Origin of the sequence: Gracilibacillus marinus (assembly GCF_042651725.1) — a bacterium.
GTDB lineage: Bacteria > Bacillota > Bacilli > Bacillales > Amphibacillaceae > Gracilibacillus > Gracilibacillus marinus.
Map to the genome: position 1 here is coordinate 173,015 of NZ_JBHSDV010000004.1, position 57,671 is coordinate 230,685.

Here is a 57,671-nt window from a genome sequence, read left to right on the forward strand (position 1 = left end):
GGAGAACATACGCATGCTTAAAGTATTTTTAGTTGATGATGATATATTTGTTCGAAAAGGCATTCAAACTTTAATCAATTGGAAGGAATATGGGTTTGAAGTATGTGGTGAAGCGGATAATGGAGAAGATGCACTAGAGCAAATTCATCAATTAAAACCAGATTTAGTACTTACGGATATTAGGATGCCAGTTTTAGATGGATTAGAACTTATTGAACGTGTAATTTCAGAAATGAATCAAGCACCTTCTTTCATTGTTATAAGTGGATACAATGATTTCAAGTATGCACAAAAAGCATTACGTTTTGGTGTAGAAGATTTTTTGTTAAAACCAGTGGATCAAGACGAAATACATGCGACATTAGAACGTGTATCTGAAACGATTGTACAAAGAAATGAAAAAAATGTATCCAAAAATGAACTATCCACAGAAACAATCATTAAATCATTACTAGCTGACGATATAGAAATGTCAAAAATAAAGAATATGGAACATCCTATTTTGCATGCGAATAAGTATACTTTTGTGAAGATTGAAGCAAACGGCATGTATTTAGATTATCCGACAATGGAACAGGTTATGGATGAGATTTTGACACAAGGAGAAAGAGACTACATTACATTTTATGAAAATGGAATCGGATGTTATTGTGTTGTTATTACAGATCTTTTTTTATCGAAGAATGAATATACACTCGAGAGATATTTTATGGAAGTAGATAAAGAGTTTAATAAACAACTAGATTCTCCTATATGTATATATATAGGTAAAACTGTAAGTACATTACTAGAATTAAAACATTCTTATTCCACTGCAAAAGACCTCATCCAATATAAATATATTAGTAATGAAGGTAGTGTCATTGATTACAATATAACGAATAAACAAGCATATTATATTGATATTGAAAAAATGGAATATGATCAGATGATGGAGTATGTAGAAGAAAACAATAAAAAAGCAATAAAGAAACAAGTGCATAGCATGCTTCAAAGTGCAGTAAATAAAAATTTAGCAAAAGATGCCATTCGTACAATTGTAAACAGATTAAACCATGAAGTATTAAAACAAATTAAAGATGCAAATAAATATGATCCGACAATGGATCATTTTAAGCAAATGATAGAATGGGATCAATATCCGTTAACATTAGACCAAATAGTAGAGTTATGGAGTTCCTTTTTATTAGAATGTGCCTCTTTACTTAAAGAATGGAATCATACACAAATGAAGGGCACCATTCATCAAATAAAAAAATTCATCCACTCCAATTATAATCAACCAATTACGATGAAATCCATCGCAAATGAATTCTATATGAATCCAGTTTATATGGGACAGCTATTTAAAAAGACATACGGTGTATATTTTAAAGATTACATTTTAAATGTAAGGATAACAGAGGCAAAGAAATTGTTGCGAACAACGGATTTCAGAGTATATGAAGTTGCACAAAAAGTTGGATTTAATAATCCAGATTATTTTGTGACACAATTTGAAAAAACAGTAGGTACAACGCCATCACAATATCGAAAGCAATTATTAAATCAAATTGGATAAAAACAAATGAAAAAAATACATTTTAATGATATTCAAATACGAAATAAATTACTATTAATCTATATGTTTTCTGTATTTTTACCGATTATTTTAACAAATATCATCTTTTATATAGATACAACAAATAATGTGCGTGAACAAAAAATGAAAGATTATGAATTAGCATTAGAGCAAATGGCGACAGGATTCAGGCAAGGTGTGGAAGATGCTGCTGGGATTGCATCTGTATTATATTCGGATGCTTATATCTATCAATTATTAAACAAATACTATGATAAGACTGTTGATTTTATTTTGGCATATAACAATAACTTTAGAGATATTAATAAGTACACACCGATTTATTCGTCTGTAGATTCCATTCAATTGTATACCGATAATCCGACTGTTATTACGGCAGGTGGCATTCACTATATTGATAAAGACATAAAGAATAGTTACTGGTATAGTATGTCTTCCACTTACCGTAAGAATTTCCCTGTATTAACAAGAAACAAATCTGATGAGGGATTGCTAGATGAGTTTGTTATTGTAAGAGAACTAGATAGCAGTGATTCAGTTACATTTGAAAAAATAATGATGATTCATTTGAATAATCGATTTGTCAGACAAGCATTTGAAAACGTTACATTTGAAGGAGATGTGTACTTAATTGATAATTTAGGGGTGATTCAATACACTACAAATCCAATATTAAATGTAGCAAATGAATTAACCAAATTTGAAGATGTAAAAATAGATGGAGACAGTCAAGTGTTAGAGGAGGAATATCAATTACAATATTTGGATGATTGGAAATTGATTGGTGTGATTCCAAAAGAAAATTTAGTAACAGAAGTACGCAATTCATTTCATTCAATGATTTATTTAGCATTATGGAATTTTGTTATCCCAACATTATTTATTTTGTATATAGCTGGGAATATTCATTTACGTTTAAATACGATAGTTAAGCAAATGAGAAAAGTAAAAAATCAACATTTTGAAGTAATCGAAGGTAAGTCATATAAAGATGAAATTGGTGTACTTACATCTGAGTTCAATCGTATGACAAGGAAGATCAAAGATTTGATAAATGATGTGTACATTGTTCGTATTCAAAAACAAGAGTTAGAGTTAGAAAAGAAAGATGCACAATTAAAAGCATTACAAAGCCAAATTAACCCACATTTCTTATTTAATGTATTAGAAACAATTCGAATGCGAAGTGTTCTAAAAGATGAGATAGAAACAGCAGAAATTATTAAATATTTAGCACAACTTTTACGCACGTCGATATCATGGGAAGAAGATTGGGTCACGATAAAAAAAGAATTACAACTTAGTGCTGCATTTCTTGAAATTCAACAATATCGATTTGGTGATAAGATGGAATATGATATTCAGATAGACAAAACAATCGAAAATAAGTATATACCTAAAATGGTCATTATTCCATTTGTCGAAAATGCAAGTATTCATGGAATTGAGCCATTAAAAGGTAAGGGGAAAATCACTATTAGCATTTCTAGTACTGAAGAAAAAATAACATGTATTATTTCAGACAATGGAATGGGTATGGAAGAAGAGAAGTATCAAAAAATTTCTCGATCATTAGAGGAAGAAGAAGTAATTGGAAAGAACATTGGTATTCGAAATGTTGCTCAACGATTACGAATGTATTATGGAGATCAATACGAGTTAACTATAGTATCTAAGAAAGAATATGGTACAACTATTACACTAGTTTTACCGAATGAAAGGCGAGCAGAGATGTAATGTATCGAAGCATTACATCTCTTTTTCATGCATCTCTGATTATCAGCTAAAATGTATGAAAGAAAAACGTTTCTTTAAAAAATAAAGGATTCCATTAAAAAGTATAGATATTTTTTTGATAATTTAAATTTATTTAAAATTATCATATTTAATTTGTAATCGTTTACATTAAAGTTTGAAAAACGAGTTAACTTTTACAAGTATCACCTAAACTTTAATGGGTAACATTTTTTAAAAAATCGGGTTAGAATGAAAGTGCTTACAGATTACTGTAACATTTTGATAAAAAGAAAGGGGAGTTAGTTCAATGAAAAAGAAGTCTTTTTGGTTAGTTAGTTTTTTAGTAGCTATGCTATTTGTCATTACAGCATGTAGTGATGATAGTGACAAAACTTCATCAAATGATGGTGGAGAAGACACTGGTGGTGAAGGAGAATCAAGTGAAGAAGTAGTAACATATCAATTCTTTGATGCATCAGGACCAGGTGAAGATGTTAATTCAGCTGATACAAAATTAGGAAAAATGTTTGAAGATGAAACAGGGGTTAATTTTAACATTGAACATATTGTAGGAGATGTAAATCAAAAAATCGGTACAATGATTGCAAGTGGAGAATATCCAGAATTACTGAATGCAGAACAATCGACAGATGCTGTGATTGATGCAGGAGGATTCGTACCATTAAATGATTTAATGGAAGAACATGCTCCAAATTTAATGGAAATGTATGGGCCTTATATTGAATATATGAAACGACAAGATGGAAATATTTATGTGATTCCATCAGGCGCAGATCACGGATATGTAAAACCAGCAAATGTGGAACAAGGTGCATGGTGGATTAAGCGAGATGTACTTAAAGAATTAGGGTATCCACAACCGAAAACATTAGATGAGTATTTTGCAATTATTGAAGAATATGTTGCAGCGAATCCACAAATAGATGGTGCAGATACAATTGGTTTTACAGCATTAACTTATGATTGGAGATTCTTTGCATTATCTAATCAACCCAATCATTTAGCAGGTTATCCAAATGATGGTGGTATCCAGATTGATATGGAAACTTATGAAGCAGACGCATATCCAGATAATGAAGAAACTCAACGTTGGTTAAAGAAATTAAATGATGTTAATGATAAAGGTTTATTTGACCGCGAAGCATTTACACAAAACTACGATGAATATTTAGCAAAAATTACATCAGGACGTGTAGTAGGATTCTTTGACTACCGCTGGCAAGTAGGGCAAGCGTTCAATACGTTAGATTTAGATGATGATCCATACAATGATTATATGGGCTTCCCAGTTGTATTTGATGAAGGAATTACAGATCAATATTTAGATCCAGCAGCATTTGTTGCATCACCAGGTATTGGTATTACAACAGGTACTTCTGAAGAAGATCAAATTCGTATTATTAAATTCTTAGATCATCTTGCGAAAGAAGAAACGCAAAAATTAGTTACGTGGGGTATTGAAGGCGAAACATACGAAATTGGTGATGATGGCCGTTATTACCGTACAGAAGAACAAATTGAATCAACGAAAGATGAAGATTTTAGAAAAGAATTTGGTTTCACTTATTTTGAGTGGGGCTGGCCACGTATGAATGGACTATATGAAGATGGAAATGCAGTAGAACCACCGAAACAACCTGAAGTGGCATCATTAATGTATGATGATGGGGATAAAGAGTTCCTAGAAGCATATGATGCGGAAACATTTACAGAATTGTTCTCTGAACCAGAATTACGTCCATGGTACCCTGCATGGGATACACCAATTGAGACAGGATCACCTGCTCAATTATACGAGCAACAACTAGATGATCTGATGAAACGTAAATATCCAGAAATCATTTACGCAAGTCCAGATGAATTTGAAGCACAATGGAATGATTATAAGGCAAGTTTTGAAAAGTTACCTTACAAAGAGTATGAAGATATTATTACTGAATCAGTAAAACGAAAAGTAGAGATTTATGAAAAAGCACAAGAAGCTGTAGAGTAATAGTTGAATAAGGGAAAGTGGAAGTGTTGTATGAGGCAACCTTCCCTTTCCTATATGTAATAAACCATTGTTTTACTTTCGGACCATTTACTTTTTTGTCAAATGGTCCGAAAGTAAAGAGCAATGAGAGCAAAAGGGGGATTATAAATGGCACCTGAATCTAATACTGTATCAAGTACACTAAAAAAAGAGAAGCAAGAAAAAGGTATAAAGGTATTTTTAAAAAAATGTAGAGAACAACATGCATTATTATGGATGACCATTCCGTTCGTAATATGGGTAATCATATTTAAGTATTTACCAGTATGGGGATGGACAATGGCTTTTCAAAATTTCAAACCTGCACTAAGTTTCTCTGAACAAGAATGGGTAGGGTTTGAACATTTCCAATTTTTGTTTACAGATGAACGATTTTTGAATGTATTACGAAATACACTTGCACAAAGTGTGATTAATTTAGTACTTGGATTTATTACTGCTATCGCATTAGCAGTATTAATCAATGAACTCTCTAATATGAAGTTTAAAAGAACCGTACAAACAATTAGTTATTTACCACACTTCTTATCATGGGTAGTTGCAGCAGCACTTGTGTCATCTGTATTATCTATTGATGGAATTGTAAACGATATATTAATGGGATTAGGACTTATTGATGAAGAAATTCTTTGGTTAGGTGTTGGAGAATATTTCTGGGGAATATTAGGGGCATCAGAAGTGTGGAAAAACGTTGGTTGGAATGCCATTATTTACTTAGCTGCTATTTCCATGATTGATCAAGAGCAATATGAAGCTGCAAAAATTGATGGTGCATCAAGAATCCAACGTATCATTCATATTACGATTCCTGGTATGAAATCTGTTATTGTTGTTCTTCTTATTATGAATATTGGTTACATTTTAGAAGCAGGGTTTGAAGCGCAGTACTTATTAGGAAATGGACAAAACGTAGAATACTCTGAGAACATCGATGTATTTGTAATTAAATATGGTATTTCTATGTTTAACTTCTCACTAGCAACGGCTGCTGGGATGTTTAAAACCGTAATTAGTATTGTATTCTTGGTTGTAGCAAATTCATTATCTAAGAGATTAGGACAAGGCGGATTATACTAGGAGGTGCGAACAGTGGCAAAAGCAAAGAAAAGTTTTTTGAGAACAAATGAAGATAAAATGTTTGATATATTTAATATAGTTTTTATGGTGATTTTATGTGTGTTTATGCTCTATCCATTTTTAAATCAAATTGCTATATCTCTAAATGATGCAACAGATTCTGTAAGAGGCGGTATTTATTTATGGCCACGCGAATTCACATGGAATAATTACGAGCATGTATTTGAAAAAGCGTCGATTTGGCAAGCAATTTTTATTTCTGTACTTAGAACAGTAGTTGGTGCAGGTGTTGGATTATTGTGTACGGCAATGGTAGCGTATGCAATTGCACAACCGAAATTCATGTTCAAAAAATCTGTTACAATTATTTTCATTATGACAATGTATTTTAATGGTGGGTTAATTCCAACTTTCCTTTTAATGAGAGATTTAAATTTAATTGGATCATTTTGGGTTTACATCTTACCAACATTAATTAGTGCATTTAATTTAATTATTATGCGTTCATTTATTGAAGGTCTACCTAGTAGTATTTTTGAGTCAGCAAAAATTGATGGTGCGGGTGATTTCAGAATCTTTTTCAAAATTGTTCTACCATTGTCTTTACCAGTTCTAGCAACAGTTGCACTATTCGTAGCTGTATTTCAATGGAATCAATGGTTTGATGTGTTCTTGTATAACTCAAGTAATGCGAACTTAACGACTTTACAATACGAATTAATGAAGATATTACAGAACTCTAGTACAACTGCTAGTGGTGACATGGCATCTGCTTTTGCAAACTCTTCGGATGGAAGCAATAATATTGTGACACCGAAGTCGATTCAAGCAACCATGACAATTGTAGCAAGTGTGCCAATCATCATGGTTTACCCATTCCTCCAAAAATACTTTGTAAAAGGGATGACATTAGGTGCAGTAAAATAATAGAAGTGAGGCTATTTATGGAAAAACATAAATAGCCAACTTTTATATTTGTGTATAATTGAAATGAATGAGAGAGAGGATAGATAGGATGTCGAAAGAAATTCCAAGTTTATACAAACAATTTGAAGATGCATTTAAAATAGGAGCAGCAATTAACAAATATACATTACAAACTTCACAAGAAACAATCAAAAAACATTATAATAGTATCACAGCTGAAAATGAAATGAAATTTGAAAATTTACACCCAAAAGAAGATGTCTATAATTTTGAAATTAGTGATCAAATGATTCAATTTGCTCAAAACAATCAAATTGCTATGAGAGGTCATACATTAGTATGGCATAATCAAACATCTAATTGGTTATTCGAACATAATGGGAGACAGGTAGATAAAGAAACGCTTATTTCACGTATGGAAGAACATATTGCAACAGTTGTAGGTAGATATAAAGGGAAGATATATAGTTGGGATGTAGTAAATGAAGTAATAGCAGACGAGAAAAATACTTTCTATAGAGATTCAAAGTGGTACGAAATACTAGGAGAGACATTTATCGATAAAGCATTTCAATTTGCACACCATGCAGATCCAACTGCAAAGTTATTTTATAATGACTATAATGAGTCAGACCCAATTAAAAGCGAAAAAATTTATCAATTAGTAAAGAGATTAAAAGAAAATGATGTTCCAATCCATGGTGTTGGTATGCAAGCACATTGGAATATCTATGATCCTTCATTAGATAAAATCAAAGCAGCAATTGAAAAATACGCATCATTAGGTATGGAAATCCAATTAACAGAATTAGATGTATCCATGTTTGCTTTTGATGACAAGCGAACAGATTTAGCACATCCGACAGAAGAAATGTTAGCATTACAAGCTACTAGATATGAACATGTCTTTGACCTATTAAGACAATATAAAGAGCACATCACAGCTGTCACATTTTGGGGAGTAGCAGATGATTATACATGGTTAAATAATTTCCCTGTTCGAGAAAGAAAGAACTGGCCATTTCTATTAGACGAAAAACACCAACCAAAGCAAGCCTTTTGGAATGTAGTGAAGTAGAAACAAAAGCAAAAACGCCCGTTAAGAAACGTAGCGACTGGAGTAGATCAACAGAAATAAAGGAATCACGATGAGGAACGAATCGATGATGACTTATTGAAAGTTGATTAGCGAAGTCGCCTAGTTTCTGGGCGTTGTAGCTGGATGAAACAAAAGCAAAAACGCCCGTTAAGAAACGTAGCGACTGGAGTAGATCAACAGAAATAAAGGAATCACGATGAGAAACGAGTCGATGATGACTTATTGAAAGTTGATTAGCGAGCGAATAATGTGATAAGATCAGCGCAAAAGAATTCATTCATTTAATAAATTCAAACGATTCGAATGCTATTTACCGAATCGTTTGAATTTTTGTACGTATAAAAAGAAACGTGATAGAAAAATCTATTGGCTCATTATGAGATTTTAGATATGCTTAATTGTCACTATAGCTTGTTTTGTTTTGTTATCTTTCCGTTGGCTTATAAATTTTAAAGTTTCCACTTAATGCGAGTAAGCTGAAGAGATATAAGCAATTATCGTAATATCTTCTTTCACCGGTTCTAAGAGGTGTATTCCAAAACATATCCACACATTTTTTGCTGTTTTCTCCATGTGTAGAAAGTGATGCCATAGCATTAGCAGCAATAAGTCCAACAGGATGAAGGGATTTTTCTTCAAACGGTGTCCCATCTATTTTATACCTCCTATAATCATCCGGGTCTTTATCTGAAAAAAATGCTTGTATCTTCTCATTAACAACCGTCGGACAAGCATTATCACGGAACCATTCATAATCAAGTGCGATGTTACATGCCACTCTATAAGAATCACTAAAGAAATGTCCAAATCCTCTTATATGATTCGGGCTGCCATTATAAAATGCGTACTCGGGAGATAATCCCGTTATAGGGTGTGCCGATTTAGCGATATATTCTCTACTTGCATTTGCAGCATCTTTCCAAAAAGGCCGATCTATTTCATTTGCCCATAATGCAAAAAGTTCATAAAAATGAGGCAAATGATAAGACGGATCTGAAAATTCAACATTGGGAATGAATTTGATTAATTTGTTGTCTCTATTCCACATTGGATAACCATCATTATTTTCACCTTTATGTATACACATATGTAGCAAATCTCTAGCTTGTTCACTGTAGTTAAATGGAACTTGTCCATCACCCCAACGATGCGATGCAAAAAAGAGTGCTAATGCAAAATATTCTTCTCCATCTGGTGCAGGACCATATGCATTTTTTTCTCCATCTGTTCTACACGACCAGGCAAAATAACCAGCATTGTCGCCATATTCCATATACATATATGTTTTTGTCCATTTCCATAATCGATTAAATACATCTTTTTTGTTCATTTGTACTGCCATCATCATTCCATATGACATACCTTCAGTTCTAACATCATTATTTCCAGTGTCGAGCATATAACCCATATCAGGTTCCACGTCAAAATAAATTTTCTTATCTGGTGACTGATTACCAAATAAGTCTTCCCAGGCTTGCTGTACTTTTTCATCTACTTCAGTCTTATTGTAACCGTATTCAATTAAAGCGTTACGAAAATTATTTGTGTAAAATGCACCTAAATGATTCATAAGAGTGTCCCACCTTTACATGTATTGACTTAAGTATATATTGTTATAGTAATTAATCTACCCAGTATAATAAATGATTTACTTTGAAAAATACATAATTTTATTTAGACATTGCAAGTTCCCTATATTTATTTGCATTTACACCAGTATACAATTTGAATTTTTTATAAAACCAATCTAATTCCATATATCCAACTTCATTTGCTACTTCATATACCTTCATATCTGTATTCTCAAGTAAATGTTTTGCTTTTTCCATTCGTTTTTTTAATAGATACTCATTAAAAGTTATTTTTTCATGTTCTTTAAATTTTTGCCCCAAATAAGAGCAATTGTAATTCATTATTGCTGCAATTTCTTTTAAAGTAATGCGTTTGTTTATTGATTCTTCTAAAATACTGTCAACATAATTTTTAACTTCTTGAATAATGTCAGAGGATGATTTATTTATAGATATAAATGTATTTTTGCGAATTGGAATCGTGTCTTGTATCCATTTATTTTTAATTTGTTGAATACTTGTTTTTAATTCATTTGGTTGTAAAGGTTCTGGTAAGTAATCATTAACTTGAAGAGATAATGCTTTTCTATAATTAGAAAAATCATTATTACCACATAACAACAAAATTGGAATAGTACTATTGTTTCGAAGTATTTTGCATATTTCGAAACCTTCCTCTTCATAACTAGATAGATTAATCAAAACAAATGAAATATTCTTTTGTTTTAGTATTCTAACAATATGCTTTCCATTTTCTGTTGTACATTGTACAGATATGTGTAGAGATTTCCAGTTAATCATTTGAAAAATATCCTGTACAGATGAAGAATTAGATCCGACAATGAGTCCATTGCACACGTTAATACCCCCCTTTATATAAATATATTAATGTATGCGTTTTCATTATATGAAATATTTGAACAATTTAAAATGTGCATTTCTTTATATTGCACACAGATATTTATAACTTGATGGAAAAGGATCAACCTAATGGAATTAAGATAACAGAATACATGTATAATCTAGAATTTGGCAGGTGGAATACTAGTATGTCACAGGTTGATGAGTATATTTTGCAATGCTATATTTTGGATGTACTTATTTTATTTGAAAAGGGAGGATACAAAAATGAAGTTTCAAAAAACGGTAATTCTTTGTTTATTTACTTTCTTATTGTTATTTGTTGTTGCTTGTAATGATGATAATGTAAGCGATAACAAAGAGGAACCAGAAGAAAATGTGGTAGCAGATAATACGGATTCAGAAACAGAAGGAACAGACAATGCAGAAGAAGGCAATGAAGAAGATAGTGGTGCAGATTACTATCAAACACCTGAGATGGATTTTGATCTTGGTGGAAAAACAATAAAAGTTGTTGCATGGTGGAACATGGAGATAGCAGAAGACAACCCAGACAATATTCAGAAAGCGGAAAATTTAAAAGCACTTATGGAAAAACATAATTTTAATATAGAATACGTAGAAATTGATTACGGTGAATATCAAGAGAAGGTAACTGCCTCATTAATTGCAGGAGAGCCAATCGGAGATATCGTACGTCTGGGAAAAACATACACTGTCCCAGCATTAGTTAAACAAGATCTTTTATGGCCAATAGATGAATATACGAAGAATACAAATGTATTCAATCAGACGATGACAAATGATTTGTACACATATGAAGGACGCGGTTACGGATTCACGGAGGATAAAAAGAATCTAGCTCAAGGAATTTTTTATAACCGTACATTAATGAATCAATTAGGTATGAAACCATTACAAGAATATGTAGATGAAGATAACTGGAATTGGGATACATTTATTGAAGTAGCAAAAGAAGCAAATAAAGATACAAATAATGATGGGAAATTAGATACATGGGGATTAGCAAACTCCTCACTTATGTTATATGCACTATTATCGAATAATACAGACCTAGTGAAAGGAGATCAACAAAATCTAGATGATCCAAAAACATTAGAAGCATTAGAATTCGAGTCCCGTATTGTTACAGAGCAAATTCCACGCCCGACAGAAGGCGGCGATTGGACAGAACCTGGACAGTTCTTCCGACAAGGAAATACGTTAATGTATGCAGGTGCAGATCATGAAATTGGTGGTTTTAGAACAGATATGCCTGATTATGATATTGGGTTTATACCTTTCCCTAAAGGACCTAGTGTTTCAGAATACTACTCAGCAGAGGCGTTATTACAAGCATTAACCATTCCAAAAACAGTAGAGAATCCAGAACAACTTATGTATATTTGGGAAAAAATAAATGATATTGAATCTATCTATGATTATCCAGGCCAAGCAGGTTATGAAACAAACTATACAAACGAAGAAGATATTAACAATCTACAAATGGTTTCAGAGAATCTATTAGTTCTCGATTACAATACGTATCCAAATTTAGGATATTATGATTTTGTAGGCGAAATTGCTAGTGGAACATCTGTTTCAACAGTTGTAGAAAAATACAAGCCACTATTCCAATCGGCAATTGATGAAGTATGGGGAAATTAAATGGATAACAAATAATTAAATGTAAATAAGGTACTTGTATATTGTCAAGTACCTTATATGCAATTATATGAATCATTTAGTATAGAAAAGATGAGGATTTTTCTTGATAGAAGAACTGGACTCTTGCTAAAGGGGAGAGAAGATTGGAAATATTAAAAAGTAAAAAGATAAAGATACTCGTGGTCATCGTGGTGATATTAGCTTTTATTTGGGTGCTTTCTCTTTCCGATTCTATGAAACAAAATCAAATAAAAGCAATGGACGATTTTGAAGCAATTACTAATGATGAAGAGAAAAATAATTATGATTCTTATTTAGAAAGATACTCTACAGAAGCACATCCGGAAGAGAGTATTCGGATTGAAGGAGAAGACTTTCTTGAAGTAGAAGGAGAAGGTTTTTCCGTTGTAGATAATATAGAAGGTTTAGATGGGAAGGCTGTAGTTACACCAGAAGAAGGAACAATAAAATGGGAAACGCAAATTGAAACTGAGGGATTATACAATATAAGAATTCATTATTATCCAATGGAAGGAAAAAGTTCAGCAATTGAAAGGTCATTTGCTATCAATGATTACACTCCATTTGATGGTGCTGATTTGTTAATATTTCACCGCATCTGGGATAACAGATACGATGAGGTAAAAAAGGATGATAGAGGAAATGAGTTACGTGCAAGGCAGATAGAAAATCCAAGGTGGATAGTAAAATCATTCATGGACAGTAATGGATATTATGAAGAACCATATGCCTTTTATTTGGATAAAGGTGTACAAGAGTTATCATTAACTTCTTTAAGGGAGCCAATGGCAATAGATTATATTGAATTATACCAAGATATTCCTTCAAAGTCATATGAAGAAGTAAAGAAAGAATATGAGGCTAATAATATTAAAGAAGCAAAGAATCAATATATTGTGTTACAAGGAGAGGATGCAACGAGTAAATCCTCACCAACATTATATCCATTATCAGATCGTTCTAGTCCAACAGTAGAACCATATCATGTCTCAAAAATACGCATGAATACTATTGGTGGTCTTAATTGGAAGTTACCAGGGCAATGGATTGAATGGGAATTTGAAGTGGAAGAAGAAGGCCTGTATCAAATAGGATTGAAAAGAAAGCAAGATCAACTTCAAGGAGTCTATGCAACTAGAAGTTTATCGATTGATGGAGAATCACCATTTAGCGAAATGCAAAGAATTCAGTTTAATCATAACATGAATTGGCAGATGGATATTCTTGGTGAGGAAGAACCATATTTATTTCATTTAACAGAAGGTAGTCACACAATCAGAATGATGGTATCACTTGGAGATATTGCGCCATTGTTACGAACAATTGAGTCAAGTGTTCTAGAGCTAAATGAAATGTACAGGAAGATATTAATGATTACTTCAAATACACCTGATCCATATCGTGATTATCAATTAGATACAAGAATACCAGATATGTTAGATGTATTTACAGAACAAGCAAAAACAATCAAAAGCGTTGCGGATTATTTAGAAGCATCAACAGGAGAAAAAAGTGACAAAGTAGCTGTACTGCATTCATTAGTAAGACAATTAAATGAAATGGTTGAAAATCCAGATACAATTGCGAGGAGATTAGATAATTTTAAAATAAATGTCGGTGGTTTGGGAACATGGATGTTAACAGTGAGAGAGCAACCACTCACATTAGATTATTTAGTTGTGGCATCTCCCGACAAAGAAATAGAAGATGTGGATGCTTCTATCTTAAAAACTGTTTCACATGAGACAGGAGCCCTCGTTGCTTCTTATACAGAAGATTATGACAGCATTGGTAACATTGGTAAGAATGATCGTGCAATTACTGTATGGATCACAACAGGACGTGACCAAGCACAAGTATTAAAAGCATTAATTGATGATACGTTTACTCCTGAATCTAATATTTCGGTAAACCTTAGATTAGTACCACCAACTATTTTATTACCAGCGACATTAGCAGGAGAAGGTCCAGATGTAGCAATGCAAATTGGTGAAGATATCCCAGTTAACTATGCCATGCGAAATGCTGCTGCTGATTTAACACAATTTGCTGATTTTGCTGAAATTTCCGAACGATTTAGAGATAGTGCTCTACTCCCATACGAGTTTAATGGCGGAACATTTGCTTTACCTGAACAACAAGTATTTCCAATGCTTTTTTATCGAAAAGATATTTTAGAAGAATTAAATTTAACACCACCAAAGACATGGGAAGAAGTCTATAATATGATTTCCGTCTTACAAAAACATAATTTAGAATTCTTTTTACCAATTGATGATCCACAAGCACAACAACAAACGAATATGGTACCAAATGCAGCATTCTCGATGTTATTATATCAAAATGGTGGAGAATTCTATCAAACCGATCAAAAAGCAAGTGCACTAGATTCAGAAATTTCGATGGAACAATTTAAAAAGTGGACACAATTTTATACAAATTACAAATTCCCATTAATGGCTGATTTTCCTAACCGATTCCGTGTTGGAGAGATGCCTATAGGGATTGCAGATTATACAACATATAACATGTTAACAGTGTTAGCTCCAGAGATTAAAGGATTATGGGATTTTACTGTCGTTCCTGGAACAATGAAAGAAGATGGAAGTATTAATCACGAAGTAGCAAGTCATACGACAGCAGTTATGATGCTTGAGAATGCAGCTGATAAAGACGCTTCTTGGGAATTTATGAAATGGTGGACTAAGAAAGAGACCCAAATTGCCTTTGGGCGTGAGATGGAAGGATTAATGGGTGAAGCAGCAAGATATCCAACGGCAAACATTGAAGCACTGGAAGAATTACCTTGGCCTGTAGACGATTACAATAATTTGGAAAGTCAATGGGGATGGGTACGTGGTATCCCTCAAGTTCCAGGTGGATATTTTACTGGAAGACACTTGGATAATGCGTTCAGAAAAGTAGTGAATGCAAATGAAAATCCACGAGAAGCATTGTCTGATTATATTTTGTATATCAATGATGAAATACAAGTAAAACGGGAAGAATTTAATTTGCCTAATTAGGATAGGAGGTGGAGGCAAATGGAATCAAAACCAATCGAACATTCAATAGAGGATACCGACTATCCCAAAAAAGAATCTAAATCTGCAACTTTTTTCAAAGAATTAAGTAAAAGTAAGCATTACTATGTATTAATGGCACCATATATGATTATTTTTCTTTTATTTACAGTGATCCCTGTAGTGATATCATTCGGACTTAGCTTTAGTTATTTTAATATGTTGGAATTTCCTCGTTTTATAGGTTGGTCCAACTACTCTCGACTTTTTCTAAGTGATGATATTTTTAGTATAGCATTAAAGAATACATTTATGTTTGCCATTATTACTGGTCCAATAAGTTACATTGCCTGTTTTATATTTGCGTGGATTATAAACGAATTGTCACCAAAAGTTCGTGCATTTATGACATTAATATTTTACGCACCATCTATTTCAGGAAATGTTTTCTTCATTTGGCTAATTATCTTCTCTGGTGATAGTTATGGCTATTTAAATGGAATCCTAATGGAAATAGGACTCATATTAGAACCAATTCAATGGTTAAAAGATGAACAATACATCCTACTTGTCGTAATTATTGTTCAATTATGGTTGAGTTTAGGTGCAGGATTTTTAGCATTTATCGCTGGTCTACAAACAATTGATAAATCATTAATTGAAGCAGGTGCTATTGATGGTATAAAAAATAGATGGCAAGAGTTATGGTTTATTACACTTCCGTCGATGAGACCAATGTTAATGTTTGGAGCAGTAATGCAGATTACTCAATCCTTTGCAGTAGCAGAAATATCGATTGCGTTAGCAGGCTTCCCAAGTGTGAATTATGCGGCACATACTGTTGTAACGCACTTGATGGATTATGGTACGATTCGATTTGAAATGGGATATGCTTCTGCTATCGCGACAGTATTATTTATAATTATGGTAGGAACAAATATGGTTGTACAAAAGTTACTAAGAAAGGTAGGTGCATGACATGGCATCTAGTGCATTAAAACTATTTAAAGTAAACAAGAAATTGAATCGATCATTTACTGTTACCTTTTTAATGTTTGTATTTTTAGCATTATTCGGTGCATTCATGGCCCTACCATTAGTATACGCAGTGAATAATGCATTCAAACCGTTAGATGAATTGTTCATCTTTCCGCCTAGATTTTTTGTACGTAATCCAACATTCGATAATTTCTTTGATCTTGTTGCTTTAATGGGGAACTCTTGGGTACCTCTATCAAGATATATTACAAATACATTATTAATCACCATTATTGGCACAGTGGGACATATATTGCTGGCATCAGCTGCAGCATATCCACTTGCTAAATATCGCTTTTTTGGTTCAAAAATGATTTTTTCTGTTGTTGTATTGTCATTGATGTTCTCTCCACATGTAACTGCAATACCGAATTATATGGTGATGTCATGGTTAGGATGGATAAATACACATGCTTCGATTATTGTACCGTCGTTAGCCTTCCCATTAGGTCTATTCTTAATGAAGCAGTTTATGGAGCAGATTCCTAATGCGCTACTTGAAGCAGCAAAAATTGATGGGGCTAATGAATATCGTATTTTTTGGAGTGTTGTTATGCCAAATGTAAAGCCAGCATGGTTAACCTTGATGATTTTACAATTTCCAATGTTATGGGGAACGGATGGTGGTAATTTTATTTATAGCGAGAACTTGAAAACACTCCATTATGCATTAGGACAGATTATACAGGGGGGAATTGCTCGTGCGGGAGTAGGTGCAGCAGTAGCACTATTTTTAATGGTTGTACCAATTACTTTATTTATTATATCGCAGAGTAGTGTCATGCAAACAATGGCAAATTCAGGAATTAAAGATTAGAAGGGAGTGACAAACGTAGTGAATGGATTAAAGCTGATGAAAAAACTACTTATTGGATCAATCTTACTAACTTTAATAATTAATTTTAGTCCAATTCAAGTAGAGGCATCTGTTAAAGCACCTTCTTATAATTATTCCTATTGGGGTAACTCTGTTGCAGCACCAGATGCATTTAGTGAAGATATGCTAATGACAGGTGATCAATGGAATATTGGTGGACTTGTCGAACCAAATGACCTATTTGTTACATCAGATGAAACTATATATATATTAGATTCCGGTAATAATCGGATTGTTATAATCAATCAAGACTTTCAGTTAGTTGATACAATCGACACATTTGAAAATGATGAAACAACAGGTACTTTTGCCAATCCGCAAGGGATCTTTGTCACAGAAGAGAAACATATTTATATTGCAGATACAGGAAATAACAGGGTCGTACATCTTGATGAAGACTATCGATTAGTAGATTATATCGAAAAACCTTCATCTGAATTATTAAAGGAAGATTTTGTATTTCAACCTGTGAAAGTTGTTGTAGATAATGCAGATAGAGTGTATGTAATGGCTGCAGGTGTATTTGATGGTTTTATGGAATTTAATGTGAATGGAGAGTTTAATACATTTATCGGAGCAAACCGTGTGCAAGTTGATCCAATTGATCTCTTATGGAAACGCTTATCTACTAAAGCACAACGAAGTAGAATGGTTATGTTCATTCCAACAGAGTTCACTAGTTTTGATATTAATAATGAAGGTTTTATTTATGCGACAAATGCAGATGGTGGCAATGATGTAATAAAAAAATTAAATGCTAGAGGAACAGATATCTTAAGGAGGGAAGGCTATTATAGTCCAATTGGTGACATTAGATATCCACTAGATGTTGGTCCATCAAGGTTAATTGATATTGATATTACTGATAGTGAAGTTTACTCCGTATTGGATGCAAAACAAGGGCGTATTTTCACTTACAATGGTGATGGTCATTTAATGTTTGTATTTGGAGGACTTGGTAATCAAAAAGGCTTGTTTCATACACCTGTTGCTATAGAAAGAATTGACGATCGTTTTATCGTATTAGATAAAGCACTAGGAGAAATTACTGTATTTAATGAAACAGAGTATGGGCAGACAATTATTGAAGCAAACAGAAGCTATTATCAAGGTAAAGAAGATCAAGCATTCGAACTTTATCAAAAAGCAATCGAAATGAATGCAAATTTAGAATTTGCCTACACAGGTATAGGTAAAGCTTTATTGAGGCAAGGAGACTATAAAGGTGCAATGGAAAACTTTAAACAAAGTTTAGATCAAAAGAATTATTCAAAAGCGTTTTTGTTGTATCGTAAAGAACAATTAAAAGACTATTTCCCAACATTAATGACACTACTTTTAGTTTCTGCAATTGGGATTACTGGATTTAGAATGATTAGGAAGTCAAGAAAGAAAAGGGAGGGTGTTGCAATTGAATAGGGAGACAGTTAAATATCCTTTTTATCTCATCGTACACCCATTCAATGGTTTTTGGGATTTGAAATATGAGATGAATAAGAGAATAAATCTTATTATTTCTTTCTTCATTTTGTTAATGATGATTGTGACAAATATCTTAAGTACTCAGTATAGCGGATTCTTAGTAAATATCTATAATCCTAATGAAATGAACAGCTTTTTAGAAATTCTTTATGTGATTGTGCCAGTTATGTTCTTTTGCATTGCTAATTGGTCACTTACGACACTTATGGATGGAGAAGGGAAATTTGAAGATATTTTTACATCAACGTGTTTCTCATTAACACCATTAGTTATCATTCAATTCCCATGGATTTGGATCAGTAATTTAGTTTCAATGGAAGAAACAGCTTTTTATTATTTTTCAACTAGCTTTGCCTTAATTTGGTTTATCTTTCTACTTTTTATAGGAAATATGACGGTACACCAATTTACTCCGATGAAATCAATCGGGACATTGTTGTTAACATTAGTAGCCATGGGCTTTATGGCATTTCTATGTTTATTATTTTTTAGTTTAATTCAACAGATTATTTCATTTTTCTATGTGATTTATCAAGAAATTGTCATTAGGTATTGAGAAAGGAGGGATATCATTGAATATAAGCTATAGATATCTTGCACTGTTATGTTGTATGTTCACCGTCATTGTTGTTGGGTGTGCTAATCAAGCATCTTCAACTACCGCAGACGAAAGTGAACAAATTATTGAACCAATCACACAAGGTGATGCTTTACCATCTTCTTTTTCTGATTCTCGTTTACCTGGTATGAAAGGAATAGAAGAAAATGAGAAGCTACAATTATTTGTTGATGAAGAATCAGGCAGTATTGCAATTGTAAATAAAGAAAGCGGGAAAATATGGTACAGTAATCCACCAGATAGAGATACAGATACAATTGCTTCGGGTGTAAATAAGTCATTGTTATCTGCACAAATGCAAATTGATTTCTTTAACAAATTTAACCAGGCAAATTCTATTAATACATTTGCAGATAGTGTAGCACACAAACAATTTAGATTTGACATAATACCGAATGGTGTAAGTGTATCTTATCAATTCGGGACTGCTGGCAAATCTGTTGATGATTTACCTTTAATGTTAAGTATGGAACGCTTTGAAGCATTATCCAATAAATTAGATAAAGCTGGACAACGTGCATTGTTAATTGCATACAAAGAAAATAAAGAAACATCTGTTTATGATCGTAATGATAGTGCGTTAAATGGACTCCAATTAGAAAAAGCAATTCAAGCATTTGAAGATGCTGGATATACAGAAGAAGATTTACAACAAGATATGCAGGAATTAAATTTCACACAAGAGAAGGCTTCCGCAAGAATTTTCCAAGCAGCAATAGAGTACACATTGGATGAGGAAGCTCTTGTTGTAAATGTTCCAGTTTCTAGTATAAAGTATCCTGAAGATTATCCAGTGAATTTGATTTCATTTATGAATTTCTTTGGTGCTGCTGGAACTAGTGAAAAAGGTTCGTTGTTCGTTCCTGACGGTTCAGGCGCTTTAATTCATTTTAATAATGGAAAGACAACATATCCTTCCTATCAACAATCTGTCTACGGGAAAGATTTAGCATTAAAAATAGCAGAAAATAACACAATGGAGCAAAAAGTTAGATTACCTGTATTTGGAATGATTTATGAAAATGATGCAATCTTAGGTGTGATTGAGAAAGGTGCATCTGTTGCGAATATAAATGCAGATATAAGTGGTAGGTTGAATAGTTATAATTATGTTTATCCAAGTTTTTACGTTGTAAATAAAGATGAAGTGACACTAAAAGCAAATGAACAAGAACGTACGTTACCGAAATTTCAAGATGACCCCACAGAAACAGATTATACTGTAAGATATCTATTTTTGAATGACGAGGAAGCATCTTATGTCGGAATGGCTAAATCTTATCAAAGCTATTTATTAGACAGAAATGGTTTACCTCAAGACAATAGTTCACAAGATATGGAAGATATGCCATTTTACTTAGATGTGATTGGTAGTATATCAAAAAAGAAGCATGTGTTGGGTGTACCATATAAGTCTATGGTAGCTTTAACAACATTTGACGAAACTGCAGAAATCGTTAATCAATTAAAATCAAACGAAATTAATCATATTAAATTGAAATATTCCGGTTGGTTTAATGGTGGTGTAAATCAAAAGATACCAGAAGATATAACTGTAGAGAAAGCAATTGGTGGAGAAAAAGGACTTGAAAAATTCCTAGGACTTCAAGAACAAAGTGATATTAGTGTTTTTCCTGATGTAGCATTATTACAAGCATATGAAGGAAATGGTCTGAATGTGGAAAAAGAAGCTTCACGTACACTTAAAGGTACTTCTGCAGCTGTTTATCCAATTGATATTACATTAGATAGAAGGGACCGCACAAAATCACCAGCGTATATTCTTTCTCCAAAGGTTATGGAAGATTATGCTAAGGAAATAGTGAAAGAATTGGATCGATTGGAGATAGAACAAATAACTTTACGCGATTTAGCGGATCAACTAAATAGTGACTATCGAGAAGATAAACAAATTGACCGAGCGCAGGCAGAAGAAATATCTAAAAATGTATTGAAGTATTTAAATGAAAGTGGATTGAAAATGATTGCAGAAGGCGGAAACGCATACGCTTTACCGTACGTAACGGATATTATTAATGCTCCAATTGGAAATAGTAACTATAAATTAGAAGATGAAGAAATTCCATTTTATCAAATGGTCGTTCGTGGATTTATAAATTATACAGGAGAACCGTTTAATTTATCCACATATACAGATATACAAGAATACGTGCTAAAATGTTTGGAATATGGAGCAGGTGTACATTTTAAATGGATACATGCACCGAATCATTCTGTTAAAGACACCGAATTTGATTATTTATATTCTATACATTATCAATCTTGGTTAGACAAAGCTGTAGATATGTATAGCGATATTAATTCTGTACTAAAAAAAGTACAAAATGAAAAAATAAAGTCACATGAAAAGTTAGCTGAAGGAGTCTACCAAACAATATACGAAAATAATCTTTCAGTAATCGTAAACTATAATAACGTAACAACTACAGTAAATGGTAATACAATCGAGCCTATGGGTTACATAATAGGAGGCGTGGAATGATGAAATCACTATCACAATTCAACATAGTCCCTAAATCTTACGAAGGGCAAAAGGCATTTTGGGGTGTAATCTTCGTATTACCATGGTTACTGGGCTTTGTATTCTTCTTTTTCATTCCGTTATTGACATCATTGCGGTTTAGTTTAAGTACGATTCAAGCAAGTTCTGAAGGAATGCAGATTACCTTCATTGGATTTAAGAACTATATTGAGGCATTAACAGTGAATACTAATTTTAATCGAACATTAGTGGAATCGATTATCAATATGGTTGTAAATATCCCGTTAATTGTTATATTCAGTTTGTTCTTGGCAGTATTATTAAATCAGAAATTTTTTGGAAGAACTTTTGCAAGAGGTATCTTCTTTCTACCAGTAATTTTAGCATCAGGTGTCATATTAAATTTAGAATCTACGAGTCTAGTTCAAGCAATCAATGAACAAAATGCCACTTCTGGTGGAGTAATGAGTGGATTTGGAGCATTCGAATTAGAAAGAATTATGTTAATGTCAGGTGTAAACGAAACAATAGTAGCATATTTAACTGGAGCGGTTGACCGTATTTACCAAATTGTGAGTCAATCAGGTGTCCAAATATTAATATTTTTAGCAGGAATTCAGACTATTGCTCCACAGCTATATGAAGCTGCAAAGATAGAAGGGGCTACAGGCTATGAAGCATTTTGGAAGATAACTTTTCCATTAGTTAGCCCACTAATTCTAGTAAATATGATTTATACAATTATTGACTCTTTTTCAAGAAGTCCAATTACAGAATTAATTATGACAACTGGTTTTAATAATAGTAACTTTGGTCTTAGCTCAGCAATGGCGTGGTTATATTTCTTAGCGATCATGATTATTTTATTAGTTAGCACATATTTAGTTTCAAGAAAAGTATTCTATCAAGAATAGAGGAGGTGGCCTATATGTCTATAGCAAGATTACTATCATTTGAAAATTGGAAGCGTTGGTTATGGTCTGTAGTGCGATTTGTGCTAATTGCTGGATTGTCATTTGTGATTTTGTATCCTATTTTACAAAAAATAGCAACTGCAATCAAACATAAAAATGATTTATATTCACCAATTGTTGTATGGATTCCAGAAACTTTCACCTTAGAAAATTTTAAAATTGCTATATCCATAATGGATTATTGGAATACGTTATTAAACACATTTCTATTGTCAGGTGTAACGACAATTTTAACAACGGCTTCTTGTGCACTAGCAGGTTATGCTTTTGCAAGGTTAAGTTTTAAAGGAAGTAAATTACTATTTGCCGGTGTAATTCTAACCATTTTAGTTCCACCGACAACCATCCTTATACCAATATATATGAATTTAAAAGACTTTACTCTAATGGGGATTATTCCACTTCTTACAGGAGAATCTGTAAATTTACTAAATTCTTATTGGCCATTTATCTTAACAGCAATTACCGCGAATTCTCTGAAAGCAGGATTATACATCTTTATTTTTAGACAATTCTTTAGAGGAATACCTAAAGTAATGGAGGAAGCGGCATATATAGATGGAGCAGGAGTAGGTACAACATTCTTACGTATTATGTTACCAAATGCTCTTCCTGCTATGATTACTGTAATGTTATTTTCATTTGTTTGGCAATGGAATGATAGTTTCTATACGACTACTTATTTAACATCAAGTAATGTGATGGCAACTCAATTATCTTCCTTACCATATAACTTATCCATTCAATTAGAAGGTGGGGTTACAACAAATAAGGATCCATTCTATATGAGTATGGTCCAAGATACAGGAATATTACTCGCAATATTGCCACTTATTATTATTTACTTATTTGTGCAACGATATTTTGTTGAAAGTATCGAACGTTCAGGTATTGTTGGATAATAGAAAATAATTATAAGAAAAAGTCTTGTGAATCCCCACAAGACTTTTTCTAACCTGTCTAATCTTAAAGAAGCTAATTGAATGTCAAAATCCATTGCAAACAAGTGAATAATTTTATAGAGATACACAGTTCAATGAGTGTTTACAATTATTATTCTGAAAATATATTGAAAAATATCCAATCTAATAGGATAATTATGTGTAATCACTTTGCTTGAAATGAGGTTTTTCAATTGTTCGAATTAAAATTTAATCGTGTTACTTTTTGTATATGGATTATCGTTTTAATTTACTTATTAAATGGATGTAGTCATCAAACAACTGAAGAAAGCAATAGCCCAAAAGAACAAAACAACATACCTAAAGAAGAGAATTTGCATATTGGCCTCAAAGAATTTAATCCACCAATTGACGTGCATTTTGTTAGAGAAACAGGGCAAGGGCTGCGAGACCTTATCGATAATTTACCAAATGAAACGTTAGAAGATAATCGTTGGAACGATTTATACATGAGTGAATTAGGTATAGATGTTGAATATGATTGGATAGCAGAGGGTGATGTATACTTCAGAAAACTAGGAAGTGTGTTAGCTTCTGGAAATTTACCTGATGTATTAAAAGTGAACGCTCAACAGTTAAGGCAATTGAGCAATGCAAATTTAATCCACGATTTAACAGATACGTATGAAAATTATGCAACGCCATTTACTAAAGAAATCATGAATCAAGAAGGCCGAGCCCCAATTGAAAGTGCGATGTTAGAAGGTAAATTAATGGCAATTCCGATTGTCGCATCATCTGTTGATACAGCAGAATTTTTGTGGATTCGAACAGATTGGTTAAAAAAGTTAAATCTAGCTTCTCCTAAAACTATGAAAGAAGTATTGGCAATTTCGAAAGCGTTTGCAAACGAGGATCCTGATGATAATGGAATAAATGATACATATGGATTAGCTATTACTAAGCACTTTTGGGATCCTTCTATGGGTATTACGAGTTTTTTTGCAGGATATGATGCATATCCGAAACTATGGATCGAAAATAATCAAGGAGAGCTAGAGTATGGAGCTATTCAATCAGAAGTGAAAATTGCATTAAAATCACTTCAAAAAATGTATAGTGAAGGTCAATTAGATGCAGAATTTTTTCTGAAAAATGGAGATCGTGTAAAAAAAGATATAGCTAACGGCAAAATTGGAATGCTTTATGGTGAACAATGGAGTTCTTTTTTAGTTGGTTCAAGTCTTGAAGAAAATCCGAGTGCGAAGTGGAAAGCATTTCCGATTGTTAGTTCAAGCGATAAAGAAGTAAAAGTTCCACTTAAATTTGGTCTCGACCAATTTTTTGTAGTAAGAAAAGATTATGCGTATCCAGAAGCAATTATTAAAATGATTAATTTACACTTAGAAAAAAATTGGGGTGATTCAGCTGAATATACTAAATATTATAGCACTCCACTTGCAGTATGGCAGCTATCTCCTGTTACACCATATCCATCATTAAAAAACCTAGATGCATTCAAACAGTTAAGAGCAGCTAGATTATCAGGTGATGTGGATTTACTGAAAGACGAAGCAAAATCTATCTATACGACAATTCAGAATTATATGGAAAATGGTGATTTATCTGGATGGGGCTGGGAACTTAGCTATGGATCGAATGGAGCTTATGCTATTTTGGATGCCTATATTGAGAAAAATCAACTATTAAGCAATCAGTTTACTGGTCCACCAACAAATACAATGATAGAGAAAGGTGTGATTCTTGATAATTATATGCACGATACATTTATGAATATTATTTTAGGTAGTCCATTAGATGAATTTGATGATTTTGTAGACAAATGGCATCAAATGGGTGGGAAAAAAATAACTGAGGAAGTGAACGAATGGTATCGTACATATAAATAATTCTAATAGATTATTGCAGGTTTACTAGTTTGTACTACAGAGGAGGGGGTGAATTGTTTAGCATCCCAGTAAAATCGTTACACAAAACAATTTTTGTTAGATTGCTTGTATTGTTTGGTATGATAATTTTACCAATAATAATATTAGGAATTTATTTATATAATTGGAGTTATGAAAATGCAACCAAAGATATCTCAAGAAACGCCATTGTCCAATTAACATCTTATATAGATGATCTAAATCGTGAAATTGAATGGTTGGAAATACAGCAATATGACATATTACAAGAGAATAAATTAAACAAAATTGCGTTTACATGGGAATCGATGACGAATATAGAAAAAAAATCTCATGTCAATGATATTCTTCACCGGTTGACATCTATAAAAAATACGAATGCATATATTAAAGATATTTACATTCATTTACCTACTATAAATAAATCGATTTCAGCAGTTAATGCTGTACAGGAGTTGGACGAAACTACATTTCAAAATGTAATGAGTTCTATGACATATGATGGAAATAGGATGAGTGTAATTAGTAACCAATTAGCAATAAGCGCTGCATCAATAAGTATTAATCAAAGCAATCAACCGGATATTGTCGTACAAATCGAACTTGATAAACAAAAAATGACCGATGAGTTGAACACTCTTAATTTGTACCCCAAAAGTGCAACATTTCTATATTCTAATCAAGAAGGAGTATTGTTATCTTCAGGAGAAGATGGAGAATCGCTTGAAAAAGAGATTCTTCCGAATTTAAGTCGTTCGATAGAATACACTAATGAGAGAAACTCGGCCTATCAAATGAACCAATCTTATTCTGAAGCTTTAGAATTATATGTTATCTCTTTTATACCCAAGGAAATTGTGAGAAAACCCTTAAAGAAATTCAGTACATGGGCATGGTTATTTGCAATTACATTGTTTGTTGCTATCTCCATTTATTGCTATGCTATATTTACATTCGTTCATAAACCATTGCTTCAACTTGTTGAAGGATTCAAACGTATGGAAAAAGGAATATTGGATGAGACAATTGTCCATAAAAAAGAAGATGAATTTGGATTTTTGTACGAACGATACAACAAAATGTTATATAAGTTACAAAGATTAATAAATCAGGATTACAAACAAAAATTAATGATGCAAAAAGCAGAATTAAAACAATTACAGTCACAAATCAATCCACATTTCTTATATAATAGCTTTTTTATACTCCACTCATTAGCAAAAACAGAAGATATACATCGTATCGAAATGTTTACCAAAATGTTAGGTGAATACTTTAGATACATTACCCGGAATGGTGAAAGTAATGTAACTTTAAAAGATGAAATAAAACACGCTAGAATGTATACAGAGATACAATCATTACGATTTTCGAGAAGAATTCAGGTTCAATTTGATGAATTGCCTAAAGAGATGGAAGAAATCAAAGTACCAAAACTAATCATTCAACCAATTATTGAAAATGCATTCGAACATTGCTTGGAAAAGATGACAGATGTCGGTTTTTTACGAGTTTCTTTCAAGAAAGAAAAAAATTGTATGTATATCTTCATTGAAGATAATGGTAATGTACTAAATGAAAATAGTCTGAAAGTATTGAATGATTATGTAAACAATATAGATAATCAACAAGAGACAACAGGTTTGATTAATATTCATAGAAGAATTGCTTTAACATTTGGAAACAAAAGTGGATTGCAATTTGAAAATAGCGAATGGAATGGATTAAAAGTCATAGTTCGAATACATATAGAAGGGAATGATTCGAATGTATAGACTACTAATTGTAGACGATGAAGAAATCATTACCGACGGATTATATGAAGTGTTTAGAAATTATATGCCCGAACAATTAGATGTGTATAAAGCTTATTCTGGTACAGAAGCTTTACAGTGGATGAAACGAACGAGGATAGATATAATTTTATCTGATATCGCAATGCCAGGAATGAATGGTATTGAACTTATTGAACAAGTCCATAGTTACTGGCCTAAGTGTAAAGTAGTATTTTTAACAGGCCATAGCAATTTTGACTACACATATCAAGCTATGCAAATGGACGGTGTGAAGTATATACTAAAAACAGAAGGCTATGACAAAGTAATAGAAGTAATGGATGAAATGATTCTAAAGATACAACATCAAACTGAACAAATTAAATTAGTAGAAAAATCACGTGAACAAATAAATGCATATCAATTTATGGAACAATCTGAATACCTTAGACATATGTTACAAAAAAGGCTCGACAACCCATTCAATCTTCAAGAAATATTGGAAGAGTTCAAAAGTTTTAATATCAAATTAAATCCATCAAAAAAGATTTTCCTTGTACATGGTAGAATAACATATCCAAAAGGATCAACATATACCATGAAAAATGAAATACAGACATTCGTAAGAAAAAAATGGAATGATTATATGTCTGGAATATTATTAAGTATGGAAATTGTTGATCGTTATAGTGATTTAATTTGGTTTATTCAAGATACAGAGATGAGAGGTAATCCATCCAGTGAACATGTACCTACATATATTGAAGGGACACTTGAGCTACTTCAACAAGAGTGTATAGATTCACTTGATGTAGTCTTGTCATTTATTATTAGTTCTAATTTCTGTAGTTGGTTGGATGTACCAGAACAATATGAACAATTACGTCAAATACAGCAAATGAAAATAAATAATAATGTTCCTACTATTTTAAGAGATAATCAAGAAACTAAGAGAAGCTCTATAAATTATGATTATTCATCTATCAATTATAAATTAGAAATAATGTTGGCACATGCAGAAGCAAATCGTAAACAAGCGTTTTTACAAGAATTAAATTTACTAATAGATACAGAACGCACTAATGGAAATATTTATGAAATGAAAGAGACATATTATAGAATTGGTTTATTATTATATTCTTATATTAATCAACGAGGGTGGCAGCATGTAATTACTCAACACGAGTTGCTTTTAGATTTGGATGAACATATATCTATTGAAGAAGGTTTTGATTTTTTAAGAGAAGTTGCAAAACAGTTGTTTGATTATAATCAAAAAGATGATCGCGATCGTGCCACACATGTTATTGAAACAATTTGTCAGTATATTCAACAACATTTAAGTGAGGATTTATCATTAGTCAAGCTAGCTGAAATTCATTACTTTAATCCGTCCTATTTATCACATTTTTTTAAACAAGAAAAAGGTATTAATTTATCTGAGTATATCGAAAGATGTCGAATAAAAAAAGCAAAAGAATTATTAGAAAGAAGAGATTTAAGAATAAAAGATGTGTGTGTAGCTGTAGGATATGTATCTGCACACTCTTTCACACGTTTTTTTAAGAAGGTTACAGGAAAAACACCAAAAGAATACCGTGATTCTTTATATATACATTAATAATTGTATTTACTCATAAAACAATCCGAACATTATTTGTGTTCGGATTGTTTGTTGTATATAACCGCGTTAATAATAAGCATTATTGAACTATCTCAAGAGGATGCATCTATTTTGGTATTTAACATCACAGAAACTTTGCTAAAGGAACGATTGCATAATCGATAAATAATATATGCTACAGGACTCACTACTATAAACACCATAATTGGTACGAGTATAATAATATAAACAGATACTGCAAGTAAAGAAAAAGAAATTAATGACGTCGGAAAATACATGATAGAAAAGAGAAAAGCATTTTTTATAATGTTTTTTATAGAAAGCTTATAAGATACCATGATTGGAAATAGATATACACATATAAAACTAACGACAACTGCCATCATAATTAATAGAGAGAAAATGAGTGTACTTGCTGTAGATTTTACTTCGTTCATAATTAATATGTCTAAAATAAATATAATACAAACAATCCAAAAAATAATTCCAAGTAGTAGACTTTTTTTGAAATGATTCGAGAAATGTTTAAAAAAATGTTTTAGTACACCTTTTTCCTTCTGTTCATGCCAATCTTTAATAACACCGAACATTGCTGTAGTAGCAGGGAATAATGTTACCAGTGGCAAGGAAATGATTGCCCATAGTACACTTAATAGAATATAATTTGTCACTTTTTCAAGAATTTGATACCATTTGGATTGTAACAATGTATTAGTCTCCTTTATCTTTATTAACTCTCTTTAATTTTTATGATAAAAATAGTTGTATGAAAGCACTTTCAATAAAGTTCATTATAGCACAGTATGACTTATACAAACAATGAGTATCTGAAAGTATTCATTATCTAACATACTAGTATATTGACAGAATTAATGATAGTCAATACAATTAGTTTAATCAATATACTAAGTGTTGAGGGGATGATGAATAAATTATGTATACAATCAGTGATGTGATTACATTTTTAAAACAGGATACAGATACAATACCCCAGACTGTTGATCAATTGTATAACGGAAATTTAGCTAGTCCTGTGCAGCGAATCGGAGTTTGCTTCATGCCTACCATACATGTAATAAAGAGAGCATTAGATTTACAAATTGACCTTCTTGTATGTCATGAAGGTTTATTTTATAGTCATCAACAACAAAATGTTTACAAAGATGACTGGTTGTCTCATGAAAAGAAAAAAATCATCGCACACTCTCCAATAGCTATTTATCGTTATCATGATTATGCCCATCGTGGAAAACAAGACTTTATTACAGAAGGATTGCTTCACACTTTAAAATGGAACAAACTAGTTACTCATCAAACACCTGTTGCCTCAATTGTACAGCTTCCTAAGCAAACCTTACAGGAACTCATAAAATATGTACAAACACAGTTACATATCCATACAAGTAGATATATTGGAAATTTAAATTTAGAAGTTTCTAAGGTTGCGTGCTTAGTAGGATACAGAGGTGGTGGTCAAACTGCTATTCCTCAGTTTGTTCAGGAAGATGTAGATGTTGTGTTATATGGAGAGGGTCCAGAATGGGAAACTCCTGAATGGATTCGTGATAGGAATGAAATTGGAGCAGGAAAAGCAGGAATTATTCTTGGGCACATAGAAAGCGAAGAGCCTGGTATGGAATATATCACTATGCTTTTACAAAATAAATTCCCTACACTTTCTATTACCCATATTGCCTCTAATAATATTATTCAGACATACTGCGCTGGAAAGGAAATGTAGAATGATAAATAAACAAATACGATTTAATGACCATTGGCAATTTGCGAAATCATCACTTGATGTGGATCATTATGATGGATTGTCATTTCAGAATGTAGATATCCCACATGATTGGTTAATCTATCAAACAACTGATTTATATGAGAACAGTATTGGTTGGTATCGGAAGAATTTTACAGTTCATACGTTGGAGATGGATTATATATTAGCATTTGATGGTGTGTATATGGATTCAACTGTTTACGTCAATGGCTACTTTATTGGTGAATGGAAGTATGGCTATTCTTTTTTTGAACACAATATTACGAAAGCGCTCTCGTTAGGCGAGAACGAGATTGTCGTAAAAGTTATACATCAAAGTCCGAATAGTAGATGGTATTCTGGGGCTGGTATTTATCGAAATGTATACTTGAAAGAGAGGTCAAATAACTACATAACTACAGATGGTGTCTATATACATATTGAAAGAGATAATCATATGTGGGAAGTGACTGTTGAGACAACGATGCAATTAGAGAACAAACTGAATTTGAAACATCAAATTTTTTATAATGGTGAACAAATTAATAGTACAATCGATGAGGTACATCAAGAATATAGTGAACAAAAGATGCAGGTAATAGACCCATTTTTGTGGAGTCCTGATGACCCGAATTTATATACGTTAGTAACGACACTATATAATGATAATCAGTGTATAGATAAAGTATCTCAACATATTGGATTCAGAGAAATAGTATTGGATCCAAATAAAGGATTCATATTAAATGGTAAAAGTATGAAATTAAATGGGGTATGCGAACATCATGATTTAGGTGCGCTAGGTTCTGCATTTAATCCATATGCATGGAAAAGAAGATTGAAGATTTTAAAAGATATGGGCGTGAATGCAATCAGAACAGCTCATAATATGCCAAGTAAAGAAGTTATGGAACTTGCAGATAGTGAAGGTTTTTTAATAATATCCGAAGCATTTGATATGTGGGAACGTTCCAAAACACCATATGATTATGCAAGATTTTTCAAAGTTTGGGCATATCAAGATGTAAGAAGTTGGGTGAAGCGAGATCGGAACCATCCTTCTTTATTGTTATGGAGTATTGGAAATGAGATATATGATACACATGTTGACGAGAGGGGGCAGGAGATAACGAGACAATTAGTTCAGTATGTGAGGGAATTTGATCCTAAAGGAAATGCGCATATCACGATAGGCTCCAATTATATGCCATGGGAAAATGCTCAAAAGTGTGCAGATATTGTAAAAGTTGCAGGATACAATTATGCTGAAAAATACTATCAAGAACACCACAAGAAGTATCCGGATTGGATAATATATGGAAGTGAAACAGCGTCAACTGTGCAAAGTAGAGGAATTTATCATTTTCCATATAACCAACCAATATTAGTCGATGATGATGAACAATGCTCTTCATTAGGCAATAGTTCTACAAGTTGGGGCGCAGAGTCTACAGAATCATGTATTATTGCTGATAGGGACACACCATTTTCAATAGGAACATTTATTTGGACTGGTTTTGACTATATCGGAGAGCCAACACCCTATCATACAAAAAATGCTTACTTGGGCCAAATCGATACGGCAACATTTCCAAAAGATGCTTATTATATTTATCAAGCTGCATGGACAGATTATAAAAAATCACCAATGGTACACATCTTTCCTTATTGGGACTTCAATGAAGGGCAAGCAATTGATATTCGTGTATGCTCGAACGCACCAAAAGTAGAAGTATATATTAATAATCAACTACTAGATACATTTTATCCTGATTTAAAAGAAGGCGATGGATTAACTGGATGGTGGACCGTACCATACGTTAAAGGAGAGATTAAAGCAATTGCTTATGATGAAAATAATGAATTGATAGCAAAACAATTAAGAAAGTCTTTCGGTGATTCGAGTACAATTCATCTACAAACAGATAAATTTTATTTAGAAGCAAATGGACAAGACCTTGCTTTTCTAACAATTACAATGAAAGATGCATATGGTAATCAAGTGGAAAATGCTACAAACAGAGTAGAAGTGTCAGTGGTTGGTGAAGGGCGATTGATTGGTCTGGATAACGGTGATGCAACAGACTATGACCATTACAAAGGGACAAGCAAAAGATTATTTAGTGGAAAGCTCATGGCAATTATCGCAACAACCAAAAAAGCTGGGGATATTATTGTCAATGTCTCTAGCAATGGATTATCACAAGCATCTGTTACATTACAATCAATAGAAAGTAAACAAGATAAAACGGGTGTTTCGGCAATAGAGAGAAATCAATCATTAGATGTCGTAACAGGAAGAAAAAATGAGGTACCAGTTCGAAAAATAGAACTTAGTTGTTATGAAACACGTACACTTACACCTAATGTACCACAAATATCTGTTCAAGCGAGCATCTATCCACTGAATGCCACTTACGAAGAGATAGAATGGGCGATTGTAAATGATGTAGGTATTCCTTCTACACTTGCAACAATAGAACAATTAGGAACTGAAGCGACTATAATAGCCAAAGGTGATGGAGCATTTCGTGTACGATGTGTGACTAGAAACGGAACAGACAAAATAAAGTTAATATCTGAATTAGAATTTCAAGTTGAAGGATTTGGAAGTCAAAGTAAAAATCCATATTCATTTGTTTATGCTGGATTATATGATGCTGGAATTGGAGAAATTGGAAATGGCAATGAAAAAGGAATCGCAACAAGTAGAGATGGACAGACTATTGTAGGTTATAAACAATTAGATTTTGGTCTATTTGGTGCAGAACAAATAACTATTCCAATTTTCGCATTGACTAATAATCAATATGAAATTGATATATGGGATGGATATCCTAATAAGGAAAATAGTAAACGACTAGTAAATGGTATTTACCAAAAACAATCCATTTGGAATGTTTACCAAGAAGAAACATTCACGTTTCATGAAAAAGTAACTGGTATAACGGATATTTACTTTGTTTTTCGTGATAAGGTGCATATGAAGGGATTCTATTGTAAACAAATGAATCATGCTACAGATCAATTGGATGCAAAATCGTATGCTACAATATATGGCGATTCTTATGAAGTAACAGAAAAGGGGATAGAAAGAATTGGTAATAATGTTACGATAACATATGATGCCATTAGTTTTGATGGATGCGAAATAAATCAATTATCTCTATATGGAAGTTGTTCAATTCACAATACGGTTCATATATTGCTTGAAAATGAAAAAGAAGCAAGAAAAGAAATATTAGAAATGGAACCATCAAGTGAACCCACATTATATAGCTTCAATATTAGTCCAATGTACAATGAGTGTAAAATATCATTTATCTTTTTGCCTGGCTCACAATTTGACTTGTATTGGTTCACGTTTGATGAGGCCGGAACATAAATAGTGTTTTTCACACTAAACATGAACGATTTCTTATTTAGTGTTTCGCAATAAAAGGATGATACGACACCTTTTCAATTATTAAATGCGATATGAATGAAGTGCGTATATAGCGATTCTACTCGCAAGCTCCTATATAATATCAAAATTAACAACTAGAGCAACCTTCTAATATGCATACAATCCAAACGATTCGGTATATAGATTTCGAGTCGTTTGGATTTTTCTATGTTAAAGAATTCTTCTGTTCCAATCTGGTGTTGATTTTTAAAATGGAATGTTTTATACTGACCTTAGTCTAACGGATAAACTTTCTTAGTAAGCGTTCACTTATTTTTTTTGAGTAAAACAGAAACCGATTTCCTAATGTGAGGGTGATGATATGAGTATTTCTGTACCAACTAAAGGTGTCTGGACAGAAGAAGTTGCATTCAAGTGGGAAGATGCATTTGTAAGCGGAAATGGGAGTCATGGAGTGATGATTTATGGAGAGCCGACACAGGAAACAATTATAGTAAATCATTGTCGATTATACCTCCCGCAAGGTAATTCTTATACAGTTCCAGATATGGCTGATTATTTAACGGAATTCCGAAAACAAATCAAAAACAGAGGTTATCGTAAAGCTCTGGAAATGTATTACGAGGAAGCACAAATAAGAGGATACGAGGGTTTAACTTTCAGTGATTCATCACATCCAGGAATGCATGTTCAAATCATATCCAATGATAGTGAATATAAGAATTATCGTAGAACTCTTAATTATGAGACAGGTGAGATACAGATTTGTAGTTTTTCTAATAAAAAAGAAAGAATTTCGAAAGCGTTTACTTCTAGAGTGACTAATGAAATTGTCTATGCAATAAGTCCAGGTCAATATACGATTGAAATTTCTAATTATTACAACGATAAGTTAAAACAGAAATATACTTATTCTAATAACATGATTCACATGAACGGTAAATATTGTCATAGTGATGGTGGGTATGATGGTTTTGTCTACATCAATCATAGTACGAATGTGATGATAAAAAAAGCAAGCGTGTTTGAAGTAACTAGTGACGACATGATCTTATTACGAATGAAAGTAGTACCATATGAGAATGAAACAAAGCGAATGGTTCTGCATCAAAAGCACCCAGAGGAAAAAACATATCACACGTTATTAGAAGAACATACTTCTGTGCATCGTCAGTTGTTTAATCGAGTAACTTTATCTTTAACCAATAACGATAGTAGAAAGCAGTCTATTACAAATATAGTGAAAGAAGCTAAGTTAAAACAAATGATGACACCAACTTTAATTGAGAAAATGTATGATGCAGGTAGGTATATGTATATATGTAGTGCAGGGGAATTAACACCTAATTTACAAGGGATTTGGACAGGAACATTTGAGCCAGCATGGAGTGGTGATTTTACTTTTGATACAAATGTTCAACTATCGATTGCATCTGCGTTATCGAGTCATGTAGAGGAAGGATTATTGGGATATTTTCGACTATTAAAAGAATTGAAACCAGGTTTCAAAGAAAATGCACGCAAATACTATGGTGCGAATGGTATCTTATCATCCGCGCATTCAAGCAATAGCGGAAGGCATGTGCACTGGAATCCAGATTGGCCACTACACATCTGGACATGTGGTGCTGGATGGTTAGCTCACTGGTATTTTGAATACTACAGATTTACTGATGATCGATTGTTTTTGGAAGAGGAAGCAATTCCATTTTTAGAAGAAGTAGTAGCGTTTTATCAAGATTTCTTAACAGAAGATGATGATGGAATATATCAATTTACACCATCTTATTCTGCAGAGAATGGGTCGGCAGATAATGCGACCCAAGATGTAGCTGTTGCGAAAGAAGTCTTGATGAATCTGATTAGAGCATATGACATACTAGGTGAAAAGTCAGAAAAACCAGTTCAATGTCATAAGATGCTTGAAAAAATGCCTTCATACGCTATAAATGACGATGGGGTATTGAAAGAGTGGATTGATCCAAATAAGGAAGAAAATTATAATCATAGACACTTTTCTCATTTATATCCTATTTTTCAAAGTAGGGAGTTCAATGAAATTACAAATCCTACAATGTGGAAAGCAGCAAGAAAAGCATTTGATAAGCGATTAGAAGCATGGTTATTAAATGAAGAAGGAAACACATCGTCTACACATGGCAGAATGCACTCTGCATTGTGCGCAACACAATTTCATATGCCAGAACTAATTGAAGACATTTTTTGGTTACTTGTAAAAAATGATTGCTTCTATTCGTCTTTAATGATGTCACATTATAATCAACAAGAAGTTTTTAATGTAGATGGAAATGGCGCTTTCCCACAGGTTATTCATGAGATGTTGGCAGATGTAAGCAATGGTAGATTAACATTGTTAGGCTCCATTCCTAAAACGATGGAAAAAGGTGAAATTAAAGGCTTCCGTTTACCTGATGGAATGATTATGCGCACACTTTATTGGAATCTATCAGAGAACATCCTTTCAGTAGAAATAGAATGTACAAAAGCACAACAATTAGAATTATATTTTCCATTATTCACTCAAACAAAAGAAAATAATCTATGTATTTCTTTTGAACAGAACAAGATGTTTCGATATCAATTTAATTTAATTAAATAATTAGGGGGATGTTATTGTATGTATCATGATAAATTAGATGCTTTCCCAAAAGATTTCCTTTGGGGAGCAGCAAGTGCGGCCTACCAAATTGAAGGTGGATGGAATAGTGATGGAAAAGGACCTTCTATCTGGGATACATTCTCAAAAATACCTGGAAAAACATTCGAAGGTACGAATGGTGATATTGCAGTAGATCATTATAATCGCTATCAAGAAGATATTCAATTAATGGCAAAAATGGGATTGAAAGCATATCGCTTTTCCGTTGCCTGGAGTAGAGTAATACCAGATGGAAATGGAGAAGTGAATGAAAAAGGTCTTCAATTTTATGAAAATTTAATTGACGAATTAAAAAAACATGAGATTGAACCTGTCTTAACATTATATCATTGGGATATTCCACAAGCATTGCAGGATGAATACAATGGTTGGGAATCTAGAAAAGTGATTGAAGATTTTAATCGATATGCTTCTGTTTTATTTGAACGTTTTAAAGACAAAGTGAAATATTGGGTTAGCTTTAATGAACAAAATGTCTTTACAGCGTTAGGATACAGATGGGAAGCACATCCACCTAATATTTCTGATGTGAAAAGAATGTTTCAAGCGAATCATATTATTAATCTAGCTAATGCGAAGGCAATTCAAAGTTTTAGAGAAATCGTGCCTAAAGGGATGATTGGTCCAAGTTTTGGATATGGGCCAATGTATAGTTTTGATTGTGAACCAAATAATGTGCTTGCAGCATTAAATGGAGAGGAATTCCAAAATCATTGGTGGCTAGATGTATATGTAAATGGTAAATATCCTAAAGTGACATGGAAGCAGCTAGAAAGATTAAATGTAGCGCCATCTCTGGAAGATGGAGATATGACTTTATTACAATCAGTCAAGCCAGATTTTCTAGGTGTAAATTATTACCATGGTGGCACCGTACGTGCAAATGAAATTGAATTCCCAGAACAAAAAGGAAATGAAAATTTAGATAAAGATTTCGTAGCAACAGATCCATATTTAATGCAACCGAAAGACGAGCAAGCACAAAGTCCAGAAAAAAGAATGTTTACAAATGTAAAGAATCCTCATTTGGAGACAACAAATTGGGGATGGGAGATTGACCCAATTGGGATTCGTATTGCTTTACGCCGATTACAAAATCGATATGATTTACCAATGATGGTGACAGAAAATGGATTAGGTGCGTATGACGATTTAACAGAAGATGGGCATGTAGAGGATGATTATCGAATTGAGTATTTAAAAGACCATATTGTAGAAATGCAAAAAGCAATAACAGATGGAGTAGATTTAATCGGTTATTGTGCGTGGTCATTTACGGATTTGCTTAGTTGGTTAAATGGGTATAAGAAACGATATGGCTTTGTTTATATCGACCGTGATGAGAAAGACGAAAAACAATTGGAAAGAATTCCAAAGAAGAGTTATTATTGGTATAAAGAAGTAATCGAATCAAATGGTGAGAAATTGTAGAATAAAAGTAATATTGTGAACGAAAGTGGGATAGTGGTGAAAAATATAAAAATTAAAGTCAGTCACAAATTATTAGCAATTTATATATTAGTTACCGCTATCCCTATATTGCTTGTAGGTGCTTATTTAAATTATAGTACAAGAGAGATTGTGTTAAAGAATGTCAGGAATGAAGTGGAAACAAGTGTCGATAAAATGGAGATGAGTTTACACAATATTTTTGATCGGGTAACAAACACTTCTGATTTAATCTATTTAAATGAAGAATTAAAAACAATTCTATCTACTGACTATAATGAAATTATTGATATTTATAACACCTACAATCAATATACTATTTTTAAAGAGATGATAAAGCATTATGACGAAATTGAGAATATTCAATTTTTTATGAATAAGAACATGATTACAGATTCCTATTTTATTCATGCAGACAATGTCATTAGAAATAATGATTGGTATAAAGAAGCAGTATCAAAAAGAGGGAAAATTTCATGGGTATATATGGAAGAACAATGGACAAAAAGAAATTATTTGGCCTTAACAAGAGCAGTATATGGAAATACAAATGAACTATTAGGTGTGTTAGCCATTTATATTGCACCAGATAGCTTGCAATCTGTGATTGAGGGAGAGTCGTATAATACCTTCATTACATTAGATAAGAAGTTGATTATTCACCATGAAAATCGACAATATATTGGATATGAGCCAAGTTTTCAGTCCATATTAGAAAGTAGCAAAGAGGATAGTTTTTTAATTGACACTGTATATAACGAGGAAGAAGTAACACTAAATATACATGAAATGGTTCCAGATAAATCATTAGATAATACGATTCAAATAACTACCATTATTCCAACAGAGGAAATCATGCAAGAGCCAAATAAAGTATTTCAACAAGGCTTAGTTATTATTAGTTTTGTGTTAATTGTATCTGTACTATTAATAGGCATATTTATTCGCAGTTTCTCTAGTCGTATTCAGCAATTACGACAAACGATGTTTCAAGTTGCAAAAGGGAATTTTCAAATTAAAACAAAGGTGAAGGGTACAGATGAGATTAGTCAAGTGTTTGAAGATTTAGAGACAACATCTAAAAGTGTTCAAAAAATCATTGATGAAGTCTACATTCACAAGATTAAAGAAGAAACATGGAAACGTAAACAAAAAGAAATTGATTTTAAAATGTTAGCTAGTCAGATTAATCCACATTTTCTATATAATACGTTAGAAATGATTAGAATGAAAGCGTTAATAAATAAAGACCCAGAAGTCGCTAAAATTATCAAAATTCTTAGTAAAATGATGCGATCTGCATTAGAAAGAACAGATAAGCCTGTGTCAATTAAAGAAGAGATTCAATTAATTGAACACTATCTAGAGATACAAAAACTTAGATTTGGTGATCAAATAGAATATAGGTTAAATGTAGAAGAAAGTGTCTGCAGTTATCGAATATATCCATTATTAATCCAACCAATTGTTGAAAATGCGATTATTCACGGACTTGAACAAAAAGAAGAGCCTGGATATATCATTGTGTCAATGATAGAAGAAGACAGACAAATAGTTATAGAGGTCAAAGATAATGGAATAGGGATGTCCAAAGAGACATTACAAGAAGTGAATCAGAAAATAAATGATGTAGACTATCAATCAAATGGGAATAGAATCGGGTTACACAATGTTCAACAGAGATTACGGCTTCTATATGGAGAAGAATATTATATTCATATTGAAAGTATTCAAGGACTTGGAACAACGATGACAATAAATATTCCAAAAAATACAATGTAGAGATAGATTAGGAGGAATATTATGTTGAAAGTAATGTTTGTCGATGATGAACCAATTATTCGCGAAGGACTTTGTTCCATAATCAATTGGGAAGATTACGGTTATCAAGTTGTAGGAATAGCGAAAAACGGTAAAGAAGGATTGGAAAGAATATTGGAATACCATCCAGATCTTGTTTTTGTCGATATCCAAATGCCTGGATTAAATGGTATTGATATGGTGAAAAAAGTGAAGGAATGGAAATACAATACAAAATTTGTTGTTTTATCTGGTTATTCTAATTTTACATATGCACAACAATCGATTCGACTTGGGATAGAGTCATATTTATTAAAGCCAGTAGATGAGGATGAATTAATCCCACTCCTACAATCCATTAAAAGTAATTTATTAAAAGAAAAAAGATTGTCTACGCAACTCCATCAATATGAACAGTTAAAAGAACAACAAGAATGGATAGAAATTTTACACGGTAAAAGAAATGCGTTATATGACCAAAACAGTATGTCTAATTATTTTGTTTGTAGCATTACATGCGAACAACCAATAGATTGGGAAAACATACAATTATATATTAATAAATACTTTCATGCGAATGTGACACCATTGTGGATGGAGCAATTTGTCATTTGTGTATGCACATTCACAGAAATAGAGGATGTCTATTGTACAGTAGAAGAAATAAAAAAATATTTTTACACACTACATAAGATTTCGTGCAATATTCAATTAATTGATGAACTCGTATCCATGGACATGCTTAGTAATGTATTTCAACAATTATTAGAATTACAGAAATATAGTTTTACATTTTCGTATAATACGATTATTACGCCAAAAGTATGCAAAGGAAGAAAGGATACAAAAATATTAACAGATACATTTGCAACTCAATTGGTTAGTGCAATGGAATTCAATAATATAGATCAGATATCTGTCTATATGAATGATATTCAAATGTATTATGAAAATAATTTATACAAAGAAGAAAGGTTGAAAGCAGATTGGTTAGATTTCGTGAAAATCGTTTTGTATAAATTACAACATAATCATCCAAGTATTCCGCTTCCTTCAAATGATCAATTGGTTGACATGATATATAAAGCGGTTAAACTGGAAGCTATGTTAGCTGAGTCCAACTCAATGATGATCAAATTTACAAAAGAAATAAATGGTTTTATGAGTAATGCAGAAAACTCTATTGAACAAATTACTAAATATATTAATCAATATTATTTCAAAGATTTGAGTTTAAAAGTCATTGCGGAATTGTTTAATTACAACAGTTCTTACTTAGGGAAAAAGTTTAAAGCATATACTGGGGATTATTTTCATGTCTATCTTGATAAAGTTAGACTATCCCATGCAAAAAAGCTATTAAAGCAACCACACATCAAAGTATATCAAGTAAGCGAAAAAGTAGGGTATTCCAATATTGATTATTTCTACCGGAAATTTAAAAAGTATGTCGGTATAAGCCCAAAAGAATTCCAAAAACAAACAACGTTAAAGTAATGACAAGCAACGGGGGAATGTTCGATGTCAAAAGGATTAACAGATAGACCACTTTATATTGCGATTCAGTATGTGTATTATTTTATGATGACAAATATTTATTTTATGTTAGCAAATAGTTTATTTTTACTTGCATTTGTCTTATTTGAATTAACACTTGCCAATATGCTTGTATTCTATTTTGCCCTTATTCCATGTGGACCATCACTAGCTGCTGCTCTGGCAACAATGGGGAAGTTAACAAGAGAAAAGGAAATCCAACCAACAAGAGATTTTTGGCGTTATTACAGGAAGAATTTTGTTATCTCAATGAAGTATTGGCTAGTTAAATGGACAATTCTTGCATTACTACTCATTGACATGCAGTATACGTCGATTCATATGGATTGGTTAACGCCGATACTAATCATTCTACTCGCTTTATTTTTACTAATTATGTTGTACGCTTTTCCGATACTAACTCGTTTTGAAGTGAAAATTAAAAACTTGTGGATTGTTTCGATTTATGCAAATGTTAAATTTTTCAAAACGACGATTCTTAATATATCTACATTTATTTCTTTATTTATCATTTACTTATTCGCACCAAGCATTACGATGTGGTTCTGCATAAGTATTGCATCCTTTTTTATCATGTTTAATATGAAAAAACCATTTGAACATTTAGAGCAAGAGTTATCTACAGATGGAAAAAGGGGTTCTTAATTATGAAATTAAAACCAATTATTCTTATAGTTCTCTTTATTGTTGTACTTAGTGTAATCTTCTTTATTATTACAAACAATAAAGAATCAGATGAAGAAGTAACAACAGAGCAAATTGTAGAAGATTTTAATCAACTTACGAACATTCAAGTAAGAGCAAATGAAAATGTCCAATTAGAGAAGAAAGAAAATACGTGGAAAGTAAAAGAAGTGGAACGAGAGCAAGATGATGAGAAAGTACAATATTTTATAGAAGCAATGCAGTATCTAACAGGCGAAAAAACAACCATTGACAAAAAATTAGTAAACTTAGATTTTCCTAAAGTGACGGTTGTATTTACTGATAATGAGAACAAAATGCAGCGTGTATCTGTTGGACAAATGGATGCAACAGCTAGCAAATACTACGTGAATCATATGGAAAAAGACCAAATTTATCTTGTAGATAGAAATGCTATTGAATCCATCCCACTAAAGCCAACAAGTTTGTTAGACAACAGCATTATCACATTAAAATCTAATGAATTGGAAGAAGTAGTAATTGATAATGGAACAGAACAAATCGTATTAAATAAATCTTCTTTCTATACAGAACTAGAATCCCTTGCACATATAAGTGGTTGGTATGTTCATAAGCCATTCCATAGTACGTATAGCATGTCATACTCACAAACAGAACAATTATTAAATGGAATCGAACCATTACAAAAAGTAGAAGTTATAGAGGAACAAAGTGAGATAGGAGAAGTTGATTTTACCATCACATTTAAATCAAAAGAGAAAGAGCAAACGCTTCAAATTGGAAATCCAGCAGCAAATCAACATTATTATGCTAAATTAGAAGGAAATGACCAAATTTTTACTTTGACTAATGAATCGTTAGTGCCTTTTAGTTATCCAGCTTTTGATATGATTGATCACTTTGTTCATATTGTGCCATTACAGGCGATTCAGTCGTTACAAGTAGAATCTAATCAAGTTAATTGGACACTTACAGGAGAAAAAACAAACGTTGATGCGGATGATAAGGAATTATCTAGTTACTCTTTTGCGATAAATGGTAAAGAAATGGACACAGAAGCATTACAAGAGTCTTATAAACATTTCGCTGGTTTAACATTTGACAAACAAGTAGAGAATTTTGACAAGGAAGGCAAAGATGCTCTTTACACAATTACGTATTCTACAAATGCAGATGAGGACACCATTCTTACATTTTATGAGTATGATGATACATACTTAGCATTTGAAAAAAATAAAAATGGTGTAGATTTTATAGTGAAGAAAGCAAAATTAGCACAGGCTCTTGAAAGTATGAATAAATTGACAAAATAAATTGCATAGAAATAGGGAGGAATTCGATCAATTGATTTAGATCGAATTCTTTTCTGTTTCTTACGAATCACCCACAACATACTAAAGAGATTATACTTATAGAATGCTAGTTGTGGGTAAACGGTCGCTAGCACCCTGATAAGTTTCGTTACCAATCAGTCAGAGTTTACAACTCCAACTGATTGAAGTCTCACTTTATCTCAGTTGGTTCACTCCAGTCTCTACGTTTCTAAACGGGCGCTTTCTCTTTTGGATCGGCTAGCGAAAGCGCCCAGAAACTAGGAGACTTCGTAAACCGCCCTACGATAAGTCATCATCGGTTCGTACCTCACCGTGATTCCTTTATCTCAGTTGGTTCACTCCAGTCTCTACGTTTCTAAACGGGCGCTTTCTCTTTTGGATTTACAAACCTCTTCATTTTACATGATTTTATGTCTTGTTAGTGAGGTTTTTTAGGAAAGCGTTTTCTAATATAATATGACATAAGGTGAACGCTTACAAAAAAGGGCTGTTAGGTTAGGAGAGAAGGAGTATGAATAGCGAGAATAATATGTATCATCAACAAGATACGTCACCAGTTAAGAAGCCGATTATGGTTGGAGTAGGGAATAAAAAGAAAAAAGGACCAACTAATAAAAATTTCTTTCAACGTGCAAGCAAACAAAAAGCACTCTTGCTTATGTCATTACCATTTGTCGTCTGGTTATTAATCTTTAAATATATACCTATAGGTGGATGGCTTATGGCATTCCAAAACTACAAACCACAATTTGGTTTTCTGGAACAAGAATGGGCAGGATTAAAGCATTTCCGCGACTTATTTAATGAACCAATGTTTTATACAGCGCTTGAAAATACTTTGGGTATGGGTATTTTAGGACTTATATTTGGAACGCTATCCGCAATTATGTTTGCATTGTTATTAAATGAGCTAAGGTTTATGCATTTAAAGAAATGGACACAAACTATTTCTTATTTACCACACTTTGTCTCATGGGTAATTGTAGCCAATATTGTTATTACAATGCTTTCGCAAGAAGGTGTCATTAACAATATGTTAGTCGGAATTGGTTTAATTGATCAACCAATCAATTTTATGGCTAAACCAGATATGTTCTGGGGAATTGTTACATTTGCTGATGTTTGGAAAGAAACAGGGTGGAATGCCATTATTTACTTAGCTGCAATGGCAGGTGTTGATCCACAATTGTATGAAGCAGCAAAAGTGGATGGAGCAAGCAGAATGCATCAAATGTGGCATATTACATTACCAAGTATTAGACCAGTAATTATTGTGTTATTGATTTTAAGTATTGGTAATCTCATTAATATTGGTTTTGAAAAACAAATGTTACTCGGAAACAATATTGTTGCAGATAAAGCATTAGTTATTGATCTCTATGCGCTCGATTATGGTATAGGAATGTTCCGTTATTCATTCGGTACGGCAATTGGAATATTTAAATCTGTTATAAGTGTAATATTAATACTTATTTGTAATAGTATTGCGAAACGTATTGGTGAAGGAAGGGTATTCTAACATACCAAATAGAGAGGAGAACAAGAAATGAAAAGTAAATGGACCACATTTGATATCGTTTTAACATTATTTATGATATTTGTTGTAATCATTACGTTGTATCCTTTTCTAAATATTCTAGCAATCTCATTAAATGATGCTGTGGATACAGCTAAGGGTGGCATTCACATATGGCCAAGAGAATTTACATTTGCTAATTATGAACAAATCTTTGGTAGTAACGATCGACTTTTTCAAGCGTTTTTCATGTCGATATTACGAACTGTAGTAGGAACTGTTACAGGTATTATTGCAAGTACGATGCTTGCATATACACTTAGTCGAAAGGACTTCGTGTTAAACGGGTTTGTTGGATTTATTCTAGTACTTACAATGTTTATCAGTGGAGGATTAATTCCAGAATATATGTTAATCCGTAATCTTGGTTTGATTAATGATTTTTCTGTATACATTTTGCCAATGTTGTTATCTGCGTTTAATGTAATCATTATTCGCTCATTTATGGATAATTTACCAAAGGCGTTAGAAGAATCTGCAAAAATAGATGGTGCGAATGACTTTGTTATTTTTAGTAAAATAATTATTCCATTATGTTTACCAGTAATTGCTACAATTGCATTATTCTTAGCTGTTGGACAATGGAATAGTTGGTTTGACACATATTTATATGCAAGAGGAAATGAAGCATTAACGACATTACAATTTGAATTAATGAAAATCATTGATAATGCAAATTTGTCTAGTAGTGATATTAATTCACAAAATGCAGAAGTGATTGCAGGTCAAACTAACCCACAATCTATTAAAATGGCAATCACAATCATTGCAACTGTTCCAATACTACTCGTTTATCCGTTTTTACAAAAATATTTTGTAACGGGTCTTACCATTGGTGCAGTGAAGAGCTAAGGTATTAATTTTATATTAATATACAAAAAAATTAAAAATGGAGGGGTTCATGCATGAAAAGTAAGTTGTCTCGTCTTACATTATTATTCTTTTTACTTATTGGAGCATTTGTTTTAGTCGCTTGTAACAATGGCGAAACTTCCAAAGAAAGTGAAGAGGAGAAGAATTCTAACTCATCCGAATCAGAGGAGGAAAAGCCTTCTGCAGAAAATCCATTAACATTAACATTCTTTAGTGCAGATGGTGTTGAAAAAGAGTTTGATGATCCTGTCGCTCAAGAAATCACTGAAAAGACAGGAATTAAATTGGAGTTAGATTATCCTGTTGGTGGCAATGATGAAGCGATACCATTAATGATTGCTAGTGGAGATTACCCAGATCTTATTTATGCAAAAGGGGATATTGGTAAGTTAATTGAAGCTGGTGGAGTAATAAAATTAGATGATCTAATTGAAGAAAAAGGAGACAATTTAAAAGCAATGTATGGTGATCAAATCGATCGCTTACGTAATTCTATTGATGATCCAAGTATTTATACTGTTGGTACTTATGGAGTGGAGAATGCATATTGGCAAACAAGTGGAACTTTCCAAATTCAATTAGATGTATTACGTGAACTAGGCTATCCAGAAATTAATACATTAGATGAATTTGAAGCTGCATTAACAGAATACTATGAAATGTATCCTGAAATCGATGGTCAAAAAACAATTCCATTATCTCTGTTAGGCAGTGACTGGCGTTGGTTGATTACTGTTGGCAACCCTGCAGGATTTGCAGCAGGTTTACCTGATGATGGACAATGGGCTGTAAATGATGAAACAGGTGAAACAACATATAAATTCTTATTACCAGAATTTAAAGAATACTTTAAATGGTTGAATGGAATGAATGCGAAAGGTTTATTAGATCCAGAATCATTTACGCACACGTATGATACGTACATTTCAAAATTATCATCTGGTAGAGTATTATCCGTAGCAGATCAAGATTGGGATATTGGAGATGCAGACAAAGCATTAGTAGCAGACGGTAAAGAGTGGAGAACATGGGCGCCACTACCTGTGACTTTAGGTGAAGATAAAGTACATCAAGGATTAAAAGACTATGGTTTTGCTGGTGGCTGGGGTATCGCTATTTCATCAACTAGTGAGCACCAAGAAGAAGCATTTGAATTCTTAGATTGGATGGCATCCGAAGAAGCGCAGATATTAGTTAATTGGGGTGTAGAAGGTGAAAACTACGATATTGTAGATGGTAAACGTGTAATGCAAGAAGATGACCGTGAACGTATGAACACAGATGCTGATTATGGAAAAGAAACAGGTGTTGGTTTCTATGTCTATCCATTCCCGCAGTGGGGTAATGGTGCTGTTGACTCTACTGGTCAATCGATTACACCAAACTCTGAACAAGATATCATTGATAACTTCAATAGTGCTGAAAAAGAAGCTATAAAAGAATATGGAATGACGAATTGGATTGAGTGGTTCCCACCTACAGAAGAATTAGGAATTTCTAATCATGGTACTGTAGCTAACTATAGTATTGCTGCAGGTAGTGATATTCAAATCATTCAACAAAAAGCAGATGATTTAACAGAACAAATGATTACACAAGCTATTTTAGGTGATCCAGCAGATTTTGATCAAACATGGGAAGATATGGTTAAGCAATTAGAAGATATGAATATAGAGCAAGCAAATGAAGAAATGACACAAAAAACTTTAGATATTATGGAGCTTTGGGGCACGAAATAAGTTTTAATGAGCCTGATTCCTTAAAGGAATTCAGGCTCTGTATACATAATAATGGAAAGAAGTGACGAACATGACCGAGTCATATTATTTATGTTTTGATATTGGTGGTACAAATGTAAAGTATGGCGTATTAAATGCGTTGGGAAGTTTTGTGACTCAAGGTCATTATAGTACGAATAAATCATCTAAAAAGACATTTATTCAAGATATAACGAATAAAGTAAATGAAATCACATCAACATATGCAATTAAACGAATTGGCATTAGTTTTCCAGGATTTATTAATGTGGATACAGGCTATGCAGAATTTGCTGGTGCAATCGATGTGTTGCATGGGGAGAATATTTTAGCACTATTATACGAAAATATTACCCTACCAATTGTGATTGAGAATGATGCCAATTGTGCAACTTTAGCAGAAAAACTAACAGGTAATGCAAAAGATTGTGATGATTTTATATGTATGACAATAGGAACAGGTATTGGTGGGGGAATATTTATTAATGGAAAATTAGTAAATGGTCACACGTTTAAAGCAGGCGAATTTGGTTTAATGATTATAGATGGAATGGTTAACGGTTATAAAAATATGCATGAAATAGCGTCAACAAGTGCATTGATTCATACATATAAAGAAGCAAAAGGCTTAAATGAGAGTGAAAAAGTGGAAGGAGACCAAGTTTTTCGTGAAGCGTTGGAAGACAGACAAGTGAAGAGGTTATTGGATCAATGGTTCTCTTATGTTAGTTTTGGCATTTTCAATTTAGCAGCAACACTTAATCCTGAGAAGATATTGATAGGTGGAGGCATTAGTGTGCGTGAAGATTTGTACGAAATGTTAGAAGAAGCGTTACTTGCTATTCCTTCATGGCAAGATATTCGTTGTACGATTGAACCATGTAAGCATCATAATGAAGCTGGAATGATTGGCGCATTATACAAATGTATAGAGGAGGAAAATCAATGATACATGAGAAGTTACCTAAGATTTGGTATGGTGGTGATTATAATCCTGAACAGTGGAATGAGGAGACTTGGCAAGAAGATCAACGCATGTTTCAATTGGCAGGAATAGATGTTGTAACAATAAATGTATTTTCATGGGCACTTAATCAACCTGATGAGACTACATATGATTTCACATGGTTAGATGGAACAATCGATCGTTTGTACACTGAAGGGGTACATATTTGTCTTGCAACTAGCACTGCCGCTCATCCTGCGTGGATGGCAAAGAAATACCCAGATGTTTGTCGAGTTGACTTTGATGGAAGAAAAAGAAAGTTTGGGGGAAGACATAATTCGTGTCCAAATAGTCCAACATATCGTCATTATGCAAGTGAAATAGCGGATAAACTTGGTGAACGATACAAAGACCACCCAGGTATATTGGTGTGGCATGTATCTAATGAATATGGTGGATATTGTTATTGTGACAATTGTGAAAAACAATTTAGAGTCTGGTTAAAAAATAAATATCATACATTAGATGCACTAAATGAACAATGGTGTACAAGATTTTGGGGACATACGTTTTATCAATGGGATGAAATTGTTGTACCAAATATCAGAACTGAAGAATGGTTTGGAGGTCAAAATACAAACTTTCAAGGTATTTCATTAGATTATCGTAGATTTCAATCAGATAGTTTATTAGAAACCTTTAAGTTAGAAAGAGATGCATTAAAAAAACATACACCAAATATTCCGGTAACGACTAATTTAATGGGTCTGTATCCAGAACTAGATTATTTTAAATGGGCAAAAGAAATGGATGTTGTCTCATGGGACAATTATCCTTCTATTGATACACCTGTAAGTATGACAGCAATGACACATGATTTAATGCGTGGATTAAAGAGTGGACAACCATTTATGCTTATGGAACAAACGCCAAGTCAACAAAATTGGCAAGCATACAATGCATTAAAACGCCCAGGAGTCATGCGTTTATGGAGTTATCAGGCTGTTGCACATGGTGCAGACACAGTGATGTTCTTCCAATTAAGACGCTCTCGAGGTGCGACTGAAAAATATCATGGAGCAGTAATTGAACATGTAGGGCATGAGAAAACACGAGTATTTAGGGAAGTTGCTGAATTAGGGGAAGAATTACAGCGGCTTGGTGATCAAATTATTGGAGCACGAGCACAAGCAAAAGTAGGAATTGTTTTTGATTGGGAAAATCGTTGGGCAATTGAGTTGTCTAGTGGTCCATCTGTTGCACTAGATTACGTGAAAGAAGTTCATAAATATTATGATGCTTTTTATAAAAAGAATATTCCTGTAGATATGATTAGTGTCTATGAAGATATAAGTAAGTATGATATTGTCATTGCACCAGTGTTGTATATGGTAAAAGAAGGGCATGCTGAAAGACTAAAGCAATTTGCAAAAAGTGGTGGTACGTTTATAACTACATTCTTTAGCGGCATTGTGAATGAAAATGATCTTGTTACACTAGGTGGTTACCCAGGAGAATTAAGAGAACTTTTAGGTATTTGGGCAGAAGAAATCGATGCATTAGATCCTTCAGTTTATAATGAAATTGTATTGGAATCGCCGATAGGCAAACTTTCAGGAACGTATACATGCAATATTCTATTTGATCTCATTCATACAGAAGGTGCAGATGTTCTAGCAACATATGGGAATGAATTTTATAAAGGAATGCCTGTTGTTACAAAGAATAAATATGGGAATGGGAATGCATATTACATCGCTTCAAGTCCTGATGAATCATTTATGGATGACTTTATATCCACAATAGTAGAAGAGCATGGCATCAATGGTATTATGCAGTCAGAAGACCAAGTAGAAGTAGTAGAAAGAATCAAGGATGGGGAACATTATATCTTTGTATTGAATCATCAAGCAAAAGATGCATCCTTTGATACTGCTGGTAAATCATATATTAATATACTCACAAACCAATTAGTAAAAGGAAAAACAAGCATTAAAGCAAGAGATGTATGCATATTAAGAGAGGAGAAATAAGATGAAATTTACAGATGGTAACTGGATGGTTCGAAAAGGATACACAATACATTTTCCAAAATTAATTCATGAAGTAGAAGAAGGTGATGGTTCTATTACATTATATGCTCCTTGTAAGTATTTGAATCATCGTGGTGATACACTTGATGGGCCATTATTAACAATGAAGGTATCTTCCCCAATAGACGATGTAATCCGTGTGGAAACATGGCATTTTAAAGGTGAAAAAGAAAGATTACCTAAGTTTTCTATAGAAGAACAAGTGAATACAATTGAAGTAAAAGATGATGGGAAAGAGGTATCGTTTACAACTGGTCAGTTAACTTTAACCATTCAAAAACAAGACTTTTCTTTATCTTTTACTAATAATGATGGACTTTTAACAGATAGCAAAGGAAAAGGATTGGCATGGATTGAAGGTCCTGAAGAGAAAACATACATGCGAGGTCAACTACGACTAGGAGTTGGTGAGCATATTTATGGCCTGGGTGAACGCTTTACTCCATTTGTAAAAAATGGCCAGACCGTTGACATTTGGAATGAAGATGGTGGCACAAGTTCAGAGCAATCTTATAAGAATATTCCATTTTTCTTAAGTAGTAAAGGATATGGTGTTTTTGTAACTCATCCAGAATTGGTTAGTTTTGAACTAGGTTCTGAAACAGTATCACGTTCTCAATTTAGTGTAGAAGGGGAATATTTGGATTATTATTTTATTAATGGACCGACACCTAAAGAAGTAATTAGTAGATATACAGCGTTAACTGGTCGTCCAGCGCTACCACCAGCATGGTCATTTGGATTGTGGTTATCGACGTCCTTTACGACAGATTATAATGAAGAGACCGTGAATCACTTTGTTGATGGAATGGCAGAGCGTGGCATTCCATTAAGTGTATTTCATTTTGATTGTTTCTGGATGAAAGAATTTGAGTGGAGTAATTTCTTATGGGACACACGTAATTTTCCAGATCCTGAGGGAATGTTGAAACGCTTGAAGGATAAAGGATTAAAAATCTGTGTTTGGATTAATCCATATATTGCTCAAAAATCCTATTTGTTTGATGAAGGAATGGAAAAAGGATATTTAGTAAAAAAACCTAATGGGGATGTGTGGCAATGGGATTTATGGCAAGCAGGTATGGGGCTTGTAGACTTCACTAATCCTGATGCAGTGAAATGGTTCCAAGCCAAACTGAAAGCATTACTCGATATGGGCGTAGATTCTTTTAAAACAGATTTTGGTGAGAGAATTCCGACAGATGTGGTTTACTATGATGGATCAGATCCACAAAAAATGCATAATTATTACGCATATATGTATAATGAAGTGGTATTTGATTTATTAAAAAACGAAAAAGGCGAATCAGAAGCCATTTTATTCGCTCGTTCTGCTACAACAGGGGGCCAGAAATTCCCTGTTCATTGGGGAGGAGATTGTGACTCTACATATGACGCAATGGCAGAGAGTTTAAGAGGCGGATTATCTTTAACCACATCTGGATTTGGCTACTGGTCACACGATATAGGTGGATTTGAAAATACTGCGACACCTGATGTTTTTAAACGTTGGACAGCATTTGGTTTGCTATCTAGCCATAGTCGTTTTCATGGTAGTTCTTCTTATAGAGTCCCATGGAACTTTGATGATGAAGCAGTAGATGTAGCGAGACATTTTACTAAATTAAAGAATAGCTTAATGCCATATTTATATAGTCAAGCAGTAGAGAATAGTGAAACAGGGGTCCCTGTAATGAGATCCATGCATTTAGAGTTTCCTGATGATCCTTTATGTGAAACATTAGATCGTCAATATATGCTAGGTGATGCCATCTTAGTTGCTCCAATATTTAACGAAGAAGGTATCGGATCGTTTTATTTACCAAAAGGAAGTTGGACACATTTGTTAACAGGTGAGAAATCTAGTGGTGGAACATGGATAAAACAAAAATATGATTACTTCAGCTTACCTTTGTTTGTTAAGAACAATACTATTTTGCCTGTCGGACAAAGTGAAGAAAATCCTGTTTACGATTATTTAGATGGACTTACAATCAAAATATTTAGTTTAGAAGATGGTGTGCATATAGAACGTACTGTAGTTAATGATAAAGGCAAAAAAGAAGCTAGTATTTCAGTGACTCGCAAGGCTAAAGATATTTATGTGAAGACAACTGGAATTAAAAAGGCATATACTATCGAAGTTGTTGGTGAGAAGAAAATAGAAGTAGAAGCAGGTAAAACAGAAGTAACATTATCGATTTGAATCTCATAACAAGATAATTAATCAGATCAACAAAACCGAATTTCTACAAGAAACAAGTAGAAATTCGGTTTGTTATGTTACTAGGTAAAATGTAGAACAAACAGTATGTTCTCAAATCGCTTATACTATTTTATAATAAAGAAAAACGATTATGAAGAAATGAGGGGAAATGATGAAATTAGACAAAGGACAAAAGTTGTTATTTATAGGTGATTCCGTAACAGATTGTGACAGAGCAAAGCCTGATGGAGAAGGTCTCTTCCAAGCATTAGGTAATGGCTATGTATCGATTGTGGATGCGTTTTTACAATCTACATATCCAGAACTTCAAATTAGAGTTGTCAACAAAGGGGTATCTGGCAATACAGTAAGAGACTTAAAGAAGCGCTGGGAAGAAGATGTAATTTGTCAACAACCTGATTGGTTATCTATTATGATAGGAATCAATGATGTGTGGAGACAATTTGATTCACCATTTATTAAAGATCATCATGTATACATAGATGAATATGAAAATACATTAAGAGAAATCATCGAAAGTGCTAGAAAAGTAACAAAGCAGCTTGTATTTTTAACACCATTTTATATCGAACCGAATTCTCAAGACCCAATGAGAATAAAGATGGATCAATATGGCGATGTGATTAAGCGTTTAGCGAAAGAATATGATGCAATATTAATTGATACACAACAAGCATTTCAATCTGTATTTACAGAGCTTTATCCTGCAGCTATTGCGTGGGATCGAATTCACCCTAATGCAACAGGACATACGATACTTGCTAAAGCATTTCTTCGTGCAATAGATTTTGATTGGACAAAAAAATAAATACATTGTGAATTATATTGTGCTCACATCCACCTTATTGTTAAGGGTATATGAGTTTTTTTATATTATTAGTAATCTATTCTTGTTTGGTGGTATAATATCCAAATGGAAAAAATACTGTAATAAGAGGCGATTAACTTGAAGGAAAGTATAAAATTGTTTTTTTCGGATTTGAAGAATATTTCTACGAATTGGGTTGCTGCAATACTAATTGGTGGATTAATCTTATTACCATCATTATATGCATGGATGAATATTCAAGCATCATGGGACCCGTATGGGAAAACGGAAAATATTAAGATAGGTATTGTCAATGAAGATACAGGAGCAACCGTAAGAGATGAAGCGATTCATGTCGGTGACGATTTAGTAACAGAATTAAAAAAGAATGAAACGATGGATTGGCAATTTGTTTCAAGACAAAAAGCAAAAGATGAATTAGAGTTGGGAAATTATTATGCCTATATCGTTATACCAGAACATTTTTCAGAGAATTTAGGTACAGTAATATCCGATCAACCTAAAAAAGCAAATGTAGAATACTTTGTGAACGAAAAAATCAATGCAATTGCTCCAAAGATTACAGACAAAGGAGCAGGTGTCATTGTAGAACAAATGACAAGCCAATTTATCTCTACAGTAAATGGTGTTATTTTTACCATTTTTAATGACATTGGAATAGAAATTGAAAATGCAACACCAGATATTCAAAAATTTGAGGATTATATCTTTACACTAGAAGAGAATTTACCAGAAATATCTCAAATCATTACAGAGTCATTGCAAGATGCTGGCAGTGCAGGAGATATATTAAACAAAGCAAATAATTTATTACCAGAAGTAGAAAATGGAACAGATACAGGTTTAGCTACAATTAATGATACGATTGCTACAATTAATACAGCAAAACAAAGATTTCAAGATGCAAAACCAACGATGGAAAAAGAATTAGAATCAATGGAGAATGCAATAGATGAAGCACATCAATTTATAGATGAGCTTATGAATGATAATAATCCATCCATTGATGCATCTGAGCAAATAGCGCAAATAGAAGGTAATCTTCAAACATCTATTGAGAACATTCAAAATGTAAAAGAATTACTTGAATTAATAAAAGGGCAAAATAACGAAGAGAATACAGATGAAGAAGGAAATCCATCACAAAGTGTGAGCAATGAAACAATCGACCAAGCTATTGAAACATTAACAAACATAGAAAATAATTTACAACAAACTTTAACAACAATACAAGAAGTAAATCAATTAATACAAGATAAAGAAAAAGATATCCAAGCGAAATGGGATGAATTACAGAAATTAGCGGAATCTGCTAACAAACAAGTAGATAGTTTCTTGAATGATTTTGTTACAACAGTAGTACCGAAGATAGAAGAACAGATTGAGCAGGCAGAAAATACACTTACTAGTGCACAAAGTATATTAGAGGAAATAAAAGAAACAATTCCTGAATTGTATGATATGCTAAATAGAACAAAAGGAAATTTGAATGAAGGAACAGATATGCTTCAATATGTAAATGACCAATTTCCTTATGTTAGTACAAAGGTAAATGAACTTGCAGACAAAATTAGAGAAATTCAAGGCGAAACGGATTTAAAAGAGATTATTGAACTACTTAAAAACGATCCAGATGCAGAGAAAAGCTTTTTTGAAGAACCTGTATTATTAGAAACGAATAAAGTGTTCCCAATTGCTAATTATGGTACTGGAATGACACCATTTTATACAATTTTGGCAATTTGGGTTGGTGGATTGCTATTAATTTCGCTATTATCAACAGAACCACATTTAGTGACAACATACACAGAAAGACAAATGTACTTTGGTAGATTGATGACATTTTATACGATTGGTATTTTACAAACATTAATTGTAACGCTAGGTGATTTGTTCTTATTGAAAGTCGATGTAGCGGAGCCGTTTCTTTTTGTTGTATTTGGACTGATATCTAGTGTTGTTTTCATCACCATTGTCTACACATTAGTTTCTGTATTTGGTGATGTAGGAAAGGCATTAGCTATTGTCTTATTAGTATTACAAATTGCTGGAGCAGGGGGAACATATCCAGTTGATTTATTACCGGATTTCTTCCAATTTATTAATCCGATGTTACCTTTCACTTACGCTATTGATCTAATGAGAGAAGCAGTTGGTGGCATTGTATGGCAAAAAGTAACAAGTTCATTTATTCCGTTAGTGCTATTCGGTGTAGTAGCATTAATTATAGGGACAGTATTAAAAGCACCGATAAACAAATATACAAACCAATTGAGGAAAAAAGCCAAAGAGTCGGATCTTTTCCATTAAAAATCAGTTAGAAAGTGAAGAATCGTATAAGACATTCTTCACTTTCTTTCATAGATAATTAAAAAAGATCGAAATGCACACGTAAAGGAGTTCATTATGGAAAAAACGCAGCGTTCAATGATTGATACAGTAAAGACAAATGAACTATTATTGGAATATTTATTAAAGACACTAGAGAATAAAAGTCGTAATGCAATTAAATCGATACTTACAAGAGGGCAAGTGTATGTAAATGGCATACAAGTGACCAAACATAATTATGAATTAAAAATTGGTGACAAGATAGAAATTACAACAAACAAAGTAGCAAAAGCTGCAGTGTTTCAAAATATGAGTATATTGTATGAAGATGATAGTATCATTGTAATTAATAAAGGGGCAGGATTATTGTCTATGGCTTCAGGTAAAGATAATGAGTTGACCGCATATAAACAATTGACAACATATGTAAAGAAACTTCATCCGAAAAATCGTGTCTTTATTGTACACAGATTAGATCAAGAAACATCAGGAGTAATGGTCTTAGCAAAAACAGAGAAAGCGAAACAATACTTACAAAATAATTGGAAACACATAGTAGAAGAGAGAACATATATTGCATTAGTGGAAGGGAAAGTAGCAAAAGAAGATGGTACAATTAAGTCTTGGTTAAAAGAAACGAAGACATATAAAATGTATTCTAGTGATACACCTCAAGATGGAAAGTTAGCCATTACACATTATCATGTTAAGAAAAGAAGTAATCACAATACATTATTAACAGTTAAATTGGATACAGGACGCAAAAATCAAATAAGGGTTCATATGCACGATTTAGGTAATCCTATTGTAGGAGATAAGAAGTATGGAGCCAAAACAAATCCTATCAAGCGACTAGGTTTGCATGCACAAATTTTGGCATTTAAACATCCAGATACAAAAAAAATCGTTCGCTTTGAAGCAAATTTCCCTAAGTCATTTTTAAATCAAATGAAAAAAAATCTTTAATACCAAATGCCAGAGATTTTATCTACGTAAGTGGGTGTTCTCTGGCTTTTTTAGAGCTTTAAATTAAAAAACCTAAAA

Annotated in this window: 39 protein-coding genes (1 of these 39 cut by a window edge); 36 read left to right on the forward strand and 3 right to left on the reverse strand. The window is 32.8% G+C overall.

The genetic code is table 11. From position 1 onward, the window contains the following. The 7 genes from ACFOZ1_RS13260 to ACFOZ1_RS13290 form a co-directional block, all read left to right on the forward strand. A protein-coding gene (locus ACFOZ1_RS13260) for a YesL family protein (protein ID WP_390200030.1) crosses the window boundary here: on the forward strand, positions 1–21 show its end. The gene continues 651 nt to the left of window position 1, outside the view; the window shows 21 of its 672 coding nt (coding positions 652–672); its start codon lies beyond the left edge, outside the window; its stop codon occupies positions 19–21. Continuing rightward, positions 14–1,561, forward strand: coding sequence for a response regulator transcription factor (locus ACFOZ1_RS13265; protein ID WP_390200031.1), 1,548 nt, complete (start codon positions 14–16; stop codon positions 1,559–1,561). Before ACFOZ1_RS13260 ends, ACFOZ1_RS13265 begins: the two co-directional genes overlap by 8 nt. Before the next feature lie 6 nt (positions 1,562–1,567). Further along, a complete protein-coding gene (locus ACFOZ1_RS13270) occupies positions 1,568–3,319 on the forward strand; it encodes a sensor histidine kinase (protein ID WP_390200033.1) in 1,752 nt (583 codons plus the stop codon). 307 nt (positions 3,320–3,626) lie between these two features. Next, complete coding sequence (locus tag ACFOZ1_RS13275) at positions 3,627–5,333, forward strand: ABC transporter substrate-binding protein (RefSeq protein ID WP_390200035.1); 1,707 nt, start codon at positions 3,627–3,629, stop codon at positions 5,331–5,333. A gap of 147 nt (positions 5,334–5,480) precedes the next feature. Further along, positions 5,481–6,449 (forward strand): ABC transporter permease, encoded by a 969-nt coding sequence (locus tag ACFOZ1_RS13280; protein ID WP_390200036.1) that lies wholly within the window; start codon positions 5,481–5,483, stop codon positions 6,447–6,449. Positions 6,450–6,506: 57 nt separating this feature from the next. Continuing rightward, positions 6,507–7,376, forward strand: a complete 870-nt coding sequence (locus ACFOZ1_RS13285) for a carbohydrate ABC transporter permease (protein ID WP_390200125.1) — start codon at positions 6,507–6,509, stop codon at positions 7,374–7,376. Between the two features lie 88 nt (positions 7,377–7,464). Continuing rightward, entirely contained in the window at positions 7,465–8,454 is a 990-nt protein-coding gene (locus ACFOZ1_RS13290) for an endo-1,4-beta-xylanase (RefSeq protein WP_390200037.1), read from the forward strand. Between the two features lie 445 nt (positions 8,455–8,899). On the opposite strand, the gene ACFOZ1_RS13295 is transcribed toward ACFOZ1_RS13290, so the two are convergent. Beyond that, positions 8,900–10,045 (reverse strand): glycosyl hydrolase family 8, encoded by a 1,146-nt coding sequence (locus ACFOZ1_RS13295; RefSeq protein WP_390200039.1) that lies wholly within the window; start codon positions 10,043–10,045, stop codon positions 8,900–8,902. Between the two features lie 100 nt (positions 10,046–10,145). Continuing rightward, positions 10,146–10,904, reverse strand: coding sequence for a helix-turn-helix domain-containing protein (locus ACFOZ1_RS13300; protein WP_390200041.1), 759 nt, complete (start codon positions 10,902–10,904; stop codon positions 10,146–10,148). Positions 10,905–11,174: 270 nt separating this feature from the next. Between ACFOZ1_RS13300 and ACFOZ1_RS13305 the strand changes: the two genes are divergently transcribed. The 12 genes from ACFOZ1_RS13305 to ACFOZ1_RS13360 all read left to right on the forward strand — a co-directional run bounded on the left by ACFOZ1_RS13305 (position 11,175) and on the right by ACFOZ1_RS13360 (position 29,338). Beyond that, positions 11,175–12,575 (forward strand): ABC transporter substrate-binding protein, encoded by a 1,401-nt coding sequence (locus tag ACFOZ1_RS13305; RefSeq protein WP_390200043.1) that lies wholly within the window; start codon positions 11,175–11,177, stop codon positions 12,573–12,575. Positions 12,576–12,808: 233 nt separating this feature from the next. Continuing rightward, positions 12,809–15,622, forward strand: coding sequence for an extracellular solute-binding protein (locus tag ACFOZ1_RS13310; protein ID WP_390200127.1), 2,814 nt, complete (start codon positions 12,809–12,811; stop codon positions 15,620–15,622). A gap of 18 nt (positions 15,623–15,640) precedes the next feature. Continuing rightward, positions 15,641–16,597 carry a carbohydrate ABC transporter permease gene (locus ACFOZ1_RS13315; RefSeq protein ID WP_390200045.1) on the forward strand — a complete coding sequence of 319 codons (957 nt, stop codon included), beginning with the start codon at positions 15,641–15,643 and terminating at the stop codon, positions 16,595–16,597. A gap of 1 nt (position 16,598) precedes the next feature. Next, a complete protein-coding gene (locus tag ACFOZ1_RS13320) occupies positions 16,599–17,474 on the forward strand; it encodes a carbohydrate ABC transporter permease (RefSeq protein ID WP_390200046.1) in 876 nt (291 codons plus the stop codon). Between the two features lie 36 nt (positions 17,475–17,510). Next, on the forward strand, positions 17,511–18,953 hold the full coding sequence (locus ACFOZ1_RS13325) for a hypothetical protein (RefSeq protein WP_390200129.1): 1,443 nt from the start codon (positions 17,511–17,513) through the stop codon (positions 18,951–18,953). Then, on the forward strand, positions 18,946–19,572 hold the full coding sequence (locus ACFOZ1_RS13330; protein ID WP_390200048.1) for a YIP1 family protein: 627 nt from the start codon (positions 18,946–18,948) through the stop codon (positions 19,570–19,572). The genes ACFOZ1_RS13325 and ACFOZ1_RS13330 overlap by 8 nt, the downstream gene beginning before the upstream one ends. A 16-nt stretch (positions 19,573–19,588) precedes the next feature. Then, on the forward strand, positions 19,589–22,138 hold the full coding sequence (locus ACFOZ1_RS13335) for a DUF5696 domain-containing protein (protein WP_390200050.1): 2,550 nt from the start codon (positions 19,589–19,591) through the stop codon (positions 22,136–22,138). Continuing rightward, entirely contained in the window at positions 22,138–23,052 is a 915-nt protein-coding gene (locus ACFOZ1_RS13340) for a carbohydrate ABC transporter permease (protein WP_390200052.1), read from the forward strand. Before ACFOZ1_RS13335 ends, ACFOZ1_RS13340 begins: the two co-directional genes overlap by 1 nt. 14 nt (positions 23,053–23,066) lie before the next feature. Then, a complete protein-coding gene (locus ACFOZ1_RS13345; protein ID WP_390200054.1) occupies positions 23,067–24,014 on the forward strand; it encodes a carbohydrate ABC transporter permease in 948 nt (315 codons plus the stop codon). 233 nt (positions 24,015–24,247) lie between these two features. Next, positions 24,248–25,924, forward strand: coding sequence for an extracellular solute-binding protein (locus ACFOZ1_RS13350; RefSeq protein WP_390200055.1), 1,677 nt, complete (start codon positions 24,248–24,250; stop codon positions 25,922–25,924). 53 nt (positions 25,925–25,977) lie between these two features. Then, complete coding sequence (locus tag ACFOZ1_RS13355) at positions 25,978–27,717, forward strand: sensor histidine kinase (protein ID WP_390200057.1); 1,740 nt, start codon at positions 25,978–25,980, stop codon at positions 27,715–27,717. Next, positions 27,710–29,338 (forward strand): response regulator, encoded by a 1,629-nt coding sequence (locus ACFOZ1_RS13360; protein WP_390200059.1) that lies wholly within the window; start codon positions 27,710–27,712, stop codon positions 29,336–29,338. The genes ACFOZ1_RS13355 and ACFOZ1_RS13360 overlap by 8 nt, the downstream gene beginning before the upstream one ends. 95 nt (positions 29,339–29,433) lie before the next feature. Here the strand turns inward: ACFOZ1_RS13360 and ACFOZ1_RS13365 are convergent, their stop codons facing one another. After that, positions 29,434–30,048, reverse strand: a complete 615-nt coding sequence (locus ACFOZ1_RS13365; RefSeq protein WP_390200061.1) for a YesL family protein — start codon at positions 30,046–30,048, stop codon at positions 29,434–29,436. Between the two features lie 227 nt (positions 30,049–30,275). Between ACFOZ1_RS13365 and ACFOZ1_RS13370 the strand changes: the two genes are divergently transcribed. The 17 genes from ACFOZ1_RS13370 to ACFOZ1_RS13450 all read left to right on the forward strand — a co-directional run bounded on the left by ACFOZ1_RS13370 (position 30,276) and on the right by ACFOZ1_RS13450 (position 57,593). Then, complete coding sequence (locus tag ACFOZ1_RS13370; RefSeq protein WP_390200063.1) at positions 30,276–31,082, forward strand: Nif3-like dinuclear metal center hexameric protein; 807 nt, start codon at positions 30,276–30,278, stop codon at positions 31,080–31,082. Between the two features lies 1 nt (position 31,083). After that, positions 31,084–34,488, forward strand: a complete 3,405-nt coding sequence (locus ACFOZ1_RS13375) for a glycoside hydrolase family 2 TIM barrel-domain containing protein (protein ID WP_390200065.1) — start codon at positions 31,084–31,086, stop codon at positions 34,486–34,488. 382 nt (positions 34,489–34,870) lie between these two features. Further along, positions 34,871–37,129, forward strand: a complete 2,259-nt coding sequence (locus ACFOZ1_RS13380) for a glycosyl hydrolase family 95 catalytic domain-containing protein (RefSeq protein WP_390200066.1) — start codon at positions 34,871–34,873, stop codon at positions 37,127–37,129. Between the two features lie 18 nt (positions 37,130–37,147). Beyond that, entirely contained in the window at positions 37,148–38,620 is a 1,473-nt protein-coding gene (locus tag ACFOZ1_RS13385) for a glycoside hydrolase family 1 protein (protein ID WP_390200068.1), read from the forward strand. 36 nt (positions 38,621–38,656) lie between these two features. Then, a complete protein-coding gene (locus tag ACFOZ1_RS13390; RefSeq protein ID WP_390200070.1) occupies positions 38,657–40,420 on the forward strand; it encodes a histidine kinase in 1,764 nt (587 codons plus the stop codon). Positions 40,421–40,441: 21 nt separating this feature from the next. Continuing rightward, positions 40,442–41,935: a response regulator transcription factor gene (locus tag ACFOZ1_RS13395; RefSeq protein WP_390200072.1), complete on the forward strand. Its 1,494-nt coding sequence runs from the start codon at positions 40,442–40,444 to the stop codon at positions 41,933–41,935. A 24-nt stretch (positions 41,936–41,959) separates the two neighbouring features. Next, positions 41,960–42,640 (forward strand): DUF624 domain-containing protein, encoded by a 681-nt coding sequence (locus ACFOZ1_RS13400; protein ID WP_390200074.1) that lies wholly within the window; start codon positions 41,960–41,962, stop codon positions 42,638–42,640. Between the two features lie 2 nt (positions 42,641–42,642). Further along, positions 42,643–43,974: a DUF4340 domain-containing protein gene (locus tag ACFOZ1_RS13405; protein WP_390200075.1), complete on the forward strand. Its 1,332-nt coding sequence runs from the start codon at positions 42,643–42,645 to the stop codon at positions 43,972–43,974. A 592-nt stretch (positions 43,975–44,566) separates the two neighbouring features. Then, the gene (locus ACFOZ1_RS13410; RefSeq protein WP_390200130.1) at positions 44,567–45,514 is read left to right on the forward strand and encodes an ABC transporter permease; all 948 of its coding nucleotides are present in this window, start codon (positions 44,567–44,569) and stop codon (positions 45,512–45,514) included. A gap of 27 nt (positions 45,515–45,541) precedes the next feature. After that, positions 45,542–46,423, forward strand: coding sequence for a carbohydrate ABC transporter permease (locus tag ACFOZ1_RS13415; protein ID WP_390200076.1), 882 nt, complete (start codon positions 45,542–45,544; stop codon positions 46,421–46,423). 53 nt (positions 46,424–46,476) lie between these two features. Next, positions 46,477–48,183 (forward strand): ABC transporter substrate-binding protein, encoded by a 1,707-nt coding sequence (locus ACFOZ1_RS13420; protein WP_390200078.1) that lies wholly within the window; start codon positions 46,477–46,479, stop codon positions 48,181–48,183. A gap of 70 nt (positions 48,184–48,253) precedes the next feature. Further along, positions 48,254–49,150 carry an ROK family protein gene (locus ACFOZ1_RS13425; protein ID WP_390200080.1) on the forward strand — a complete coding sequence of 299 codons (897 nt, stop codon included), beginning with the start codon at positions 48,254–48,256 and terminating at the stop codon, positions 49,148–49,150. Further along, positions 49,147–51,180 carry a beta-galactosidase gene (locus tag ACFOZ1_RS13430; RefSeq protein WP_390200082.1) on the forward strand — a complete coding sequence of 678 codons (2,034 nt, stop codon included), beginning with the start codon at positions 49,147–49,149 and terminating at the stop codon, positions 51,178–51,180. Before ACFOZ1_RS13425 ends, ACFOZ1_RS13430 begins: the two co-directional genes overlap by 4 nt. A gap of 1 nt (position 51,181) precedes the next feature. Then, on the forward strand, positions 51,182–53,446 hold the full coding sequence (gene yicI / locus ACFOZ1_RS13435) for an alpha-xylosidase (RefSeq protein ID WP_390200084.1): 2,265 nt from the start codon (positions 51,182–51,184) through the stop codon (positions 53,444–53,446). A 172-nt stretch (positions 53,447–53,618) separates the two neighbouring features. Beyond that, positions 53,619–54,275 carry an SGNH/GDSL hydrolase family protein gene (locus ACFOZ1_RS13440; protein ID WP_390200085.1) on the forward strand — a complete coding sequence of 219 codons (657 nt, stop codon included), beginning with the start codon at positions 53,619–53,621 and terminating at the stop codon, positions 54,273–54,275. 138 nt (positions 54,276–54,413) lie between these two features. Next, positions 54,414–56,606: a YhgE/Pip family protein gene (locus ACFOZ1_RS13445; protein ID WP_390200086.1), complete on the forward strand. Its 2,193-nt coding sequence runs from the start codon at positions 54,414–54,416 to the stop codon at positions 56,604–56,606. A gap of 96 nt (positions 56,607–56,702) precedes the next feature. Beyond that, positions 56,703–57,593 carry an RluA family pseudouridine synthase gene (locus ACFOZ1_RS13450; RefSeq protein WP_390200087.1) on the forward strand — a complete coding sequence of 297 codons (891 nt, stop codon included), beginning with the start codon at positions 56,703–56,705 and terminating at the stop codon, positions 57,591–57,593. Positions 57,594–57,671 lie beyond the last annotated feature (78 nt).

What these genes read in the sequence shown, in the direction of transcription:
- ACFOZ1_RS13430 (WP_390200082.1), top strand. Translation starts at nt 49,147, where the DNA reads ATGATACATGAGAAGTTACCTAAGATTTGGTATGGTGGTGATTATAAT.
- ACFOZ1_RS13320 (WP_390200046.1), top strand. Translation starts at nt 16,599, where the DNA reads ATGGCATCTAGTGCATTAAAACTATTTAAAGTAAACAAGAAATTGAAT.
- ACFOZ1_RS13325 (WP_390200129.1), top strand. Translation starts at nt 17,511, where the DNA reads ATGAAAAAACTACTTATTGGATCAATCTTACTAACTTTAATAATTAAT.
- ACFOZ1_RS13400 (WP_390200074.1), top strand. Translation starts at nt 41,960, where the DNA reads ATGTCAAAAGGATTAACAGATAGACCACTTTATATTGCGATTCAGTAT.
- ACFOZ1_RS13425 (WP_390200080.1), top strand. Translation starts at nt 48,254, where the DNA reads ATGACCGAGTCATATTATTTATGTTTTGATATTGGTGGTACAAATGTA.
- ACFOZ1_RS13450 (WP_390200087.1), top strand. Translation starts at nt 56,703, where the DNA reads ATGGAAAAAACGCAGCGTTCAATGATTGATACAGTAAAGACAAATGAA.
- ACFOZ1_RS13295 (WP_390200039.1), bottom strand. Translation starts at nt 10,045, where the DNA reads ATGAATCATTTAGGTGCATTTTACACAAATAATTTTCGTAACGCTTTA.
- ACFOZ1_RS13360 (WP_390200059.1), top strand. Translation starts at nt 27,710, where the DNA reads ATGTATAGACTACTAATTGTAGACGATGAAGAAATCATTACCGACGGA.
- ACFOZ1_RS13290 (WP_390200037.1), top strand. Translation starts at nt 7,465, where the DNA reads ATGTCGAAAGAAATTCCAAGTTTATACAAACAATTTGAAGATGCATTT.
- ACFOZ1_RS13405 (WP_390200075.1), top strand. Translation starts at nt 42,643, where the DNA reads ATGAAATTAAAACCAATTATTCTTATAGTTCTCTTTATTGTTGTACTT.
- ACFOZ1_RS13280 (WP_390200036.1), top strand. Translation starts at nt 5,481, where the DNA reads ATGGCACCTGAATCTAATACTGTATCAAGTACACTAAAAAAAGAGAAG.
- ACFOZ1_RS13440 (WP_390200085.1), top strand. Translation starts at nt 53,619, where the DNA reads ATGAAATTAGACAAAGGACAAAAGTTGTTATTTATAGGTGATTCCGTA.
- ACFOZ1_RS13375 (WP_390200065.1), top strand. Translation starts at nt 31,084, where the DNA reads ATGATAAATAAACAAATACGATTTAATGACCATTGGCAATTTGCGAAA.
- ACFOZ1_RS13310 (WP_390200127.1), top strand. Translation starts at nt 12,809, where the DNA reads ATGAAACAAAATCAAATAAAAGCAATGGACGATTTTGAAGCAATTACT.
- ACFOZ1_RS13380 (WP_390200066.1), top strand. Translation starts at nt 34,871, where the DNA reads ATGAGTATTTCTGTACCAACTAAAGGTGTCTGGACAGAAGAAGTTGCA.
- ACFOZ1_RS13285 (WP_390200125.1), top strand. Translation starts at nt 6,507, where the DNA reads ATGTTTGATATATTTAATATAGTTTTTATGGTGATTTTATGTGTGTTT.
- ACFOZ1_RS13340 (WP_390200052.1), top strand. Translation starts at nt 22,138, where the DNA reads ATGAAATCACTATCACAATTCAACATAGTCCCTAAATCTTACGAAGGG.
- ACFOZ1_RS13315 (WP_390200045.1), top strand. Translation starts at nt 15,641, where the DNA reads ATGGAATCAAAACCAATCGAACATTCAATAGAGGATACCGACTATCCC.
- ACFOZ1_RS13415 (WP_390200076.1), top strand. Translation starts at nt 45,542, where the DNA reads ATGAAAAGTAAATGGACCACATTTGATATCGTTTTAACATTATTTATG.
- ACFOZ1_RS13265 (WP_390200031.1), top strand. Translation starts at nt 14, where the DNA reads ATGCTTAAAGTATTTTTAGTTGATGATGATATATTTGTTCGAAAAGGC.
- ACFOZ1_RS13385 (WP_390200068.1), top strand. Translation starts at nt 37,148, where the DNA reads ATGTATCATGATAAATTAGATGCTTTCCCAAAAGATTTCCTTTGGGGA.
- ACFOZ1_RS13270 (WP_390200033.1), top strand. Translation starts at nt 1,568, where the DNA reads ATGAAAAAAATACATTTTAATGATATTCAAATACGAAATAAATTACTA.
- ACFOZ1_RS13395 (WP_390200072.1), top strand. Translation starts at nt 40,442, where the DNA reads ATGTTGAAAGTAATGTTTGTCGATGATGAACCAATTATTCGCGAAGGA.
- ACFOZ1_RS13370 (WP_390200063.1), top strand. Translation starts at nt 30,276, where the DNA reads ATGTATACAATCAGTGATGTGATTACATTTTTAAAACAGGATACAGAT.
- ACFOZ1_RS13420 (WP_390200078.1), top strand. Translation starts at nt 46,477, where the DNA reads ATGAAAAGTAAGTTGTCTCGTCTTACATTATTATTCTTTTTACTTATT.
- ACFOZ1_RS13275 (WP_390200035.1), top strand. Translation starts at nt 3,627, where the DNA reads ATGAAAAAGAAGTCTTTTTGGTTAGTTAGTTTTTTAGTAGCTATGCTA.
- yicI (WP_390200084.1), top strand. Translation starts at nt 51,182, where the DNA reads ATGAAATTTACAGATGGTAACTGGATGGTTCGAAAAGGATACACAATA.
- ACFOZ1_RS13345 (WP_390200054.1), top strand. Translation starts at nt 23,067, where the DNA reads ATGTCTATAGCAAGATTACTATCATTTGAAAATTGGAAGCGTTGGTTA.
- ACFOZ1_RS13410 (WP_390200130.1), top strand. Translation starts at nt 44,567, where the DNA reads ATGGTTGGAGTAGGGAATAAAAAGAAAAAAGGACCAACTAATAAAAAT.
- ACFOZ1_RS13305 (WP_390200043.1), top strand. Translation starts at nt 11,175, where the DNA reads ATGAAGTTTCAAAAAACGGTAATTCTTTGTTTATTTACTTTCTTATTG.